This window comes from Levilactobacillus lindianensis (assembly GCF_003946095.1).
Lineage (GTDB): Bacteria > Bacillota > Bacilli > Lactobacillales > Lactobacillaceae > Levilactobacillus > Levilactobacillus lindianensis.
In genome coordinates, this window is the sequence record NZ_RHOD01000003.1 from 1 (window position 1) to 57,671 (window position 57,671).

General features: G+C 49.8%; 54 protein-coding genes (1 of these 54 running past the window's edge). 38 read left to right on the plus strand and 16 right to left on the minus strand.

Annotated features, from left to right (window positions below):
- Window positions 1-134, minus strand: a 134-nt coding sequence (locus tag EKM70_RS11625; protein WP_164506290.1) for a helix-turn-helix domain-containing protein, incomplete at its 3' end; no start/stop codon positions are given.
- A 317-nt stretch (window positions 135-451) separates the two neighbouring features.
- On the opposite strand from EKM70_RS11625, the gene EKM70_RS01365 reads away from it, so the two are divergent.
- The 4 genes from EKM70_RS01365 to EKM70_RS01380 all read left to right on the plus strand — a co-directional run bounded on the left by EKM70_RS01365 (window position 452) and on the right by EKM70_RS01380 (window position 3,888).
- Window positions 452-808, plus strand: a complete 357-nt coding sequence (locus tag EKM70_RS01365; RefSeq protein WP_125544545.1) for a VOC family protein — start codon at window positions 452-454, stop codon at window positions 806-808.
- A 112-nt stretch (window positions 809-920) separates the two neighbouring features.
- Window positions 921-1,172, plus strand: a complete 252-nt coding sequence (locus EKM70_RS01370) for a type II toxin-antitoxin system Phd/YefM family antitoxin (protein WP_164506291.1) — start codon at window positions 921-923, stop codon at window positions 1,170-1,172.
- Between the two features lie 402 nt (window positions 1,173-1,574).
- On the plus strand, window positions 1,575-2,093 hold the full coding sequence (locus tag EKM70_RS01375) for a MarR family winged helix-turn-helix transcriptional regulator (protein WP_125544549.1): 519 nt from the start codon (window positions 1,575-1,577) through the stop codon (window positions 2,091-2,093).
- Window positions 2,094-2,118: 25 nt separating this feature from the next.
- Window positions 2,119-3,888, plus strand: a complete 1,770-nt coding sequence (locus tag EKM70_RS01380) for an ABC transporter ATP-binding protein (RefSeq protein WP_125544550.1) — start codon at window positions 2,119-2,121, stop codon at window positions 3,886-3,888.
- Between the two features lie 79 nt (window positions 3,889-3,967).
- On the opposite strand, the gene EKM70_RS01385 is transcribed toward EKM70_RS01380, so the two are convergent.
- From EKM70_RS01385 to EKM70_RS01395, 3 genes are all read right to left on the minus strand, one after another.
- Window positions 3,968-5,725, minus strand: a complete 1,758-nt coding sequence (locus tag EKM70_RS01385) for a phosphatase PAP2 family protein (protein ID WP_125544552.1) — start codon at window positions 5,723-5,725, stop codon at window positions 3,968-3,970.
- Between the two features lie 229 nt (window positions 5,726-5,954).
- Window positions 5,955-6,269 carry a winged helix-turn-helix transcriptional regulator gene (locus tag EKM70_RS01390; protein WP_125544554.1) on the minus strand — a complete coding sequence of 105 codons (315 nt, stop codon included), beginning with the start codon at window positions 6,267-6,269 and terminating at the stop codon, window positions 5,955-5,957.
- A 359-nt stretch (window positions 6,270-6,628) separates the two neighbouring features.
- The gene (locus tag EKM70_RS01395; protein WP_125544556.1) at window positions 6,629-7,882 is read right to left on the minus strand and encodes an RNA-guided endonuclease InsQ/TnpB family protein; all 1,254 of its coding nucleotides are present in this window, start codon (window positions 7,880-7,882) and stop codon (window positions 6,629-6,631) included.
- A gap of 95 nt (window positions 7,883-7,977) precedes the next feature.
- Between EKM70_RS01395 and tnpA the strand changes: the two genes are divergently transcribed.
- The 3 genes from tnpA (at window position 7,978) to EKM70_RS01410 (ending at window position 9,933) form a co-directional block, all read left to right on the plus strand.
- Window positions 7,978-8,397: an IS200/IS605 family transposase gene (tnpA, locus tag EKM70_RS01400; RefSeq protein ID WP_125544557.1), complete on the plus strand. Its 420-nt coding sequence runs from the start codon at window positions 7,978-7,980 to the stop codon at window positions 8,395-8,397.
- A gap of 71 nt (window positions 8,398-8,468) precedes the next feature.
- A complete protein-coding gene (gene pcp, locus EKM70_RS01405) occupies window positions 8,469-9,107 on the plus strand; it encodes a pyroglutamyl-peptidase I (protein WP_125544559.1) in 639 nt (212 codons plus the stop codon).
- A gap of 175 nt (window positions 9,108-9,282) precedes the next feature.
- Window positions 9,283-9,933 (plus strand): MIP/aquaporin family protein, encoded by a 651-nt coding sequence (locus tag EKM70_RS01410; RefSeq protein WP_125544561.1) that lies wholly within the window; start codon window positions 9,283-9,285, stop codon window positions 9,931-9,933.
- Window positions 9,934-10,538: 605 nt separating this feature from the next.
- Here EKM70_RS01410 and EKM70_RS01415 read toward each other — a convergent pair.
- On the minus strand, window positions 10,539-10,880 hold the full coding sequence (locus tag EKM70_RS01415) for an iron chaperone (protein ID WP_125544563.1): 342 nt from the start codon (window positions 10,878-10,880) through the stop codon (window positions 10,539-10,541).
- 16 nt (window positions 10,881-10,896) lie between these two features.
- The gene (locus EKM70_RS01420) at window positions 10,897-11,844 is read right to left on the minus strand and encodes a DNA adenine methylase (protein WP_164506292.1); all 948 of its coding nucleotides are present in this window, start codon (window positions 11,842-11,844) and stop codon (window positions 10,897-10,899) included.
- 154 nt (window positions 11,845-11,998) lie between these two features.
- Here EKM70_RS01420 and EKM70_RS01425 point away from each other — a divergent pair, with 154 nt between their 5' ends.
- A complete protein-coding gene (locus EKM70_RS01425) occupies window positions 11,999-13,276 on the plus strand; it encodes a type II restriction enzyme (RefSeq protein ID WP_125544567.1) in 1,278 nt (425 codons plus the stop codon).
- Between the two features lie 187 nt (window positions 13,277-13,463).
- Here EKM70_RS01425 and EKM70_RS01430 read toward each other — a convergent pair whose 3' ends face one another.
- Window positions 13,464-14,909, minus strand: coding sequence for an APC family permease (locus tag EKM70_RS01430; protein WP_125544569.1), 1,446 nt, complete (start codon window positions 14,907-14,909; stop codon window positions 13,464-13,466).
- A gap of 241 nt (window positions 14,910-15,150) precedes the next feature.
- On the opposite strand from EKM70_RS01430, the gene EKM70_RS01435 reads away from it, so the two are divergent.
- The 3 genes from EKM70_RS01435 to EKM70_RS01445 all read left to right on the plus strand — a co-directional run bounded on the left by EKM70_RS01435 (window position 15,151) and on the right by EKM70_RS01445 (window position 17,520).
- Window positions 15,151-16,545 carry a subtype B tannase gene (locus EKM70_RS01435; RefSeq protein ID WP_125544571.1) on the plus strand — a complete coding sequence of 465 codons (1,395 nt, stop codon included), beginning with the start codon at window positions 15,151-15,153 and terminating at the stop codon, window positions 16,543-16,545.
- A gap of 158 nt (window positions 16,546-16,703) precedes the next feature.
- Window positions 16,704-17,024 carry a thioredoxin family protein gene (locus tag EKM70_RS01440; RefSeq protein WP_125544573.1) on the plus strand — a complete coding sequence of 107 codons (321 nt, stop codon included), beginning with the start codon at window positions 16,704-16,706 and terminating at the stop codon, window positions 17,022-17,024.
- A 127-nt stretch (window positions 17,025-17,151) separates the two neighbouring features.
- Window positions 17,152-17,520: a hypothetical protein gene (locus EKM70_RS01445; protein ID WP_125544575.1), complete on the plus strand. Its 369-nt coding sequence runs from the start codon at window positions 17,152-17,154 to the stop codon at window positions 17,518-17,520.
- A gap of 119 nt (window positions 17,521-17,639) precedes the next feature.
- On the opposite strand, the gene EKM70_RS01450 is transcribed toward EKM70_RS01445, so the two are convergent.
- Genes EKM70_RS01450 through EKM70_RS01465 form a run of 4 tightly spaced genes read right to left on the minus strand, consistent with a single transcriptional unit; the run spans window position 17,640 to window position 19,613 of the window.
- The gene (locus tag EKM70_RS01450) at window positions 17,640-17,978 is read right to left on the minus strand and encodes a hypothetical protein (RefSeq protein ID WP_125544577.1); all 339 of its coding nucleotides are present in this window, start codon (window positions 17,976-17,978) and stop codon (window positions 17,640-17,642) included.
- A gap of 53 nt (window positions 17,979-18,031) precedes the next feature.
- Window positions 18,032-18,649: a sugar O-acetyltransferase gene (locus EKM70_RS01455; RefSeq protein ID WP_125544579.1), complete on the minus strand. Its 618-nt coding sequence runs from the start codon at window positions 18,647-18,649 to the stop codon at window positions 18,032-18,034.
- An 11-nt stretch (window positions 18,650-18,660) separates the two neighbouring features.
- Window positions 18,661-19,071, minus strand: a complete 411-nt coding sequence (locus tag EKM70_RS01460) for a peptide deformylase (RefSeq protein WP_057877635.1) — start codon at window positions 19,069-19,071, stop codon at window positions 18,661-18,663.
- Window positions 19,068-19,613, minus strand: a complete 546-nt coding sequence (locus EKM70_RS01465) for a DUF1697 domain-containing protein (RefSeq protein ID WP_125544581.1) — start codon at window positions 19,611-19,613, stop codon at window positions 19,068-19,070. Before EKM70_RS01465 ends, EKM70_RS01460 begins: the two co-directional genes overlap by 4 nt.
- A 204-nt stretch (window positions 19,614-19,817) precedes the next feature.
- Between EKM70_RS01465 and EKM70_RS01470 the strand changes: the two genes are divergently transcribed.
- The 10 genes from EKM70_RS01470 to EKM70_RS01515 all read left to right on the plus strand — a co-directional run bounded on the left by EKM70_RS01470 (window position 19,818) and on the right by EKM70_RS01515 (window position 31,389).
- Entirely contained in the window at window positions 19,818-20,489 is a 672-nt protein-coding gene (locus tag EKM70_RS01470; RefSeq protein WP_125544583.1) for a type 1 glutamine amidotransferase, read from the plus strand.
- A gap of 327 nt (window positions 20,490-20,816) precedes the next feature.
- A complete protein-coding gene (locus EKM70_RS01475) occupies window positions 20,817-21,764 on the plus strand; it encodes an ADP-ribosyltransferase (protein WP_125544585.1) in 948 nt (315 codons plus the stop codon).
- Window positions 21,765-21,901: 137 nt separating this feature from the next.
- Window positions 21,902-22,624 (plus strand): ABC transporter ATP-binding protein, encoded by a 723-nt coding sequence (locus EKM70_RS01480; RefSeq protein WP_125544587.1) that lies wholly within the window; start codon window positions 21,902-21,904, stop codon window positions 22,622-22,624.
- Window positions 22,624-23,835, plus strand: coding sequence for an ABC transporter permease (locus EKM70_RS01485; protein WP_125544589.1), 1,212 nt, complete (start codon window positions 22,624-22,626; stop codon window positions 23,833-23,835). Before EKM70_RS01480 ends, EKM70_RS01485 begins: the two co-directional genes overlap by 1 nt.
- Window positions 23,836-23,901: 66 nt before the next feature.
- On the plus strand, window positions 23,902-24,549 hold the full coding sequence (locus EKM70_RS01490) for a TetR/AcrR family transcriptional regulator (RefSeq protein WP_125544591.1): 648 nt from the start codon (window positions 23,902-23,904) through the stop codon (window positions 24,547-24,549).
- A 111-nt stretch (window positions 24,550-24,660) separates the two neighbouring features.
- Window positions 24,661-25,848 (plus strand): MFS transporter, encoded by a 1,188-nt coding sequence (locus EKM70_RS01495; protein ID WP_125544593.1) that lies wholly within the window; start codon window positions 24,661-24,663, stop codon window positions 25,846-25,848.
- A 106-nt stretch (window positions 25,849-25,954) separates the two neighbouring features.
- The gene (locus EKM70_RS01500) at window positions 25,955-27,136 is read left to right on the plus strand and encodes an MFS transporter (RefSeq protein ID WP_125544595.1); all 1,182 of its coding nucleotides are present in this window, start codon (window positions 25,955-25,957) and stop codon (window positions 27,134-27,136) included.
- A 51-nt stretch (window positions 27,137-27,187) separates the two neighbouring features.
- Window positions 27,188-28,030 carry an aldo/keto reductase gene (locus EKM70_RS01505; protein WP_057877469.1) on the plus strand — a complete coding sequence of 281 codons (843 nt, stop codon included), beginning with the start codon at window positions 27,188-27,190 and terminating at the stop codon, window positions 28,028-28,030.
- A gap of 363 nt (window positions 28,031-28,393) precedes the next feature.
- Window positions 28,394-30,604: a SpaA isopeptide-forming pilin-related protein gene (locus EKM70_RS01510; RefSeq protein WP_164506293.1), complete on the plus strand. Its 2,211-nt coding sequence runs from the start codon at window positions 28,394-28,396 to the stop codon at window positions 30,602-30,604.
- Window positions 30,605-30,822: 218 nt separating this feature from the next.
- Window positions 30,823-31,389, plus strand: coding sequence for a TetR/AcrR family transcriptional regulator (locus tag EKM70_RS01515; protein WP_125544599.1), 567 nt, complete (start codon window positions 30,823-30,825; stop codon window positions 31,387-31,389).
- A gap of 67 nt (window positions 31,390-31,456) precedes the next feature.
- Here EKM70_RS01515 and EKM70_RS01520 read toward each other — a convergent pair whose 3' ends face one another.
- Window positions 31,457-33,658, minus strand: coding sequence for a KxYKxGKxW signal peptide domain-containing protein (locus tag EKM70_RS01520; protein WP_125544601.1), 2,202 nt, complete (start codon window positions 33,656-33,658; stop codon window positions 31,457-31,459).
- A 558-nt stretch (window positions 33,659-34,216) separates the two neighbouring features.
- On the opposite strand from EKM70_RS01520, the gene EKM70_RS01525 reads away from it, so the two are divergent.
- The 4 genes from EKM70_RS01525 to EKM70_RS01540 all read left to right on the plus strand — a co-directional run bounded on the left by EKM70_RS01525 (window position 34,217) and on the right by EKM70_RS01540 (window position 36,705).
- Window positions 34,217-34,639: a MerR family transcriptional regulator gene (locus EKM70_RS01525; RefSeq protein ID WP_125544603.1), complete on the plus strand. Its 423-nt coding sequence runs from the start codon at window positions 34,217-34,219 to the stop codon at window positions 34,637-34,639.
- 13 nt (window positions 34,640-34,652) lie between these two features.
- Window positions 34,653-35,063, plus strand: coding sequence for a cupin domain-containing protein (locus EKM70_RS01530; protein ID WP_125544604.1), 411 nt, complete (start codon window positions 34,653-34,655; stop codon window positions 35,061-35,063).
- A gap of 14 nt (window positions 35,064-35,077) precedes the next feature.
- Window positions 35,078-35,398: a carboxymuconolactone decarboxylase family protein gene (locus tag EKM70_RS01535; RefSeq protein WP_125544606.1), complete on the plus strand. Its 321-nt coding sequence runs from the start codon at window positions 35,078-35,080 to the stop codon at window positions 35,396-35,398.
- Window positions 35,399-35,574: 176 nt separating this feature from the next.
- Entirely contained in the window at window positions 35,575-36,705 is a 1,131-nt protein-coding gene (locus tag EKM70_RS01540; RefSeq protein ID WP_125544608.1) for a glycosyl hydrolase family 8, read from the plus strand.
- A 230-nt stretch (window positions 36,706-36,935) separates the two neighbouring features.
- Here EKM70_RS01540 and EKM70_RS01545 read toward each other — a convergent pair whose 3' ends face one another.
- On the minus strand, window positions 36,936-37,892 hold the full coding sequence (locus EKM70_RS01545; RefSeq protein WP_125544610.1) for a GH25 family lysozyme: 957 nt from the start codon (window positions 37,890-37,892) through the stop codon (window positions 36,936-36,938).
- A 265-nt stretch (window positions 37,893-38,157) separates the two neighbouring features.
- On the minus strand, window positions 38,158-39,084 hold the full coding sequence (locus EKM70_RS01550; protein WP_125544612.1) for a matrixin family metalloprotease: 927 nt from the start codon (window positions 39,082-39,084) through the stop codon (window positions 38,158-38,160).
- Between the two features lie 218 nt (window positions 39,085-39,302).
- Between EKM70_RS01550 and EKM70_RS01555 the strand changes: the two genes are divergently transcribed.
- From EKM70_RS01555 to EKM70_RS01575, 5 genes are all read left to right on the plus strand, one after another.
- Window positions 39,303-39,863 (plus strand): DNA-3-methyladenine glycosylase I, encoded by a 561-nt coding sequence (locus EKM70_RS01555; RefSeq protein ID WP_125544614.1) that lies wholly within the window; start codon window positions 39,303-39,305, stop codon window positions 39,861-39,863.
- Between the two features lie 16 nt (window positions 39,864-39,879).
- Window positions 39,880-41,010 carry an exonuclease SbcCD subunit D gene (locus tag EKM70_RS01560; protein WP_125544616.1) on the plus strand — a complete coding sequence of 377 codons (1,131 nt, stop codon included), beginning with the start codon at window positions 39,880-39,882 and terminating at the stop codon, window positions 41,008-41,010.
- A gap of 3 nt (window positions 41,011-41,013) precedes the next feature.
- Complete coding sequence (locus tag EKM70_RS01565; protein ID WP_125544618.1) at window positions 41,014-44,163, plus strand: AAA family ATPase; 3,150 nt, start codon at window positions 41,014-41,016, stop codon at window positions 44,161-44,163.
- Window positions 44,164-44,721: 558 nt separating this feature from the next.
- Window positions 44,722-45,705, plus strand: coding sequence for a choloylglycine hydrolase family protein (locus tag EKM70_RS01570; RefSeq protein WP_125544620.1), 984 nt, complete (start codon window positions 44,722-44,724; stop codon window positions 45,703-45,705).
- Window positions 45,706-45,722: 17 nt separating this feature from the next.
- A complete protein-coding gene (locus tag EKM70_RS01575) occupies window positions 45,723-46,169 on the plus strand; it encodes a GNAT family N-acetyltransferase (RefSeq protein WP_125544622.1) in 447 nt (148 codons plus the stop codon).
- A 53-nt stretch (window positions 46,170-46,222) separates the two neighbouring features.
- On the opposite strand, the gene EKM70_RS01580 is transcribed toward EKM70_RS01575, so the two are convergent.
- Window positions 46,223-48,472 carry a glycoside hydrolase family 3 C-terminal domain-containing protein gene (locus tag EKM70_RS01580; RefSeq protein ID WP_125544624.1) on the minus strand — a complete coding sequence of 750 codons (2,250 nt, stop codon included), beginning with the start codon at window positions 48,470-48,472 and terminating at the stop codon, window positions 46,223-46,225.
- 400 nt (window positions 48,473-48,872) lie between these two features.
- Between EKM70_RS01580 and EKM70_RS01585 the strand changes: the two genes are divergently transcribed.
- The 7 genes from EKM70_RS01585 to EKM70_RS01615 all read left to right on the plus strand — a co-directional run bounded on the left by EKM70_RS01585 (window position 48,873) and on the right by EKM70_RS01615 (window position 56,252).
- Entirely contained in the window at window positions 48,873-50,513 is a 1,641-nt protein-coding gene (locus EKM70_RS01585; RefSeq protein WP_125544626.1) for a peptide ABC transporter substrate-binding protein, read from the plus strand.
- 297 nt (window positions 50,514-50,810) lie between these two features.
- Window positions 50,811-51,359 (plus strand): DNA-3-methyladenine glycosylase I, encoded by a 549-nt coding sequence (locus EKM70_RS01590; protein WP_125544628.1) that lies wholly within the window; start codon window positions 50,811-50,813, stop codon window positions 51,357-51,359.
- A gap of 508 nt (window positions 51,360-51,867) precedes the next feature.
- Entirely contained in the window at window positions 51,868-52,674 is an 807-nt protein-coding gene (locus EKM70_RS01595) for a MetQ/NlpA family ABC transporter substrate-binding protein (protein WP_125544630.1), read from the plus strand.
- A gap of 59 nt (window positions 52,675-52,733) precedes the next feature.
- The gene (locus EKM70_RS01600; protein ID WP_125544632.1) at window positions 52,734-53,795 is read left to right on the plus strand and encodes a methionine ABC transporter ATP-binding protein; all 1,062 of its coding nucleotides are present in this window, start codon (window positions 52,734-52,736) and stop codon (window positions 53,793-53,795) included.
- Between the two features lie 39 nt (window positions 53,796-53,834).
- Window positions 53,835-54,479 (plus strand): methionine ABC transporter permease, encoded by a 645-nt coding sequence (locus tag EKM70_RS01605; protein ID WP_191985874.1) that lies wholly within the window; start codon window positions 53,835-53,837, stop codon window positions 54,477-54,479.
- A gap of 189 nt (window positions 54,480-54,668) precedes the next feature.
- Window positions 54,669-55,610 carry a DMT family transporter gene (locus EKM70_RS01610; RefSeq protein WP_125544636.1) on the plus strand — a complete coding sequence of 314 codons (942 nt, stop codon included), beginning with the start codon at window positions 54,669-54,671 and terminating at the stop codon, window positions 55,608-55,610.
- 15 nt (window positions 55,611-55,625) lie between these two features.
- Entirely contained in the window at window positions 55,626-56,252 is a 627-nt protein-coding gene (locus EKM70_RS01615; protein WP_125544638.1) for a histidine phosphatase family protein, read from the plus strand.
- Window positions 56,253-56,309: 57 nt separating this feature from the next.
- On the opposite strand, the gene EKM70_RS01620 is transcribed toward EKM70_RS01615, so the two are convergent.
- A complete protein-coding gene (locus EKM70_RS01620) occupies window positions 56,310-56,525 on the minus strand; it encodes a P8 family protein (RefSeq protein ID WP_125544640.1) in 216 nt (71 codons plus the stop codon).
- Between the two features lie 209 nt (window positions 56,526-56,734).
- On the opposite strand from EKM70_RS01620, the gene EKM70_RS01625 reads away from it, so the two are divergent.
- On the plus strand, window positions 56,735-57,671 hold the 5' portion of the coding sequence (locus tag EKM70_RS01625; RefSeq protein ID WP_125544642.1) for an aldo/keto reductase. The gene runs 47 nt beyond the window's last position; the window shows 937 of its 984 coding nt (coding positions 1-937); its start codon is at window positions 56,735-56,737; the stop codon falls past the right edge of the window.

Here is a 57,671-nt window from a genome sequence, read left to right on the forward strand (position 1 = left end):
CGTCTAATTTCTCGTGATACAGTTGCCTTAGAGCATCCTACTTTCTTAGCAATAAGCCGAAGGGAGTATTTTAAAGTTAAACCTGTCAGTATGATTTCTCGTTCTTTTAAGGTAAGATGATGATACAGGCTCATAGTCTGAGTCCTCCTTGTAATGGTGTTGTGGTGATTCCATTTTACAAGGGCTCAGGCTATGAGTCTTCTTTTATGTTCTATTAACGTTGCACTTCAATTGTAAATTCGTCACACAAAAAATGCCCTCATCAATCCGAGATGAGAGCAACCAGTTGATCCATAGGATGCATCTGGAATGTACAGAGCAACTGGGCAGGTGCAAACCTGCATTGCCTATCATACGCGACATTTAACAGAATAGCCAGCTAAATTTTGAATTGCTTTAATTAAGTAGCGTGGTAGGATGTGGATAACAACTAAATTATGGGGTGACGACGATGGAAAAGATGCGGACAATGTTGTATGTCGATGATGTGGAAGAGACGGCCCAGTGGTGGCAAGATAACCTCGGGGCAACGGTAGTTGAAGTGAATGTCCTGTCTGACGAGTCCAATAACATCGTTATCACTATTGCACCGGGGGCGGAGTTGTCATTTTTCAGCAAGGCCTTTATTCGGCAGTACTCACCGGAAGTCTTAGGGAATACGCCTTCGTTGATGTTTTTCACCCAGGATTTTGAGGCTCTGCATGATCGTCTGACCACGGCTGGTGACATTGTTGATGACAATGGGACACGCGCCTTTAATTTCCGTGATCCCGAAGGAAATTACTTCGCGGTTGGTCAAGCAAAATAGCGAGGTTACGCGGCTCAACGACCCAATTTGAAATGGGTGGTAAAAAAATCCTGAATTCGCTTTCCATCAGGGGTGGTCTGTGGTATAGTGACCCAAAAGGTGGCGATGCAACATGATGAGAATTTCGAGACCCACAATGAGTCTACACGATCGGTTTCAACAGTTGATCAATACATTAATGGATGGTCAACCGCTCGTATTTACTAAGAATGGTTCCGCAAAGTGTGTGATGGTACAATTGGATGGCTGGGACGGTGCCTCTAAACGTTCCCAATCGGTCTCGAATAGTGCTTCGCCAGTGACGACCCAAGTCGCCGCTACGGAACAGCATGATAATCTCAAGTGGCGCAGAACGCATGGCTGACTGACTAAGAGTTTGGCGACTGGCGTTGTATCCCAAGCAGCTTAGATTAAACTTTTGGAAATAGATATCGGCTAGATCCTTTTAGGGGGTCTAGTCGATTTTTTTGTTTAATTGTCGATTTTATGCGAAAAAAGCCCGGTGAATTTCGTTAGTAAGAGTATCGGGGAAATTTAGGTTGGTGAGACTTTACGAGCTTTTTGGTCTGCTGAATGGTTAAATAGGCGTCTAGGTCGTTCCTTTTTAAAATAATTTTAACGCTGAAAAGCCGTGTCAATCAAGGGGCTTACGCACGTCTTCGTCAGTTGAAATAGAACAAATAATTAGTTTTTAGTTAGCTTTAGTTTACAAAAGCTAACTAAGGTGCTAATCTTATCCCAACAAGTAAACAAGGAGGAATTTTATATGACAGACGAAAGTCGTGATTTGCTTCAGAGCTTTGGAAAACTGATGACTAACCGTATGTTCCTAATGGCGGTCGGCCCACATCCCGGAATGGGTGGCCCCGGTGGTCGGGGGGGACATCGTGGTCAGGGACGTTTGCTAAAGATTTTAGCCCAATCACCGGATGGCCTAACTAATGCGGAAATTGCCGAGATCTTGGACATTCGCCCTAGTTCAGTCAGTGCAACGATCAGTCGGTTGGTGGACGCCGGATTCGTTGAGCGAGTGCCGAGTGATACGGATAAGCGGGCGGTCATCGTGCGCTTGAGTGACCGTGGGCGTGATTTATTTGTGCAATACGACGAACGTAGCAATCAGGTGGCTGATCAATTATTTGGTGGCTTAACGGCGGCTGAACAGACCCAACTTGAAGACCTACTAACGAAGTTAAATCACCAGATCGCTGACCTGGATTGGGATGACTTCATGCAACGCGGACACGGCTGGCCCCACCATGGGATGGGCCGTCCGCGCTTCTAACTTTGAAACACCGGAGGCATAAGAGATGGAACACAGATTAGCAACACCCCGGACCGCCGAGAAACGGCCCGCCGAAAAATTTGATTTTAAGGGTTTCCTAGCTTTGATCCGCCAAACGAAACCCAAGTATTGGCAGTTGTGGGGCGGTCTATTCCTGGGGATGCTGGCGACGGGGGCCCAACTGGCCGTCCCGAAGTTAGCACAGTCCCTAATTAACGGGTTAGGACAGGCGCTAAACCAGCCGCTGTTGATGACGGTTATCGCCTTATTTATTGTCAGTGCATTGGTCAGTGCCGGCTCGGGAGCCCTACTGGGATTCTTCGGTGAAAATGTGGTAGCCCGTTTACGGGAAACCTTGTGGCAGAAGTTAATTCGACTGCGGGTGAGTTACTTTGATAACGTGAAGACGGGTGAGATGACTTCTCGGCTGGTCAACGACACCATGCAGATCAAAAATCTCCTGGCCAACTCATTTCCCCAGATGGTTACCTCGCTACTGCAATTGGCAGGGGCGCTGGTCATCATGCTCCTGATGGACTGGCGAATGACGATGATCATGTTTGTCGCGGTACCACTGGTGATGTTAGTCATGTTTCCAATCATGATTAAGTCCCGGAAGATTGGTCGGCAACGGCAAGATGCCATGGCCACCTTCAGCGGGCAGACCGACGAAACGTTGAGTGAGATTCGCTTAGTGAAATCGTCTAACGCCGAACATTACGAGACGCAAACGGGTTCAGCTCAGATTCAGGACCTGTATCAGATTGGCCTCAAGGAAGCCATCTACGATTCAATTGCCGGCCCAGCCATGACTGCGAGCATGCTGGCCGTCTTCGTGGGGGTCTTGGCTTACGCGGCCGTGCGGGTCTCTGCCGGTACCATGAGTCTCGGCATGATGTTCTCATTTCTGATGTACCTGTTCCAAATCATTGGACCCGCGGGGACGTTGGCACGGTTCTTTACCGATACCGCGAAGGCTAGTGGCTCAACGGCCCGCGTTCGTGAATTATTGGCCGAACCCGAAGAGTTGTTGGCACAAGGGCCAACCCAATCCGTTACCGATCAAGCCTTAGCCATGGAACACGTGGATTTTGCCTATGACGATGACGGACAGCCGGTCCTCCATGACGTGAACTTCACCGCAGAACCGAATACGGTGGTGGCTTTTGCTGGACCTTCTGGCGGGGGTAAGTCCACGATCTTCGGACTTATCGAACGTTACTATCGCCCACAGAATGGCCGAGTGACCATTGGCGGCGAGAACGTTAACGACTTTAACCTCAGCGATTGGCGTTCCCAGATTGGTTACGTGAGCCAAGATTCCGCGATTATGGCGGGAACGATTCGTCACAACCTGACCTATGGGGCCGACCGGAGCTACTCAGACGATGAGCTGTGGCAGGTTTTGAAATTGGCCTCTGCCGATGACTTTGTTCGTAAGATGTCTGCCGGTCTGGATACGCAGGTCGGTGAACGTGGGGTCAAGGTCAGTGGGGGTCAACGCCAACGCTTGGCGATTGCGCGGGCCTTTCTACGCGATCCTAAGATTCTCCTCTTGGATGAAGCCACGGCCAGCCTGGATTCCGAGTCCGAAGCCATGGTTCAGCAGGCACTCGGTGAATTGATGAAGGGGCGGACGACCTTGATTATTGCGCACCGCCTGAGCACTATCGTAGATGCCGACAACATTTACTTCATCGAAAATGGTCATGTCAGTGGCAACGGGACTCATCGAGAATTGATGGACAAACTGCCCTTGTACCGGGACTACGTCAAGATTCAATTCAAGGAATAAGTGTTGTTCTCACATTCTCATAAGAACGCCAAAAGGGCTGGAATCAGTAATTGATTCCAGCCCTTTCTAGTAGTTGAGATTACTTAGCTAATTTAAGTGCGTGTTTCGTGTAAACGACGTGCCAACCCTTAGGCAGGCCGGAAACGTGACGGAACTTGCCACTGTGTTGCTTGTAGGTGATTAATTTGGCACCCTTCTTCAGGTCACCCTTAGTTAACTTCAGGGTACCGTTGAATTTGGCGTTCTTCTTAACCGTCAGATGACCGGCACGACTCATCGTCAGCTTACCAGCCTTGGCAGTTTCGAATCGACCTTTGACGGCAACCGTCTTGGCGGAAAGGGTGATTGTCCCCTTCTTGAGTTGAACGTTACCAGTCCCCAAAGCAGACTTGTTAGCGAGTTGAAGTGTCCCGCCTTGAACGACAGTCCCACCAGTATAGCGGTTGGCGCCACTCAGTGTCAGGGCACCAGTCCCGGCCTTGGTGAATTTACCGGTACCGGTGATCTTGTTACGCCAGTTGTCCTTGGCATTGAAGCCACCTTTTTTGGCGTCCATGGTGACCTTGGTGTTGGTGAGGAAGGCACCGTAACCGTTGGCTGCGGAGAAGAGGTCGATCCGCCCCCAACCTTCGGCGTCGTCCATCACAGGGTAGCCAGAAGGCATCCCTGTCGTGAAGATGACGGCCCGACGTTGGTTGGCGCTCAAGTAAGGGAGACGACTGCCCAGCAGGGCTTCAGCACCCTTAGGAACGCGCATTTCTTGATGGGTGTCACCCGTTTGGTTGAAGCCGTAAGTCATTCGGTAGCGGTAAGCGGCCCGGTTAGTTTCGTAGTCGCCGTAATCGTCGTGGACGGAAGTGTCCTTACTGCCCAATAAAGCACTTGAGTGGGCCACTGCCAAGGCATCCTTCATGAGGGATTGGTTGTTGTGGTCGTAAAGTGTCGCGGCGGTCATGGCTGAACCGACCATTCGGCCACCCATGACGGCGAGTGGTGAGTGTCGGCCGGCAATAACGCGGTCGTAACCCACTTCAGAAGAACGGGTTGCGAGTTCTTGGAATCGTTCTGGGAAGGCGTAGGCCAGGGATAGGCCACTTTCGAAGCCACCGGTGGTGTGACCACTTGGGAAGTCATAGGAGTCCTTAGCAGCGGTTGCCATGCTATTCTTTAATGCTGGAAGTGGCAAGACTGAAGGGCTGATCCGGTATGGTCGGACAAACTCATAGTAGTGCTTGACGGTGTTGGTTCCGGAGTAAGGCATCTGCTTGGTGAGGTTCACCAGTTGAACGACGGGACCCAATGTCGACGTTGCAGAAGCCCATTCAACGTGCTTCTTCTTGAAGCCAACGGGAAGGGACTCACTCGGCATCGAATCCGTTTCGGTTTGCGCGTTGGCATTGCGGATGAATGCTGGTGCGTAGGGGCCAAGGGCTTGGATGACAGCATAACGGTTATCCCGTTGGTCGGTCAGAAATGACCGTTCGGCATCAACCGCGGTCCGATTACGGGTAATCGCTGCGGACTTTTCAATGTTGAGGTCGAGTAAGGGCTTATTGAGAGGTTCCTGATTGTGAGTCCAATATGTAGAGAATTCGTCGACCAGGCCGATCACGGGGTTCGTTGTGGGCGTCGTGAAGTCACCGGTGTTTTGTTGATATTTGTCGACGAAGTAACCGTAGCCAGCCTTATGCGGTGCAATGAGCTTGGCGAGGTCGGGTTGCTTAGTCTTGTGACTGGCGTGTGCCGTAGTTACGGTGGTCACCAGGGGTAAGGTGACGGCAACTAAGGAGAGTGCCGTGGCCGCTTTACGGGCCCAGTGACGATGTCTGTTTTTCATGAAAATAACCTACCTTTCAAAGTTGAGGTGCGTTTTCATAGCTGTTACATGACTATCATAAGGGAGTTTAATCTCCTTGTCAGCAGGCTTAGGCAAAGCAATACCGAATCCATACGAAACTATTACGTTCCGTTTTATTTCTCAATATTCATCATTAAAAAGCTAATAAGGGCGCCGTTTTCATAATGATTGTAATAAAAAAGAGCTTTCTCAAGAAGGCTCCAAATAGTTAGATAGCTAAATTGTTAGTCAGTTCATGATTTCCCCAAGATTCGAAGTCGTGGAGAATGCGGTGAAACATGATCCCGTTGTCGCTGAGCTGGTAGCTGTAATCGTCGTCCTCGAAGGCGTCGACGAGGCCCCAGTCTTCCAGTTTGTGGAGGGTCGTAAAGAGATTAAACGTGGAAATTCCGCGGATTGATTGGCGCAGGTCCGTGAATTCAGTGGGGTCTTCGGTAAGTTGGTAGAGGACCAGGGCGTACCAACGGTGATGTAAAATTTCGACGCCGAGTTCGGAGCCAAGATTGAGTTGCGTTAAGGGCATAAGTTAAGTGCCGCCTTTCTATCGGTTAGAGTGATTAAGTGTTAGGAAATGAGACGTGTGCAGTCGAGTTTCAAAGAGATTCATCATATCACGTGGTAGGCACGCTGTCCAGATACGTTCCATTTTCGTAACGCCAGTGAATGGCGGCTGAGCAGATGATAACGTCAGCTAGGTTTGAAATTGGCGTATAATAAACCTAATTGTCAACCACGCCCGTTTAAAAACGGACGCTTGTGAGAACCACACCCCACGGCATGGCGACCACAATTTGCTTAGATACAGCGCTAGCCTACGAATAGGACTTACCCGCTAATTACCAAAGCCTTTTAGGTCCGCAGGTTGCCAGACGGACTCAATTTTTACAGTGTTGCTAAACCCTTAGCTAATATATTTTTAGCTGCGTTATGATCACGCATATGAAATGTGCCGCAGTTAGGACACGTCCACTTACGGTCAGCCAACGTCAACTTATTCTTCCCAGCCATGATGTGTCCACAATGACTACAAGTTTGCGTCGTATTTCGAGGATTGATCGTCAAAAATTTTCGGCCGTATAACCTAGCTTTGTAGGACAGCATGGCCAATAGTGTTCGCCAACCAACATCCGAGATGCTCATTGCCAGGGCATGGTTCCGTAGCATATTCTTACTCCGCAGTTCTTCAGCTACGACTAAATCGTGGTTTTTGATTAAGGCCGTAGAGACCTGGTGCAGGAAGTTTTGGCGTTGATTGGCGACCTTAAGTTGTAATCTAGCCACCAGTATCCGTTGTTTTTGATAATTCTTTGATTCCAATAAGCGTCGTTGGCTCTTCTTAGCTCGTCTAGCCCGCCGTGACAGCTTTCGTTGAGCCTTAGCTAGTTTTCCTCTAATCGTCCGGTAGTAACGCGGGTTATCAATAACCTGTCCATTGGAGTCTGTCAGAAAATTATCAAGATTCAAATCAATACCGACCTTAGATTCAATCGTTGGTTGTTTGCCAACGAAGGGGCATTCTGACCCAATCTGCAGGGATACAAAGTAATGGCCGACGGCATCCATTGAAACTGTCGTGGTCCCAATTCTAATGTCGTTGGCGCGTTTTAGAATTTCCGCTGGTAGCCCCTTGAAACGAAGACGCCCCAGCTTGGGCAGTTGTAGGTGGTGGGTATCAGTTAGTCTTACGCTTCCATTACTCATGGTCGGTCCTGTCACTTTGGCACTGTAAAGACACGACGTTTGATAAGTCTGCGTATAACCACGTTTATGAAATTTAGGAGTTCCCGCTTGATGGACCTGGTGAAATAGTTTCCAGGCAGTCCTATAATTTTTAATAGCATTGGCTTTCATCAAGCTATCAAAGTCCGGATGATTGAGCCAACCATGAATATTGGAGATAGCAGTTGATGGCCTCTTTAGACGTTCAGTTAGATCAGCGATTCGATCCAAGACAATTGTAATTGGGATCTTCACTTGCTTTAACCAGAACAAGTCATTGTTCATACCGTTCATCTGATTATAAATAAACCGACTAGCGTCACTGTTACGCTTAATCAGCCGTTTTTGTTCGGTTGAAGGGAAAACTCTGACCTTAACCCCATAATGATAAGGTAATTGCGCCATTGTTTTCGCCATAAGCTGCCACCTCCTCTTGCTTGATAGTAGCATATCATATGAGTATACTTTATCTATCACAAAGCGGCTTATAATAATACTTATGGAGGGTTCGTATGAGCAAGGACATTGGCGGAGCAATTCACGAACGGGGTTATGTTTATAACTTTCATTTTCACTTGGTCTGGGTCACTAAATACCGGCATGAAGCCTTTACAACACCCAAGTTAGTCGCTGAAATGAGCAACATTTTAACAAAAATAGCCCAACTAAACGAAGTGACCATTGAGAAAATGGAAGTCATGCCTGACCATATCCATTTACTACTAAGCTTTAAGCCCAAGTATGCCCCAACCAACATTGTCAAAGCCTTTAAGGGCGGCTCAGCTCGCTTGTTCTTTGAATTACATCCAGAAATAAAGGCTCAGAAATTCTGGGGCGGACATCTTTGGGCTCCTAGTTACTTTATGAGTACCCTTGGTGATATGAGTAAGAAAATCGTAGAAAACTATATTACTAATCAGCGAAAGGCCTAGTGGCAGAATTCCCTTGTTTGAAATCAAGGGAATTCTGCCTAGTTTATATTAAAGTCGAGGAGGTTGGGATTATGAAAATTTTAGTGACAGGTTTTGATCCCTTTGGTGGGGAGACCACTAATCCAGCGATGGAAGCAGTCAAACGTTTGCCGGCCACGATCGCTGGTGCTCGGGTCGTGCCATTGGTAGTACCAACCGAGTTTAAGCGTTGTGCAACAGTTGTGCGATCGGCTATCGAAACCGAACATCCCGATGTGGTGCTCAGTGTTGGTCAGGCTGGCGGCCGCTTCGGCCTCACACCGGAACGTGTGGCGATCAACCTCGTTGATGGCCGCATCGCCGACAATGCGGGTTACCAGCCGACAGATGAACCGATTGAACCGACTGGAGCTCCGGCCTATTTCACGCAATTACCGGTGAAGGCCATGGTTCAAGCCATTCGAGCGGCAGGGATTCCGTCTCAGCTCTCGACGACTGCGGGAACCTACGTCTGCAACGACCTGATGTATCGGGTTCAGTATTTGCGGGCGACGGAATTTCCGGAGTTACGGGCCGGTTTTCTTCATATTCCATTCTTGCCTAGTCAGGTGGTCGCCAAGCCTGGTCAGCCGTCGTTGTCCTTGGCCGACGATGTCAAGGGAATCACGGCGGCGATTACCGCGATCGTCACTGTCCCCCCCGTTGAGAGCCAGTCAGACGCTCCTGCTTAGACAGTGAGTGAACTTTATCAAAATTAGTCAGGGTTAACAAGTCCTGATTTGACGGGCATTTTACCTGAAAAGGCGCCACAGTCTGTTTATAAATTTCATCATAATTAGTCCCATACGTGTCGGATTATTCTATAATAGGATTCGTATAATAGTGAAATTGATGGGAGGACTTATGATGCAAAAATATGCAGCAGAATTTATGGGCACCTTCATGTTGGTGTTCTTGGGAACCGGGGCCGTGACAGTGGCCGCCGGGAACACCCTGACAATTGGGTTGGCCTTCGGGTTAGCGATTACGATCTCGGCTTATGCTTTCGGTGGTATCTCGGGTGGTCACTTCAACCCAGCCGTTACGACAGCTATGTTGATTAATCGCCGGATTGACGGCCGTGATGCCGCGGGTTACATCGTTGCTCAGTTCTTAGGGGCGACGGTGGCTTCAGCTTGCATCCGACTCTTCGTCGGCGGCTTGGGTTTAGCAACGACACAATTGGGACAGACGGACTTTCCAAAGATCTCGACGGGGTTAGCCTTCGTTGTCGAGACTTTGGTCACGTTCCTCTTCTTGATGGTGATCTTAAATGTTACCAGCGACCGTCATGGTAATGGCGACTTTGCCGGCTTGACGATTGGGATTACCTTGGCTTTTCTGATCATTGTGGCCTTGAACCTGACTGGTGGTTCCTTGAACCCAGCACGGTCATTTGGTCCAGCCATCTTTGCCGGTGGGAGCGCCTTGTCACACCTGTGGCTCTACATTGTCGCACCCGAAGTTGGCGCTATTCTGGCAGCCTTTGCAGCTCGGTTAATGGGTAGCGAAGACTAAACTACTTCTGAACTGTTGATTAGGTCGTTGGCAGCGCCTCCGGGCTGGTGAAAATGAGGCCGGAACGCTGTGGGCGCACGCGCGGAGCCAAAGAGCGGTCTCCACGCTTAGGTTCGAGCCTCTGACGAGTCTCAAACCTAGCAGTTCCCTAAGCGACACAGGCCGTCACTAAGGGAACTCCCACGGCTGGGCTCATTTTCACCAGCCCTGCGGCTGACATTAGCGTTTAGTTTTGATAGGTGTCATTCAGTTATTGGGTTTCGCAATTATGATCAATTTGAAGTTTAGCTAACAAATGAAAAGTGTCGAACAATTACCTTAGAGATAGTTGTTCGACACTTTTTAATGTTTTGAGAATGGTTGCGTTATGTTGTATTAAACCGACAGTCTTAGCCGGAGGAGGCCAGGGGTGGAGCCGGCCGTGGTGAGAATGTTAGACCGAGTGGTTTGTCTCGGCCTTACATTCTGGGCGACTTTGAAGACTCGTGTTTCTGACGAGGCTTCAAATCGAGCGAGAAGCCCAAAGGGCTGAAGCGTCCCCACAGCAGGCGGAATTCCTGACAGCCGTAGGCGATCAATTTCAATACAAAGTTTGTCTTGAATGTTTATCCCTTAATTTCTCCCAATCGGAATTTCACCATTTTCGTAATAAGGTCGACCGGAAGTGGCTGGTCGTAGGCGAATTGTACCGCGCCTTTGGAATACTTGTAGTGGCCCAGCAGATCGTCTTCAAACGCCTCAATAGGTCCCGGCGTGGGATAGAATCCCAGATGGTGTTTCATTGCCGAAAAGTAAACCACAGGCTTCTTCAGGGCAAATGCTGGCATGCCGTAACTGAACTTTTCGGTGGCATCGGGCAAGAGTCCTTTCAACAACTGATACATCGCCGTGAGTTGTGGCTGTGTCTCGGTCGGTGCCTGGTCAATATAATCGGTAATGAGGGTCATACGTAGTCCTCCAGTATTAGTGAACAATCAGCAGTTCGGAAACGTTGCCGCGGCCCTTACTGCGCGCTGAAATCATGCGGGCCGCCGTGAGACGATTGATCGTGAAATCTTGATAAAGGGTATCGAAGAAATCATCGGTCGGATCGCTCTGGTGGGGATCCGAGTTACTGAGGGCAAAGTGAGTGCCAGCCGCGGCTAACACGTGGGTGAAGTCGGCCAGGGCCACCTGGGCATCATCGTTGAAGCTGGATTTGGTGTAACTGGTGAAGCTAGCCGAATCCGTGAGGGGCCGATAAGGCGGATCAAAGTAGAAGAAGGTGCGGTCGCCGGCAAATTGCTGGGACTGATGGTAATCGCCTTGTAGAATTGTCGTATTCTGTAAGAGATTGCTGAAATTTTGTAGGTTGGTCTTGTTGACCAATGAGACGGTCTCCCGTCGGCCAAAGGGCACGTTGAAGGTACCTTTGGCGTTGACCCGGTAGAGACCGTTAAAGTCGGTCTTGTTGAGAAAGACGAACAGCGCGGCTTGACGAACCGGCGTGGGAATCTCGGTGACAGTCTCGTCCGTTACCGACTTGGTAATGCCATTGTTGAAGGTCGTCCGCATGTCATAGAAGTAGGCCTTTTTGGCGATAAAGTCGTCGTCTTCAGGGAGTGCGTTATAGGCCGTCTCCAGCGTCTCAAGTTCGGTGATGAGGTCTGCCAGGTGGTCTCTGACTTGAGTGTAGAGGTTGATAAGCTCCGCGTTGACGTCCATGATAACCTGATGCTTGAAGCGATAGCGCGTGGCCAAGTAGAGAAAGAAGGCGGCGCCCCCAGCAAAGGGTTCGACGTAGGTGTCGATATTTTCGAAGGCGACCTGTTGGGTGGTGAGGGCCTCGATGGTGGGTGCTAGGCGTTTCTTACCGCCCGCCCACTTGATAATTGGCGTGATTTGAATTGGATTTTCGATTTTTTCGGCCATGTGGTCAGGTCCTTCCATAACTGTCTTGAAGCATATTGTCTCAAGTATAAAGAAAACGACTCTAAAAGACCAATACTATTTCTGTAAAAGGCGCGCGGCCAGCAGGTGATTTGGTAAAATAGACCTAACTTAACTTCGGAGGGGAAGGACCACAATGGCCAAGGAAAACATTCGCGACCGTGTCTGGGAACAATTATTTGCCAAGTACGATATCTTGGCGGCCATCGAACGTGACGGCATCTTTGAAATTACGGCCAATCAGATCAAGGAATTCTATGAACCACGGTTGGTCACCAAGTATGACTGGTCGAGCAGTTTACCCCAGATTTTTCAGGCCCATAAGCTGGCCATTCTGCCAGACAGTCGGGGAACTTACAAGATTGGTCCGTTCAAGGCCTACCAACCTTTGGTCCATCGGGAGTTGCGGCCAATTTTGAAACAGTTGCCTAATTTCGTTCATTCATTTGACCACTTTCCGATCACCTCAGAGAGTATGGCGTTGAATGTGGCCCAGGCGTCGGGGATGATCGATGACGTTCTGGACCGTCAGCCGGGTGATCCGGCGGCGGTGGACACCCTGACGGGACGAGTTAAAAGTGGTCATTTGACCTATCAGATCGCGACAACTAAGGGTCAGCAGTTCGATTTTGCGGTCGCCAACAGTCAGGTGGAAATTGATGCCGGTTACGAGAATCAGGATAAACTAGCGGTCATTGAAGCCAAACGCAAGTTGCCACAAGACTTCATGATTCGCCAGTTGTATTATCCTTATCGACTCTATCAGAGCTTACAAACAGGTAAGACGGTCGTTCCGATCTACTTTACTTATGTGGATCAGATCTATGCCTTTCATATTTATGAATTCACGGATCCCATGAACTACTCGAGTATCCATGAGGTACGCCAGGTGAACTTTGTCCTGAATACAACCTGGGGGACGCCGGTGGCGGTGGCGCTAGAGATTGCGGCCCAGAGTCCTAATTTACCGGAGCAAGGCATTTATCCGCAAGCTAACAGTTTTAGTCGGGTCTTGGGCAGTCTAGCAAGCCTTGAGGCACCCCTGACTGGCCCAGAGTTAGCCGCTGAATTAGGATTAAATGCGCGGCAGGGGGATTATTATGGAAATGCCCTCGTGTACTTGGGACTGGCCACGAAAGTTGCCCATCAGTTCACGTTAACTGAGCTTGGTCAGCACGTCCGGACGTTGCCCAACGGTGATCAGCGAAACCAGTTGCTCTTGAAACAATTGTTGGCGCATCGCACGTTTAAACTGATCTTTGAAGCCACGATGGCCAATGACCAACGGTTGGATCTGGACGAGATTCGCCGAGTGATGCAAGCCAATATCCCCGATCTCAATGCCACCACGATCAATCGGCGCGTCAGTACCGTGCGGGCTTGGATGGAATGGGTTCTGAGCATTTTACAGTAGATTAGCTTGTTCGACTGCGGCTGCCAAGGATTACGCCAGCTCGAAGTAGTCTTTTCTATATAGATCCAGCAGAAAAATCGGTAGACGTTGGCTAGTAATTGTCAGCGTCTACCGATTTTTGTATGGTCTACTAAAATTTTAGATTACAATGTTTAGGATTATGCAGTTATATATATTTGGCAAAGAGTTAGTCGTGTTCCTTTTTATCTGGTCGCTTAACTTCTGCCAATCGCTGATATTCCTTGTCACCTAGCAGGTGATGCAAGGCGGTGTCGTTGTCCTGATGCTCCGATCGACCTAGCCAATAGAAGAGCAAGCCCAGGCCAATCCAGACGGCCAACATGATGTATTCCGTTGGCCAGGCTAACGCGACCGGAGACTTGGGATACAGGGTCCCAATGGCAATAACCACCGCGAGGAAGCCACCGAGCATGCTGGGCCACAGGCGATGTAGACGAAAGCCACCGTTGAGGTCGGGGTAGTCACGGCGGATACGCCACAGTGACATCGCCGTGATAGCCCAAGCCATGGCTACGAAGAAGCCCCCGAGGTCGAGGAAGTAGGTCATGGCCCCCTTCCCCAACCACCCGAAACCGATGGCAAAGAGGAGCACCAGAATCGTAGCGTTGAGGGGTGTTCCGTGCTTCTCACTTAGCCGGGCGAATCGTGGTGGTAAGAGACCGGCTCGGGCCAATGACAGAATCAGCCGGGGAGCCGCGGTAAAGAGGCCGATGAAGCTGGTAAAGAGTCCCAGAAAGGCAATGAGGAAGGCGGCTTGACCCAGCAGTGGGAAGCCAGCCTTCGTAAAGGCCGTAATCGACCCCATATCGAAGGTTGCCGTCTTCTGCCACGGGTAAACCCAGGCACTGGCAAGGAGGACGATGATATAGTAGCTGGCGGCGAGGATGATGGCGCCAACCACAGCTTTCCCAATCTTAGCTGGTGGCATGTCAGCCTCTTCTGCCAAGATGGTGACGACTTCCCAACCGGTTAAGAAGGTCATGGCGGGGAGCACGAAGCGCACGATATTTAACAGGGGGTCACTGCCGGTGGCGAAGGCTGGCCAGAAGTTCTTCGGACTCCCTTGGGAGAAGCCGGTCACGATGAGGGCGCCACCCAAGATGACAAGACCGCCGAACAACACGGCTTGAACGCCAGCGGTGAGGCGGGTTCCCCGGATATTGAGGGCGAAGATAAAAAGGGTGAAGGCGACGCCAATTGCGAGTTCCATCAGCGAGACGTGGGCCCCGGCAATTGTGTAGCCCGGGCCTTGGCTGATCTGCGGCCAGATGGTGGCCAGGAGCATGCTACTGGCGGTGACGTAGAACGATAGGGCACTCAGGTAAGCTCCGAGAATGGCCCAACCGGTTGCGAAGCCCCAGCGTTTACCAAAGGCCAGGTAGCTGTAGACGACGGGCCCGCCACTCCGAGGAAAGATTGAGGAGAGCTCGGCGAAGGCCAGCGAGGCCAGGACGGTGATTGCCATGGCCAGAACGAAGCCAAAGATTTCGCCCCCAGCCCCGTATTTAGAGAAGAAGATGCCATTGGTATAAATCCAGCTACTTCCGATGACACTTGAGGCTCCCAGAATCAGGAGCCGCGGGAATGAAATATGGCGGGTTAAATTCTGCATGATGATGGCTCACTTTCATTGAATAGATTTTCGAAGACTTGTGAAATTATGGTTCCCATTCTACTGAATGATAGCGCTTGCAACAACGAAAGTGACTCTGAAAATTCACAAGCGATTAGGGGACGAACCATTCAGGGGCAACATCAAAAACAGTCGGTAAAGATGGCCCATCAAAATGATTGCCCTGGCTCAGTATTTCCACTATGGTTAGGGAAAAGAGTTGTGAAATGGAGGAGTGGCAATGACGCCCTTGCGGTTTAACGAAAAGAAATTTGAACGCCAAACGGTGGTGGTGAGTGGTCGACGGGTCACATACCGGGCTTTTTTAGATCTGGACTATCTGATGATGCCTGTCGCGGAGGAGCAGCGACTCAATGTCTTTGTGCCGGAGCAATACTTTAATCAGGGTCGGGTTAACGGCTACAGTCGAGTCACGGCCCCCATCTTCATGCCCAATACCGTGGGGGGCTACTTACCGGGACCCCGGGATTTTCCAGGCAATTCGGCGCCATTTAGCCGCGGTGCAACGATTATCCAGGCGTTAGCACGTGGATATGTCGTGGTTTCCGCCGGTGTTCGTGGGCGAACGACGCAGAATGGGGGCGAATTCGTTGGCAAGGCTCCGGCCTTTATTGTGGATCTGAAGGCCGCCATTCGTTACGTGAAATTCAATGCCGGCTGGATTCCCGGTGATACCGAAAAGATTATTACTAACGGAACCAGTGCGGGTGGGGCCACCTCGGCGTTAGCGGGGGCCAGCGGCAATGCCGACTTTTTTGCGACCCCTTTGGCGGAAGTAGGCGCGGCCCCGGCTACCGATGATATTTTTGCCGTGTCAGCCTACTGCCCAATTGCTGATTTGGAGCATGCCGATGCGGCCTATGAATGGCAGTTCAACGGCCTGAACACCTGGCACAGCCAGCAGTTCACGCGAGTAGGAGATCGCATGCAGGTGACGCCGGTAGCCGGCAAGCTTACCGCCAAGGAACAGGCATTATCGGCCCAGTTGAAGGCCACTTTTCCAGCTTATGTCAATTCGCTTCACTTACAGAACGACCAGAAAGCCCCGCTGACGTTAAATGAGCAGGGACAGGGGTCCTTCCAACAAGCCATTATCAATGAACTCAAGTGGTCGGCTCAGCAGGTCTTAGATGCCGGGAATGACGTGACTACCCAACGCGGGCTGACGATTGAAGCAGGGCATGTGACACAGTTAGATTGGTCACAATACCTCGGGGGGCTTACGCGAGAGAAATCAGTTCCGGCGTTTGACGCTTTGGACCTCAGTAGTCCGGAGACCAGTCTGTTTGGGAGCCGTTTGTTTGCGGCCAGACACTTTACGTTGCTTGCTCAGAAGCACAGCACCGTAGTGGCGCGACAGGCCGATCCGGATCTCGTTGCCGCGGTCAATCCGGTGAGTTATTTACAGACCAACCAAAGTCAGGTTGCCCAACATTGGCGGATTCGGCATGGGGCCTCCGACCGAGAGACCTCATTTGCGATTCCCTTTATTCTGGCGACTTTACTTAAAAATCAAGGTCGAGATGTTGACCTAGCATTCCCGTGGGGACGCCCACACGACGGGGATTACGACCTGTCAGAGCTCTTCGATTGGATCGATAGCATCTGTCAATAAGAACAAAAAGGTTGCTTTGTTATACCTATGGGGGTATATTGAGAACATCAAAGGTCGCCACTGAAATTTTTTATGAATTCAACACAGGGTTGGATTCGCTCTTAGCCGAGGGTGGCGACCCTAAATAATCCCTATGGGGAGTCTAGAGGAGAATGAGCATGATTAAGGAAATCCACGACCAGGACTTTGAAAAAGAAACGAATACTGGGGTCACCGTGGTCGACTTTCGCGCCGACTGGTGTCCGCCTTGTAAGATGATGGATCCTATCTTACAGAAGCTTTCCGAGAGTGAAGACTTCAAGGATCAGGTGACGTTCACTTCGATCAACATCGACCATGACAAGCAGATTGCCAGTCAGTTTCAGGTTCAGGGAATTCCAACCTTCTTAATCAAGAAGGACGGCCAAGTCATCAATCGCTTAGTCGGGGCCCGACCAAAGCCACTATTTGAGGCCGCCTTGAAGGAAGCCTTGGCTTAAAAGCAATGAATATGAAGACAGTAAAGCGGCTCGAATTACCATTGGGGGTAAATCGAGCCGCTTTTGTTTACCTTTCAGTTCTAACCGTCCTACAGTACGGGTGAAGTCAAAACGGGAGGTGAGGGCCATGCAGAAGCTCTACCGTTATGTGCCGATGTTGAGTGCGCTCACGAGTCTGTATTTTCTGTGGTTGATGTCGATGATGCCAACCACCACGGATCTTGATTTGGAATTGACGTGGCGGCCACGAGACCTGTGGCTCGTCGCTACCATTCTGGTGGTGATTGGGTTCACGGCTTTGGCTAAACACCGTCGGACCAGGGAGTGGGGGCTGGCCATCAATGGCTGTCTCGTGATTGGGATGGCCATCGACCTTTGGCAGACACAGCGTTCCCCACTGATGGCAGATTTCCTTTGGCTCTGGGCGATTTTGATGATGCTGGATTTAGGACTGATTGTTTGGGGTGGGTATCGGCTTTGGTGGCGGCATCGTTAGCCTAGCTGACTTTATAGGCAAAAAAATTGAACCCTCAAGGTTGGACGGAAAATCCAACTTTGGGGGTTCAATTTATGGCACAAAATATTCGGTTTTATCTCTAATTTTAGGGCCTCAGTTTATGGTCCAAGCGCATAGGAAGGCGTCGCAAGGTACTTATTATAGAAATGATTCTTAGCAACCTTACGGACGACTAGCACATCGACGTCCGCGCTAGCTGTAGAGAAAGGCACATTGATTTGATAGTGCTGTTGCCGTTTACTCCCACTGTAATTCTTAATTTCCGATTTAGAGAGCTTACTGGGACCGGACAACAGCGCCGCAAAGGGATGGCCATTCTCAAGAATGCACAGCCTAACGGCATTACTGGGAGCAAATGGCGTAAACGTGAGAAGCAATAGAAGCAAGACAAGTGGTGGCAAGAACCATTTCAGCCATTTTTTAGAACGATGAGTCATGCTGCGCATCTCCCTTTCCGATGCTCTTATGATAACACAACACATACTCGTCCCTAGAGAAGTTCCTGATGAAAATTGATTGCGTCTTCCTCAGTAATGGTCCGCAAGACGTGGCACGGATTCCCGACGGCAAGCGAGTTGTCCGGAATATCCTTGGTGACAACGCTACCGGCACCGATGACACAGCCACTCCCGATGGTTACGCCGCCGATCACGGTCACGTTACTACCAAACCAGCAGTTGTCGCCAATGGTGATTGGCCGGTCGTACTCAAGGTTGTATTTGCTACCATCTTTCCGGTAGCGAGCGTTGCGATCTTGGTAGCGAAGGGGATGCATCGGGGTGACCAGGGTGACATTAGGACCGAACCAGCAGCTATTACCGATAGTGACGGGACCGCAGTCCAGCACCGTAAAATTAGCGTTGGCATAGAAGTTCTCGCCAAAGGTGGTGTAACACCCGTAGTCGAAGAAGATTGGTCCTTGCAAGTACATGCCAGGTTTCCGATTAGGGAGTAGTTTTTCCAGAATGGCTTCCCGTTTATCGGATTCGTCATCAAAGGTTTGGCTGTACTCCTGGGATAAGTGATGCGCGTAGTGAAGCCGTGCGGTTAGTTGGGCGTCAGTCGGGTCGTAGAGCTTGCCGGCCAACATCTTTTCTTCTTCAGTCATGGCAAGATCTCCTAGATCAAAATTCCATTACAGTGGTCAACCTCATGTTGAATGGCTTGGGCGACCAGACCGGCAAAGACCTGTTCGTGAGGCTTGAAGTTCTGGTCCATGAAGCGAACGGTAATGGCTTTGTACCGCGTCGTTGGCCGAGTTCCCTTGAGTGACAGGCAACCTTCCTCAGTCTTGAATTCACCGGAAATCTTAACGATCTGTGGGTTGAGCATGGCAATTGGAATCATCCCCAGGTTAATCACGATGATGCGCTTGTTGACCCCAATCATGTTGGCAGCCATACCAATACCATTGACACTGTGGGCCTTCAGGGTATCGAGAAGGTCAGTCACCACTTGGCCATCGAGTTCGGTAGCGGGGGTCGACTGCGTTTGTAAGCGAGCTGGATCGTGAACTAAATTTCTAATCATGAGAATTCCTCCAAAATTTTTTTGAGTTTCGTTGTGGTATTGAAGTTACGGGCACTGGTCTGGCGATACAGGGGAGTCCCGAGAATCTTGCTATAAAATGACCGGCTGAAATGAACCTTGAGGGTGGACGTCCAAAAAATCAGATTGGGCGTTATAAGTATTCGGTCGTAGTCACTGGTGACATGCTCGGTTAGCCAGTTGTCGTTGCTGGGTTCGTAAGTATTGAGCTTGAACAAGGCGTTGTGACGCAATGCGGGGTCGGCTCCCCACCAGTCCGGAGCCAAGGCCAGATCGGCCAGAAATTCCGGGCGGCTGATCAAGCGAAAGTCGATCGGAAAATCGAATTCGGTGGCCAGTAATGCCTGGATTTTGGCCGCACAAGTCACAAATGGTTCCATACTGGTGACAAAGAGATTGCCACTGTTGATATAGGAACGGACATTCGTGAAGCCCGTTGCGGTGAGTTGGTCTCTGAGCTGAGCCATCGGCACGCGGTGATGACCGCCGACGTTGATCCCTCGTAAAAGAAGGAGATAGTCCATAAATCAATACCATCCTTTAATATAGAAATAACAACACCTCTAACGTTAAGCAAAAGGCTTACTTTTTGCAAGCGCTTTATGTTGGAAATTTGATTTTCCTGTTCAGAGTAGAGTGGGTGACCAATCAAACGAAGCCTGGTGAGAAGCAGTGGCCAGTTTCAAGTGGTACAATCCGGTCGATTCATTTGGAGGGATGTGAGTGCCATGCGCGTCAATATTTTGCAACACACACCGGAGGAAGGTCCCGGTGCGATTCGAATCTGGGCTCACGACCGGGGACACAAGGTCTTCGTCTACCATCCAGCGCAACACGGGAAGTTACCAACGGTGGATGAAACTGATTTGCTGGTCGTCTTAGGTGGGCCGATCAGTCCCAATGATTCGGCACCTTGGATTGCCGCGGAACGCGAGCTGATGCGACAGATGATGGCCGCCCACAAGCCGATCTTTGGCGCCTGTTTTGGGGCCCAACAGATTGCCAAGCTTATGGGAGCCAAGGTCAGTCCGGCCCCAGCAAAGGAAGTCGGTTGGGCGCCAGTCAGACGCTTGACGACGGTGATTCCGGGTATTCCCAAGAGTCTGACCGTGCTTCACTGGCACCAAGACCGCTTTGACCTCCCAGCCGGTGCAATTCGATTATTTGAAAGTGACCAGATCGATAATCAGGGATTACTGGTTAACGACAACGTCATCGGCCTCCAGTTTCACCTCGAGGTCATGGAGGACAACGTCTACACCATGGTCGTCAACGATGGTGACTATGTCCGGGGATCGGTCCTCAACCAAACGGCCCAAGACGTGGCAGACTTCCCGATTCCAGCCGAGAACTTTTTGGTTATGGCAAGGTTGTTGGACTTTATTAGTAGAAGAGTGTGAAAAAGGGCGGTTAGTCAGTGAGCATTAACGGTGATAGTCGGATAATCTCGGGCTTGGATTATTTGGTTATCAGTGTTAAGCGGAGCTGACTGCCCTTTTTCACACGTTTCGACAGTGTAAGTGCAAAGGAACCGTACCAAATCGGTACAGTTCCTTATTTTTGTAACCCCAGTCAAATCAGTTGGAGCACTATCTGCAAAGCCCCAAGCCAGGCCTAAATAATGATGGATTAAACCGTTTAACCCAAGTCCAATGGTGGTATACTTAATTTAACTTCAAGTCGCTGAAACGCTGCAAGAAGTGGGGGGTTCAGAGGAGGAGTTAGAAGTGAATACATACAAACGCTTTGTGGCCTTAACTATGGTGGGCCTCACCTTAGGCGGTGGTGTCCTAGGAGTAGAGACAGCCAGCGCTAAATCTAAGGTTTACACGATTACTGACCGGACGAGTCAAACGACTACGCCGGGAACCGCGCAGGTTGTGACAGACCGAGATGTTAACGCCCGATCGGCCACCACCGATGAGGCGGTCACAATTCCCAAGAATACGGCGTTGACGATCATGAGTCATCGTGAGGGCCACACTAAGGTTGCGGTGGGCGATAGTAACGAGCCCTTGTGGGTGAACAACTTAGCCGCAGTTACCTACAGCACCCAGAAAATCACGGTTTCCAAGCAGGTGAGAAAGAACCTGAATCGGCAGTCTCGCAAGTGGTATAAGACACTCAGTAAGCGGCAACACAAGGTACTCGGTCGCTATACCGGGGAGGGTTCAGACGCCATTAACAACGTTCTACGGAAGCCTAAGAAGCGGTCAACCGCTAAGTCGCGGCAACGCGTTAAGGACCTGAGAGCGGCTCTCAAGACGTTTAAACTCAAGCAACCGATGACTGTCTACCGCGGCACCTCGGACTGGATTGTGAATCTGTCGCTAGGAGGAAAGAAGTTAAAGCCGGGAGCCGTTTACCGGGATCCAGGTTTTGCCTCGACCACGCTGAGTAAGTCTGTGGGAACTGACTTTATGTCGAAAGATTTATTGAAGATTAATATGCCGGCCGGCTACCACGGGGCGTATCTGGATCCAATCTCCGAATATGATGGGGAATACGAGTATCTCCTGAATCCGAATACCAAGTTAGTCGTGACCAAGATTCAGAAAGTCACGATTAAGGGGCGGCTAAAGGTTACGCTTAAATATGGTAAGCACAAACATATTTCAACGATCAATGAGGATCAGCGGTATCGCTTAATTACCATGAGTTTGATGAACAAATAACAAGAATTGGTTCCTCGCTGAGGGACCAATTTTTTTGTGGGATTGTTGACTTTTTTTAAAAGTGATTGTATACTCACCTTATCGAGTAAGTAATTACTCACTCACCTAAATTTAAAAAGGTCTTGGGAGGTCTTATTATGGGACAAGCAATTATTGATTTACAACATTTAGCCAAGAATTTTGGCGATGAAACGGTATTGCAGGATATCAACCTTACCGTCAACAAAGGCGAGATTGTTGGTTTAATTGGACCTTCCGGGGCCGGTAAATCAACGGTAATCAAGGTCACATTGGGGATGGAAGTTGCCAGCGGGGGTTCTGCCAAAGTTTTTGATACCACGATGCCGAACCGAAAGTTGCTGGGGCGGATCGGGTACATGGCGCAAACCGATGCCCTGTACGATGCCCTGACTGGCAAAGAAAATCTAGTGTTCTATGGCCAAATGAAGGGCATTAAGAAAGACCAGATGGCAGCCGAGGTTGAACATGCAGCTAAAGTGGTCGACCTGACCAAGGATCTGAACAAACGGGTATCTGGCTATTCTGGGGGGATGATGCGGCGGTTGTCACTGGCCATTGCACTGCTTGGTAGCCCTGAGTTGCTGGTTTTGGACGAACCGACTGTCGGGATTGACCCAGCCCTGCGGCGACAAATTTGGGCAGAACTTGACCGGATTAAGAGCGAGGGTCGAAGCATTCTGATCACAACTCACGTGATGGATGAAGCCGAACTGACCGATCGGGTGGCCTTGTTGCTAGATGGCAAGGTCATGGCATTCGATGAACCCGGGGTGTTGAAGAAGCAGTACGATGTGCCAACGATTGAAGATGTCTTCTTAAAGGCGGAGGGTGTTGAATAATGAGAACAATTGCGATTATGAATCGGGTTCTAAAGGAACTCTTTAGAGATAAGCGGACGTTGGCCTTGATGTTCCTAGCTCCCGTCCTGGTGATGTTACTGATGAGTGTAATCTTCAACACGAACTCATCAACAGATGTGAATGTCGGCACGGTTGCCGTGACACAGAAGCTCAACAAGGAAATGGGGAGCATCAAGCACGTTGACGTTAAATCCTACGAAAGCAAGGCAGATGCCGACAAGGCTTTAAAGGCGGCCAAGATCGATGCGATTATCAAGAAAAATGGCAAGAATTTTAGCCTGACTTACGCCAATACGGATTCTTCCAAGACGTCAGCCGTCAAGTTGGCCTTTAAGAATGCCCTGACCGCCACGAGTATTGACCAGTTAAAGTCGGCATTGAAGAAGAGCACCAAGGCTACGGTTAAGCTCCAGGCCCAGTTGATTGCCATGCAGAAGCAGCAGGCAACCGCGAGTCAGACAGCTGGCGCAGCCACGGCCGCTCAGCAGGCCGCTGCCACCAAGGCCACCTCGACGAATCACGCGACCAAGAGTACCAGTCAGACGACGCCGAAGATTACCAATCACTACGTATACGGGGATAAGGACACCGGCTTCTTTGCCAAGATGGTGCCCATCCTCATGGGCTTCTTCGTTTTCTTCTTCGTCTTCCTGATTTCTGGGATGGCACTACTGAAGGAACGGACGACGGGAACTTTAGATCGCTTGTTAGCAACACCGGTGAAGCGGTCCTCCATCGTTTACGGGTACATGTTGAGTTACGGCATCCTGGCCATTTTACAAACCATTGTGATTGTCGTGGTTACGGTATGGTTACTGGGGGTCGAAGTTGTCGGGAACCTGGCAAGTGTGATTGCGGTTAACCTTCTCTTAGCATTGGTGGCGTTGGCCTTCGGGATTCTCTTATCAACCTTTGCCAACTCCGAATTCCAAATGATGCAGTTCATTCCGCTGGTCGTGATTCCACAAATCTTCTTCTCGGGATTAATTCCATTGGATTCAATGGCAAAATGGGTCAGTGATATTTCTACCGTTATCCCATTGAAATACTCGGGGGATGCGGTTACCGCAATTATCATGCGGGGAACCTCCATCTTTGCCTTGGGTGGGGACATCTTAGTTCTGCTAGGATTCTTGGTAGTTTTGACTATTCTCAACATTGTGGGTTTACGGCGTTACCGGAAAGTCTAGTAAAATCACGACCATTCTTTAGGATAATCGCGTATAATAATAGTTTGACAGGTTTTTGCGAAAGGAGTGACCAGCTTGGAACCACCAATCTTTGATAATTATCGTGATTGGCTCGACCATCAGAAGATGCCTAAGGGGAAGAAGGCCGCATTGATTGCGGCAATGCGGCTCTTCTCCGAATCTGGATTTGACGGCACGTCGACGGTTCAGGTCGCCAAAGAGGCGGGGATCAGCCAGGCCACCATCTTTAAGTATTTTCACACCAAGCAAGATTTGTTGATGGCGATCGTCCAGCCAGTCCTGGAGCACTTCTTCCCGACTTACCGTGACGAATTCTTCGGCGGCATCGCGAAACGAAAGACACTAACCGAAATCGTTCATTTTATCGTCACTGACCGGTATCATTTCATTAAATCTAATGAGCAGGCGGTTAAAATTATTGCGGTAGAAATGATGACCAATGCCGAGATGCGCCAAACCTTTGCTAAAGTGGTTGCGAGTGAGGACTTTAACTTTCTTCACGAACTCGTTCAATTTTTCTACGATACGGGTGAACTTAGAGACGACATCGATGCGGCTGGTTTGATTCGCGTGATTGCGGGGCAGATGGTGGTTTACATCATCCAAGGTAATTACGTGCCAGCTCTGTTGCATGGTGAACAGGAAGACTTAGAAATGATCACCAATCAGATTGTTCGAACGCTTAAAAAGTAAGCTGAACGGCTAGTTTCCCTATTTGGGGGCTAGCCGTTTTTTAGTTTGTCGTGTAAGGTAGACTGTAAAACCAAAAACGAGACGTTTGGCGTCACTAAGGAAGGATTTACCATGACCAAGTACCGGTTACAAACGATTATCTTTGTTCTCACCTCGTTCATGTTAGGCTGCAACGAGTTTATTGTCGTCGGGGTGATCTCTGACATTGCCAAGACTCTGAGTGTTTCGGTAGCCACAGTGGGCTATCTGGTGACGATCTACGCGACGGTATTTGCCGTTAGCACGCCGATTATTACGGTTCTAACAAATCGGTTCAGTCGCTATAAAGTTTTCATGGTGATCATGGCCATTTTTCTTCTGGGAAACACCCTGAGTGGTTTTGCCACGACCTATGGATTACTGATTGCGGCGCGGATGACGACGGCCGTGGTGGCTGGGGCCATTGAGTCCTTTATTATTGCCTTTGCCAATGACATTGCGCCACGGGATAAGCGGCCAATTCTGATCGCCTGGATCTCTGCCGGGTTCAGTATTGCTTCCGTCATTGGGGTGCCGATCGGGACGGCGATCAGTACCGCTGACAGCTGGCACACGGCCTTCCACATTATCTCGGTAATTACCCTGATAACTTACGCGCTGTTAGCCTGGTTGCTACCACGGCACGTCGATCAGAGTACCGGGAGTGTTAAAGAACAGCTGGTCTTTCTGACCGACAAGCGAGTTTATTTGGCGGTTGGGCTCAATTTGACCATGGCGGCCACGATGTATGCTTATTACACCTATATTCGCCCCCTGATTACGGAGGGGCTAGGCTTCAGTGTTTCCAGTCTGAATTGGCTCCTCTTTATTCTGGGGATTATGAGTATCATCAGTAATCGCTTGTCAGGAACGTTGGCCGAGCGCGATGGCTTGCGGGTGATTCCCTGGTTTTACGTGGCTGACATCGGGTTGTTATTACTCTTGCCGATGGCATTGGACCACGCTTTCTTGGGCTTCGCCATCCTGTTAGTCCTTGCGTTGATTGTGACCATTGCCGGGGCACCACTGCAGATTCACTTCCTGGATGTGGCGGCGGAAAGCTATCCGCAAGCCATGATGTTGGCCGCGGCGGTCAATCCCATCTTCTTTAACGTGGGGATCTCGGTTGGATCGGCCACAGCCTCCATTCTTTTGAACCATGCTGGATTGAAGAGCCTGAGCTTTGGGGCAATTGCCTATGCCGTGATCTCATTGATTCTGGTCGTCGTCTTGAACCGTGAAATGGCGAAACGGCGGCAGTTACGGTCGGCTAATCATTAAAAAATAACTGGTGACGTTTTCATGAGTCGTCACCGAAGAATTTCCCCGGAGGATCGTGTAAGCTGGTCTATATGATTAACTAAACCGACTCAGAGGAGAAACTATTGTGAATAAGTATCGTTGGCAGGCCATCGTGTTCGTCTTGGTGGCCTTTATGCTGGGGTGTAATGAATTTATTGTGGTCGGTGTGCTCTCCGATATTGCCAAGGAGTATCAGGTGCCAGTTGCCACGGTAGGATATTTGGTGACGATCTTTGCGACGGTCTATGCCGTCAGCACGCCATTTGTGACGATTTTGACCAGTCGTTATAGCCGCTATAAGACGCTGATGGTCTTGATGGGGGTCTTCTTACTGGGGAACACGCTAAGTGGTTTTGCCATGAACTATCCGGTATTGTTGGTGTCGCGTATGGTGACGGCGATGGTGGCCGGGGCCATTATCTCTTTGATCATGACCTTTGCCAGCACGATTGCCCCACGAGACAAGCGGGCCGGACTCGTGTCTTGGATCTTCGCCGGATTTAGCATCGCTTCGGTCTTTGGGGTGCCGATTGGGACGGCTATTAGTACGACCTATAGCTGGCACGACGCCTTTTACCTGATCTCGGGGATCAGTGCGATTACCTGGGTCCTATTGGGTTGGCTCCTGCCACGCCAGGTGGAACAGGTTCAGGGCAGTATTCGGAACCAACTGGTGTTATTAAAGGACCGTCGAATCTATGTGGGGATTGCGCTGGTGCTCTTTACTGCAGCGACGATGTACGCGTACTATACCTACATCCGACCACTGTTGACGACGGCCTTGGGCTTCAGCAACGAGAGTCTGAATTGGTTGTTGTTCGTTATTGGAATTATGAGTATTATCAGTAATCGGATCTCGGGGATGCTGGCCGAGCGAAATGGGTTGCGGATTATGCCGCGATTCTATGTCGCTGACATTGTGTTGCTCGCAGTGTTGCCGTTTGTCTTGAATTCAAAGGCGCTGGGACTGGGTATCTTGTTGGTCATGAGTCTGATTGTCACGGTCATTAACTCCCCAATTCAGATTCATTTTCTCAACATTGCGGAAGAGGAATATCCGCAGTCGACCGTGTTAGCCTCATCGTTGAACTCGATCTTCTTTAATTTTGGAATTTCACTGGGGTCGGCCACGGCTTCGGGGATGCTGGGCACGGTAGGCCTCCGGTATATTAGTTGGGGAGCAGCCATCTACGCTATCATCTCACTGGGGTTGGCGTTGACGCTAAACCGTGTCATTCGCCGGCACAGACAAACCAGTTCCCTTTAGAATGGGCTCGCGTTAAGCTAGAATGTGAGATTGTGTATAGGAGGTTCACTCATGACAGAAGTGCAGACAGTTACGTTAAACGATGGTTTTGAGATGCCCGCCATTGGGTTGGGTACGTATCAGGTCCGTGGTGGTCAAGGGGTCAATCAGATCTTGGCAGCCATTAAGGATGGCTATCGGAGTCTGGATACGGCCACGAATTATGACAACGAGGGAGCCGTCGGTGAAGCTATTCGCCGGTCGGGCTTACCACGTTCAGCCTTCTTCGTGACGTCAAAATTACCTGGCAAGTATCACCAATATGCCGATGCGACCATGGCGATTCAGGAATCACTGTATCGTATGGGACTCGACTACTTTGACCTGTTCCTCATTCACTGGCCATTGCCCAAGCGAGACCATTACGTGGAAGCTTGGCAGGCCATGATTGACGCGCGGACACGTGGCCTGATTCGGTCAATTGGGGTCTCGAATTTTGAACCTGAGCATTTGGACCGGTTGATTCAAGAGACTGGTGTCACGCCAGCCGTGAACCAATTGGAGGTTCACCCATACTGGACCCAGGAACGGATGGTTGCTGAAGACCAGAAGCGAGGCATTGTCACCGAAGCCTGGAGTCCACTGGGACGTGGAAGTGCTGCGCTAAAGGAACCCTTGATTCAGCAATTGGCGACTAAGTATGGTAAAAACGTGGGTCAAATTGTGCTCCGCTGGCACACACAACGGGGAATCGTTCCGATCCCTAAGGCCAGTAACTTGGTTCACCAACGCGGGAATCTCGATATCTTTGATTTCAGTTTGGCTCCGGAAGAAGTGGCGGCGATTACTGCGCTCAACCAAGATGACGGGCGGATCGACAATCAAGATCCCAATGAATATGAAGAATTCGATTAATTTTAATCGGCTAATTTAATAGGTAAGCGACGAATGAATGGTGTGAACAGAATAAGTTCAGGCCATTTTTATTTATGATCGAAATCGATCATCAGACAAGCACCTAAAACCTATAATCATCAGTAGAGATCAGCAGTGGCGACGACGGCCGATAGAAGTCAACTACGATAGCCGCTAAGAGTGGGGTTGAGTCCCGATAAAATTTAACGGAAGATGGTTGAGCACTCAGGAACCTGCCGGATACAGGAGCCGTTATAGTGGGGGCTGAAGCGGAATAGAAGAGTAGTTTTTAATTCGGTAAGCTTTGATCCCCACAAAGGAGCAACCCGTTGTGGGGGTGTTGGTGATTGGAGGAGGATGACGATGAAAAGGAAGATTTGGACCATCATTTTTGGTTTTGTGATGGCACTGACCGTCTTCCTTACAGGCGGGTTCATCACCAACGGCGTGACGGCCCACGCCGCTGAATTAATGGTATCAGGTCTCACCGGAAGCGATCCGACCCTTACCGATCTGCAAGGAAGTAAGGTTCCTTTAGGGAGTGAGTTGAGTAAGTGGAACAGTTATGAAGTGAATTATACTTGGGGGATTCCCGATGGGGAGTCCATTCAAGCTGGCGACACGGTATCGGTGACGTTACCCCCTAACGCGGTAGCTAGCCAAGATATCTCAGTTAGCTTGAAGGATGATTCCGGCCGAGTGGTCGGCACCTTTACGATTAAGGCTGGAGAAACCGCAGGAACGATTACGTTTAACGATGTCTTAGGTGAATCTGCCACCGATCGTGGCGGTCACTTACAGTTCTATGTGACCGGGACCAGCGAGAATGAAAATATCGGTCATGATTGGGGTGTCAACAAGGTTGGTTGGATTGCCGATCGGAATGCGGACGGGTCACCTTCGAAGTTGACCTGGAACATCGCATTTAATCCTAATGGCATGCCAATGGGGACAGCAGTCATTACCGATACGTTAGGTCCTAACCAGACTTACGTTCCGGGCAGTGTCTATGCTGAAACCGGTAAATATGGTGAAGACGGCGGGTTCGTCGCTGATGGAACGGTTACCCCTGAAGTTGATGCCGCTGGGAACACGCTTATCTTTACCTTCCCAGACGTTTCGAAGGCCATCAACATGACTTACCAAACGACGCCAAATAATGTGAGTGAAAGTGAGATTTGGACCAACACTGCTTCAATGAATGGTCAAAATGTCACGGCTCAGATTACTTGGGGTGGCAGTGGTAGTGGAAATGGGTCCGATCACCAGTTTGGTGAGGTTCTGTTAACCAAGACTGACAAGACTACCGGTGCGAAGTTAGCCGGCGCGACCTATACGCTGGAAGACAGCAACGGTAAAATCTATGGGTCCGGCTTAGTCACGGACGCTAACGGGAACATTTCGTTTGCTAGCTTACCGGCTGGCGATTACAAGTTCATTGAAACGGCGGCGCCAGAAGGCTACACGTTGGATTCAACGCCAATCCCATTTACCATTGTGAGTGGTGTGACGGCTGCGGTCGATGTGTCTGCTGAAGATACGCCAGAGCCAGTGGTGGTTCCGGAAACCGGCGAAGTTGTTTTAACCAAGACGGATAAGGACACCGGTGCTAAATTGGCTGGAGCCACTTACACGTTGCGGAAGAGTGATGGTACTGAGGTTGCTTCTGGGCTAACCACGAACGCAGAAGGTGTTCTGACGTACAAAGGCTTAGCCGCTGGCGACTATGAATTAGTTGAAACGGCAGCGCCAGAAGGGTACACGTTAAATGAAACGCCAATCCCATTTACCATTGCGAGTGGTGCGACAGCTGCGGTGGACGTTTCCGCACAGGATACCGCAGACCACAGTGAGGAAGAAATTCCCGGCGATGTCATCTTAACTAAGATTGACAAGGCCACTGGTAAGAAGTTGGCGGGAGCCGTTTACGAATTGCAAGATGGCAATGGTCAGGTGGTTAAGACTGATTTAACGACGGATGAGAATGGTAACATTCACGTCGAAGGCCTCACAACTGGCAAGTACCAATTCGTTGAAACTAAGGCGCCGGCTGGGTATCTGCTCGACGCAACGCCAATTTCATTCTTTATTAGTGGCGATGGGTCCGCTGCGGTCGCTGTTACCGCTGAGGATTCGGCAACGACGCCTGGTGATGGCGGTGAAGTGCCTGGTGGGACTGTCCCACCAATTACGACGCCACCAACTGGACCAACGACACCGGAACCGGCTCCAGAACCGGAACCAACGCCAACACCAGAACCAACGCCGACGCCAACGCATCCGACGGCACCAAAGCCACCGGTAGCGCCAACGACGCCAACTAATCCAGGAACGCCAACACCAGAACCAGGAACCACAACGGGTTCAGGCAGTCAGCATCCAACGACTAGTGGTGCAGGCAACACCGCACCAACAACGGGTCACACGGGTTCTAGTCAAGCTTCCAGCAACTACACGGGTCAGACGTTACCACAGACTGGAGAACGCTCACCAAAGCCATTAATTGTGGCTGGTTTGGCTTTCCTGTTAGTCTTAACGACTGGCGGCTGGGTTGTTTGGGAACGGCGTTACTGAGTTGAAGTGAAATGTCATAAAATGACGGATGACCAGATTGGTTGTCCGTCATTTTATATAACTTTTTATAATTGGGTTAACTATGATCGCGTGGAATAATATGCTACACTAAATTGGAATCAATTGGACTACTGGCTATTTGGATAAGTAGTTTATTCTAACAGCTGTTCAATGTATAATTAATTGAGAATGAAAGACTTTTTAAAAGAGGCGAGAACATGGTAAAACGACGAGCTTTGACCCAAGACATTGTTCTAGAACAGGCCAACCAACTGATTGCGGAGAATGGCATTGAAAATCTCACCGTTCGGGCGTTGGCAGATGCTCTGCAGATTCGGCCGCAGTCCGTTTATAATTATGCGGATAGTTTGAACGACCTGCTGGATCAAGTCGGGGTTCGTTTCGTTCAGCAACTGGCAGATCGACTGATGCGGCGGTTGGTGGGTGTCGGCGGTAAAGAAGCTCTGATGGTGTTTGCCCAGGAGTTCCGTCAGGGATGTCGCAGTCAGCAGTATTTGGCGCCGATCCTGATGGATCCTAATGACATGCGCCAATTAAAACGAACACACGAGGCCCTGTCAACGTTATATATTCAGATGTTTAAGAGCCTACATTTGGTTGGGGGCAGTGACCAGGGGTTGGTGGCCTCTACCCTCTATCGATCAACGTTGTTTGGCTTTTTGGTTCAAGAGTTTGGTGGCTTTTTAAACCTTTCGCAACGCAAACTCGATGCCCGGTTCGAACAAACCATGCAGTTGGCTATCGATCAAATAAATCCAGAGTAACTAAAAAATCCATTCGAACACCGATAACGTTCAGTGCTCGGATGGGTTTTTGAATACCTAGAGTTATTTATTCATGACGCTTGCGACTCAGGCCAAGGCCTAAGGTAGATAAGGCCACGGCAACACCGGCCACAATGGCCGAGACGGTGTTTTGCTGTTCGCCGGTCTGTGGTAAAGTCGTTTCACTTTGGTGGTTAGTCTTGGTGGCGGCTAATTTGGTGGCGGCTAACTTGGTGGTAGCCACGTGAGCAGCCTGACCATGAGTCTTAACAATTGTGCTGGTCATGGTCTTGTGGCCAGTGGTCTTGACACCCTTGGCCTTGTCACCAACAGTAATGCTTACAACGTGGTTGCCTTTGTCAGTGGTTGGCACAGTAGGCTCAACGATCTGGTCACCATCCCCACCAGTGACCACTTGGTCACCGGGGACACCGTCGCCGTCAGTAATTGGCGTCGTTGGGGTGACTGGATTCGTTGGGGTCGTGGACCCAGGGTCAGTCGTTGGCTCCGTCGTATTAGGATCCGTAGTTGGATCAGTTGGGTCCGTGGTGTCAGGATTGGTAGTCGGGTCGGTTGGGTCCGTCGTATTGGGATCCGTGGTTGGGTCGGTAGGATCAGTCTTGCCAGGGTCGGTCGTTGGATCTGGATCCGGATCGACTGGGGTGACATCATCAACGATTGTGAAAGTGACATCTGTTTCAGCCTCGAAGTTGTTAGTTGTGACAACGGTAATCGTGTAGGTTCTAGCTGGGATTGGCGTTCCGTTAGCTTTGTAAACGAAGCCTAATGGATTGTCTGGGTCGGGATTACGCCAGAAGTACAGTGGTAAACTATCTTCGTTTATGGTGGTGTATTTAGCGGTGGTGTCAATGTTGCCCGCGATGTCCTGTGAACCGAAGACAACGTTAGTGAGTGGATCAAAGGTTGCCAGTTTTGGGAGCTCAGAGAGCTTGTAAGTGCCACCTTGAACGGTCTGGTGGGAGGTCCAAGCACCTAAAAGATTGTCATCATTAAAGTTGGTGGTGAAGTGGTTACCATCGATCATCACAGTGTCTAGGTTAGTGTAACTGGATAGGTCAGGTAACTTACCACTGAAATCATTGTCGGTGATGTAGAGTGATTCTAACTTCGGGAATGGACTAAGGTCCGGGAAGGCGCCAGAGAGCTTGTTACTCCCAAACTGCAGGTACAAGACACTTGGCATATTACCGAGATCAGTCAGGCTACCAGTCAAGGCATTGCTGTCTAAGTTAACGTTAATCAACTGGGTGTAGGCCGAGAGATCTGGCAGATTTCCCGTTAGATTGTATTTTCTGATGTAAAGATACTTCAGATTGGTATTCTGACCCAGATACTTCTGCATAAAAGTGCTGGCGTCCTGCGCGGGCATTGGCGTACCCTCTGGCACGGTCAGTGTCAGAGTGGTCAGCTTGGGTGCAAAGGAGAAGTCAATCATGTGGTCTGGTGCGATAGCCTTCTTAGAGAGGCTGAAACCAGTTAAGTTAGTGAGATATTGAATACCGGTAAAGTCAGTCGGTAAATCCCCATTGTAATCATTGTCAGACAGTGAAGAAATGCTGGAGACATAGAGGAATAAGTTACTTGATGAGATGTAAGTTCCCTTGTTGAAGAACTCAGCTGATTTAATGGCCCATGCCCGCATGGCAGGATCTGGCATCCATTCGGTAGCGTCGACACCCATGATGTCCGGCAAGGTCGTCGTCTTCAATAAGGCACTCCTAGATAACTGCGAAGTTGGTAAAACTGAAGAGAAGGATTGAATCGGCTGAACGGCATCCTCAGTTGTTTTTTCAATAGGCGTAGTTTTTCCGTTGACGTCGTCTGGTTGAGTGACTGGCACTTTAGGCGTATTTTGAACGTTCTTCTTTACTTCTGGTGTCTCGGTGATAGAAGTCGGTGTCTCTGACTTAGTGGTATCTGAGTCTTCTTTAGGTTGATTGGTTACATCTTTTTTCGTGGGCTCAGTTTTGGATTCGATTTTAGTCTTAGTGTCATTTTCAGGCGTTGTTTCTTTAGTCTCAGTCGTCGTCTTCAAACTGGTTTGGTTGGATTGTTCAGAGGTGGAATCGCTTTCATCTGTAGCCTCAACTTTTGGCGTAGCTGGCGTCGTATCAGCATTAGCAGTGACGCTCATACCAGTCATGCCTAAGCCTAAGGTTGCAACAGTGATACAAGCGAAGACCCAGTTCTTACCTGCCTTGTAACTCTTAAAGTGTTCCTTAGTTTCAACGTTAATTTGCTTCCTCATGATAATTTCCTCCTCAATTGCTGTGAAATTATTTCGCCCTAGTCATTGGTTACTATTTTTACCACACATTGGTTAATGTGGACAACCTTTTCTACAGCTTCATTGTACACCCTTTCACAACAAATTCAAGTTTAATTATAAAGGGATAAAACTAATTTATGGGTTATTCTTAATTCTGAGTGATTAAACGGATTTACCTGGGAGAAATAGCTTAGTTGCGGTTTTTCTCTCGGCACACTTAAATGAAAATTGTGGAGCGAACTCGCCAGCTGACCACATTTCTAACTAATTGCGTCATTCGCTTAAAGTGATGATTATTGCCGTCTATAGGTTACGGTGTGTTTGTTAATTTTCTTTATCTATGACAATTGTATTTGTAAAGTCCCCATTTTATGAGTACTTAAGTGAATTTTTTCGAAGTTACTAGAAAAACTAGATCAGGTGTTGGAAGCTTACCCAGTTACCAGCAAGACGAAAAATATTTTAGCTTTTGTCTTGACTTAAAGTGCACTCGAAGGTGTTTACTAGGGTTTGTAAGGCATTCAAGGAGGGGTCATTGTGGCAGAAAAACGGTATCGTATCGGGGAGTTTTCAAAATTAGTCGGCCTATCAACCTACACGCTCCGTTACTACGAGGATCAAGGGCTTATCATCGCTCAACGTGATGGGAACGGGGTTCGTTACTATACGGAAGATGATATTCGGTGGGTTGGTTTTATCCTGCATTTGAAAGGGACCGGGCTGCGTCTCAACGATCTCAAACGTTACGTTCGACTGCGTGCCGAGGGTGATAGCACAATTGCTGAGCGGCGTGACATGCTACAGAAGACCAAGGACGATGCGGAAGCCGATATTGCCGAGCTTCAGATGCACCTCAAGGTTCTCAGCCGGAAGATCGATTGGTATGACGGCAAGGTGGCCCACACGATTGCCGACTCCGAGAGTTTCCATGATTATTTACAACAGTTCAACGACAAATAAAGGAGAAAAAATAATGGCTAAAAATGAAGAAATTAAAAATGGTGTGATTTTTCCAGCAGGTGACAAGAACGAGGCTTATCAAAAGTTCTTTACCGGCCAAAGCTACTTACAAGGTTTAGTGAGTGACCCCGACGTCAGTGTGGGTGTCGGTAATGTGACCTTTGAACCTGGTTGTCGAAACAACTGGCACATTCATCACAATGGTTTCCAGATTCTACTGGTTACCGGTGGGGAAGGTTGGTACCAAGAAGACGGTCAACCTGCTCGGCGCTTACATCCCGGGGATGTTGTGGTTACCAAAGACGGCGTTAAGCACTGGCATGGTGCGACGAAGGATAGCTGGTTCAGTCACATCGCCATCACAGCCGGGACCCCAGAATGGTTGGAACCCGTCGATGATGTGCATTACAACGCTTTAGATTAGGAGGTCTGAATCTCATGGCAAAAAAACAAACAGCCGGTCGCGATAACTTGGGTGACTTTGCCCCTAAGTTCGCAGAACTCAATGATGATGTGTTATTTGGCGAGGTTTGGTCGCGTGAAGACCAGCTCTCTGCCCACCAACGAAGTCTAATTACCATCTCAGCCTTAATTTCCGCCGGGAACTTCGAACAGCTTCCCGCTCATTTAAAGATTGGCAAGCAAAACGGGATTACGAAGGATGAGATTGCCGAAGTGATTACTCACTTGTCCTTTTACGTGGGTTGGCCAAAGGCTTGGTCGGCCTTTGGGATTGCGAAAAAAGTCTTTACAGATTAAGAAAGCAAACAACGCCCGGGAACGGAAAGGTTCTCGGGCGTTTTAGGTTGCCAATTCCCCAGTTGTCAGGTCAAAATGACCGACTTGGGTTAATTTGGACGACAAATAGTTCAGATTGCGGGATAATTAAACCTAAATAGATGATCATAATAGTTTGAAAAAAGGGAGCTGGAAGTATGCGTAAACGGCGGTTAATGGGGGCTATTATCGGACTGGGCTTGGCGGTGGGTCTCGTAGCGGGCCTAGCTAATATTCGGCCGACAGGCGGCGAGGCTAAGACCAGTGCGGCGGTAACGCAGTATCAGCAATGGCGTAAGGCTTACGTGGCCGGTTCATCTCAGAAGTATGTGAAGAGTAACAATGGTCAGGGGAAGACGACGGCGCTCTCCGAAGGACAAGGTTACGCGATGTTGTCGGCCGTCTTGGCCGCTAAGAAGGGGGCTAAAACCCAGACTACGTTTAACCAGTTCTACAAATACTACCGAGCTCATCGGGTATCCAGTAAGGTGCCACTGATGCAATGGCAACAGACCAAGCGATCCGGCAAGATGACCAGTAAGGGATCCCAGAAAAACAGTGCGACCGATGGTGACTTGGACATTGCCTATGCCCTCATCCTGGCCGACAAGCAGTGGGGGAGCCGCAAGACCAATTATAAGAAGGCGGCCAAGTCGTTGATCAAGGCCATCAAGCAAAAGGAAATTAACCAGACAACCTATCTGCCAACCATGGGGAACTGGGCGACATCTAGTTATGATGTCAGCAAGCTCCGCACGGCAGACCTCATGACGGGCTACTTCAAGACATTTGCCAAGTATACTAAGGATAAGGCCTGGAACAAGGTGGCCAAGCGAAGCCAAGTGGCTGTAAAGAAACTCAGTGCACGCCACAAGACCGGACTGTTCCCCGACTTTATCTTTGCGACTAAGAAGAGTATCAAGCTCAAGGCCGTTAAGCCCTATACGATTGAATCAGGGACGGATAATCAGGTCGGTTATAATGCCTGCCGAGTACCTTGGCGTTTAGCGCAGAGTTACAAGATTAGTAAGGACAGTGTCACCAAGAAAGCCTTGAAGAAGCAGCTGGCCTTCTACAATAAGAAAAAGAAGATCACTGCGGTGTACACCGTGAGTGGCCGGGCCGTCAACAGCTACGTGAATACTGCGTTCACCGCGCCGGTACACGTGGCCGCTAAGACCATGGGTTACAAGAGTTTAACCAAACGTACGGCTAAACAGTTACCCAAGAAGATTGAAAAGCGCAACTACTTCTCGGCAACCTTGCAGGTGGTCACGGTGTTGCAATAGAGTGTGAAAGAGTGCGAAAAAGGCGGTTAGTCAATGAGCATTACCGTCGATAGTCGGATAATCCCGGTCTTGGGATTATTTGACTATCGGGGTTAAGCGGAGTTGACTGCCTTTTTTCGCACGTTTCGGCAATAGAAGTTTAACGACTCAGACCGGGCAGTTGTCACGGTCTATTTTTATGAAAAAAAACGATGGTCAACTCGAAAGTCGATCATCGTCGGAGTAACACTTTATTTGTAAGGGGTCACGTAGTTCTTTTGTGAGGTAACGTAGTGACCATTCGTTAATTGGTAACGGTAAGATCCCTTGTAGTTCTTGACAACGGCCTTAACAGCTAGCTTCTTACCAGCCTTGATCCGCGACTTTGAGACCCGCTTGTTCTTAGTGAAAAGCGTGGACTTGTATTCGTAGATTGGCTTCTTAACGGTGACGCCCTTGGCGCTATCTAATGACTTGTAATAGCTAGGCTTGGCCTTGTGGCTCATGGAACCAGTGAACCACTTGTTGACCGTGGACTTGTCCAAGACCTTGTTCAAATCAACGTTGCCACTGATCCCGGAAACACGACCGGAACTGGTGTATTGCCAGAGGTCAACGGATGTGCGAGCAACCTTAGGCTTGTGTGAGCTATACTTGGCAATCCAAACCCCATCGAACTTACTGAAGTTCAACTTGTGGTAGTTGGCGTAATATTCACCGGCGTACATGATTAAAGGCTTATCGGTTAACTTACGCATCGTCTTTAACCAGGCGTTGACGTAGGTTTGTTCCTTATTCTTAGCAGAAGGCATCCGCTTTTCTTCATCCAAGGCAAAGAACTTGGTGTTCTTGTCACTGCGCTTGTAGAAGTCTTTAGCTTCCTTCTCGGCATCCTTCACACTGGTGAATTCAGCAAACATATATTGACCAAATGGCACGCCATACTTGTGGGCCCCTCTAGCGTTGACGCTTCGCTTGTTGTCCACCATGTAACCGGCGTCACCCTTACTCCCGTGTTGGACGCGGATAATCACGTACTTCAAGTCCTTAGAAGCTTTCTTCCAGTTGATGTTCCCTTGATATTGCGAGATGTCAGCAACTTTTTTGGCTGCGGCATCGGCCTTGGTTGTGCTGAGCCCAACGCCCACGGCAAGAACAGCGGCGAAGGCGGCAATACCAACACTCAATTTATGTAACTTATTAGACATAAAATACTTCCTCCTCAATCTTTGCCTTCATTGTACACGGTATGGCCGGCTGGAAGGTTACCGCAGGTTTACAGTTGATTACATTTAGATTTCAACCTTGTAAGGTCGGGGTGGCGGGAGCGGGTAAACGCGGGTTGGCGACCCAGACTAAATGGCGTAAGCAGTCAGTAACCGGGCACCCCTTAATTGTGAACAACCGGTAAAAGTTGGACATTTGGTCATGAAAAAAGCGCGGTCCGCGGCCGCGCTTTAGTGAAATTTAGATTTAGTGGGCAGCGGCGTAAACTTTCAGCGCCAACTTGGCCCGGTTCTTATCGGTTTTGGTGATTGGATTGTATTTAGACAAGCCGGCCTTAACCTTCTTGTAGCTGTAAACGTTGCTATTACCACTCTCAAAGTACATGAGATCAGCTTTTTTCGGGGAATGATTCAATCCCAAGACGTGACCCAACTCATGAGCCACTGTGCTGGCGTATTCGTACTTGCGGCCGGTTTTAGCGACGCTGTTGACCCCCTTGACTTCTTTCTTCAAGGTGTCGTAAGCGGGCAGAGAAGTTTCGACTGCTGCGGCTTCACTGTTGAAGAGACTCTGGTAGTTGTCGTCATTCGTTGTGATTCCCTTGGCAGCTAAATTAGCTTTTGCCTTGGCCTCAATCGTCTTCGCATATTTCTTGTAGAAGGCATCGTTGAGTTGGTTAGTCATAGAAACGGCAATGTTTTTCGTCTCGTCACGGTAGTAGGACCACCGAACCTGAAGTTTCTTCTTGCCAGGTGTCCACCAAGCGTCACTTTGATCGGACTTAGTCGGCTTAGCTTTCGAGATGGAGAGTGTCAGGGTGTGATGTTTTTTGGAGCCCTGAACGAACTCTTTTTTCCCTAATTTTTTATTCCAATAGTTCATTGCAATCTTCGTGCTACTCTTGAGACTTGAGTCACTGGTCTTGATCCAAACCGTGGCGCGTCCATTCTTTTTCAGCGCTGATTGGGCATCGTAGGTTAGCTTATAACGCTTAGCCAACTTGCGTGCATTCTTGCGGTAGTAACTCTTGGACTTCTTCAGAGTTGCCGACGACGGATTCACACTGGCGGCGTGTGCCGTCACAGTGCTGGTCGTGATCACTGGTGTGATCAGTAGCGCTGCGGCCGCAGTCACGAGTAGTGAACGGATTCCTAAATGGTGTGTTCGATGCATGAGTTTGACCTCCTCAATTCCCCAAAACGTCATGTTTACAATAGCATAGCCTTTTCCCCGTAACGGGTCAAGCAAAGAAGGCCTCAAATGATTTCGGGGTTAACCCTATGATACCGGGGTTAGTCGCATGAACTATTGTCCCTATCCGAACAAATGTTCGGGAACTTTGTTTGCAAATCTGGTATAGTAAACTTAACGAGAAAAAAGGGGGCTTTTCGGTGGTTAAGCGGTGTGCATGGGTGTCTGATTTACCCGCAATGCAGGACTATCATGATGAAGAGTGGGGACGACCGGAGCATGATCCCCAAAAGTTGTTTGAGCTACTTAGCTTAGAGACCTATCAGGCTGGATTGAGCTGGCAGACGGTGCTTAAGAAACGAGCGGCCTTCAAGATAGCGTTCTATGATTATGATTTGGCTAAGGTGGCGGCGATGACGCCGGCCGATATCGAGCGTCTTTTGACCGATTCAGCTATTATTCGTAACCGGCGTAAGTTAACGGCAACCGTGGCCAATGCGCGGGCTATCATGACCTGGAACGATCCAGCGGATTTTGCCAATTGGTTGTGGGCATTTGTTGATAATCGGCCGATTCGACATACCATTCGCACCACGGCGGATCTGCCAGCCACCACGGCTTTATCAAAATTGGTGGCGCGTGAGCTGAAGAAAAAGGGATTTAAATTCGTTGGTCCGACGACCGTCTATTCTTTTTTAGAGGCAGCGGGACTCGTCAATGACCACGAGTTGACTTGTGACTGGGCACCAGAGAAACAATAAGGAAGGACTAAGATAAATGCGCTTTTTACATACAGCAGATTGGCATATTGGCAAGAAGCTTCATGGCTATGACCTTTTAACGGAACAGCGAGATGCTTACCGTCAAATTAAGGCCATTGCCAAGGCTGAAAAAGTTGATGCAGTTGTGATTGCGGGCGATCTCTACGACCGGGCACTACCCAGCGAAGAGGCGGTGACCGCGTTGGATGATATGCTGGTGGATCTAAACCGGCAGGAACATTTTCCCTTACTCGCGATCAGCGGTAATCATGACTCTGGCGTTCGATTGGGTCAAGGGAGTGACTGGTTCAAGAGTACCGCATTTTACCTGAATACACGCCTAGAAGATGCCTTTACACCGGTGGTTATGGACGGTACGCAATTCTTCTTATTGCCGTATTTTGAACCGTTCGCGGCTCGCCAATATTTCGAAGATGACAGTCTGCGGACGGTGGCACAAGCCATGCAGAAGGTGGTGGCCCAGATGGTAGCGGCCTTTGATCCGCAACTAAAGCACGTCCTGGTTGCGCACTTCTTCGCGGCCGGAAGTACCCATACCGATTCGGAGACACAGGTCCAAGTTGGGGGCCTGAACGCGGTTCCAGTGGATCTCTTGCGTGATTTCGATTACGTGGCTTTGGGGCACTTACACCGTAAGGAAGCCTTACAGAGTGAGCCCACAATGAAATACAGTGGTTCGCCACTGAAGTTCTCAACGAGTGAGTCGTTGGATACTAAGGGCGTCTGGATCGTTGATACGGCCACAGATCCCGTGACGGTAACCTTTAAACCATTGAAACCGTTACATGATCTCGTGGTATTAAGAGATTCCTTTGAAGACTTGATGGACCCGAACAAAGTGTACCCAGTAACGCCGGAGGACTTTGTTGCGATTGAGCTGACCGATACGACCCCGATTGCCAATGTGATGCAACGGCTCAAAACGCGTTTTCCTAAAGTGGTTGAGTTACACCGAATTAATCAAATTGACGTCGCCCCCAAAGCCCTCAACATCGATCAAGTGCGGCAAGATCCTTTAACTTTATTGGGAGATTTCTTCGAGACCGTTACCAAGCATCCATTGACGGATCAACAAGAGGCGTGGGCTAAGCAAGCCTATCAACGCGCTCAGAAAGAGGAGGGGTAAGCCATGCGTCCATTAACTTTACATCTACAATACTTCGGCCCCTATCGTGACGAAGAAATTGATTTTCAAAAATTCGACAATCCACTCTTCTTAATTAGTGGGAAGACGGGGAGTGGGAAGACCACCATTTTTGATGGCATGTGTTACGCACTCTTTGATCAATCATCTGGAGTCGATCGTGAGCCAGCGGCGATGCGGTCGGACTTTGCCACGACCGAAGACCATACCCGCGTGACCTTCACTTTTAGCCATCGTGATCGCCACTATCAGATCATTCGCGAGCCGGCGCAAACGCTGAAGAAAAAACGGGGTACGGGCGTTACTAATGCGCCAGCCAGTGTGGAACTGACGGTTTTTGAGGACGGCGTAGAGACGCAGCAACTGACTAAGGCCAACCAGGTTCGTTCATTCTTACAAGATCTTCTTCAGATGGATGGCAAACAGTTCGCACAGATTGTCTTACTCCCGCAAGGCAAGTTCCGTCAGTTCCTGATTGCCCCCAGTGACGAAAAGGCAGCCGTGTTGGAACAACTCTTTAACACGGAAATCTTTGGTTTGTGGACGGATCAACTCAAGGCCCAATTGCGATCCGAACAGGATAAGGATAAAGAAACCGACCGGGACCGTGAACAGGTGCAGTCCAGTCTGATTTGGACACCGGAGAATCAAGAAGCGGCGGAGACTGCCATCGCTCAGAAACAAACAGAGACGGTGCTGACATTAATGGCCGACCAGCAGGCGGCCACCCAGAAAGCGGAAGTAACCGCTAAAGACCAGGTAGCAGTTGCCAACAAGCAAGTCACGGCATTGACCCAACAGGATACGCGTGAGGAACAGTTGTTGGCAGACCAAAAGCAACTAAAAAAGCAGTTGCGGCGACAGCAGGAATTGAAAGCACAAGAGCCAGACAGGCAGATTCAGCGAGCGGCCAGCCAACAATTGGAGCGCGTTCAGGCTATTCAGCCCCAGTGGACCACGCGGACTAGTGCTCAGCGCGATCTTGCCCAACGAACGGCAGCGGTGGCGCAGACTAGTCATGCACTCAAAGCAAAGAAGACGGGCCTCGAACAGGCGCAAGCAGACCACAAGGCCGCAGCCAAAATTGAAACGCGTCTGACGGCCACCCAGGCTGAGCTGACAGCCCGAGCCAAGATGATGCCAATTTACGAAAAGGTTGCCGACCTCATGCAACGCTTACAGGCCGCTCAGGTGGCTAGTGCACAGGCCAAGACGACTGAGACCAAACTGACTAAAAACAGGCAAGAGAATCAAGCACAACTTAAACAACAGGTGGCGATCACGGAGACTCAGGCCGATCACTACCAGGAACAGCAGCGACTTAACCAACGTGAAACTGAATTAAATGAGTGGCAACGGCAAGTTCAAAGTGTTCAAGACGCCGACCGACAGATCGCAACGACCGAGAAAAAACTGGCCACAGCCAAATCGCGTTTAGATCAGGCACAGCATGATTATGAGAAAAGCCAAGCCCAATTCGAAGAGCTGAATCAAGAACTCCTGGAACATCAGATTGCACAATTAGCCGCCCAACTCAAGCCAGGACGGCCCTGTCCCGTCTGTGGGTCCGTGGAGCACCCCCATCCAGTGGTAGTGGCCGATTCTGCGGTGACTGAGGCAGAAGTGAAGGATGCCCGGCAACGTGCCGAAGAGCGTCATACACAGGCCACCCGACTGGACACCGAACTCAAGGCGCTAGTCGCCACGTTGGCTGATCAGCAACAGAATCGTGAAGCAGATGTGGCCAAGTTGGTTACGGCAGTGTCGACAACCGATCATGAGGTTGCCAGCTTTGATGACTGTCAAAAGCGGGTGGCTGATCTGGTCGCCGCCTACCAAACGGCTGTTACCAAGAACAAACAGGCCCTGGCGGCCGTCAAGCAGGCGCAAACACAGGTTGCACGGTTAAAGCAGGATGCAGAAAAGTTAGACCAACTGGTTAAGGATGCGCAACAAGATCGCCAGGACAAGGCCACGGCAGCTGATCACTTGGATGTCCAACTGACCACGCAGCGTGAGGCTTTGCCTGAAGATGCGGCAACCTTGACCGAGTTTAAAGCGCAGAATCAACACTTACAGCAACAGTTAGATGCTGATAAAAAGCAGTGGGAGGCTAGTGTTCAAGCAGTCGAGACAGCGACAAAAGCGGTCACCGTAGCCAGTGCTGAACAAGACGCAGCTAACAAGGAACAGGGCGCTAGTAAACAGCGGCTCACGACGGCCCAAGCCGATTTGCAAACGGCGATTGCCAAGCAAGGTCCCGAGTTAACGGCGTTAACCGAAACCGAGATTGCCGATCTCTTGCCACAGGTGGCTACCTTGCCGAGATTACGTCAGCAATTGACCGATTTCCAACAGCAACAAGCTCAGGTTGCGACGACCGTGACGGATCTGAAGAAGCGAGTGGCGGACCGGCCCCAACCAAATCGGGAACAGACGCAGCAGGCGCTATCCGCTGCGCAGCAAACGGTCAATGAACGTCTAGACCAGCAACATCAATTGACAGATCGCTGGCAGACTAACGATCGCTATGTCAAACAGTTAAAGAAGCTGGTGACACAACAGGCCGCCGCGGTTCAAAAGACCCAGGCGCTCAATGAATTGGTCGGGGTAACCAATGGGGATGGGCCCAATAGCAAGCTGGGCCTGGAGCGTTACGTCTTGCAAACCTATCTGCGACAGATTCTACTGGTCGGTAATCAACGGCTCCAACAACTGACCAATGGGCGTTACCAATTCTTGGTTGATGAGAGTCCAGCAACCTTCAAGAAGAAATCTGGCTTGGAGATTAACGTCTACGATGACCACGTTGGGGAACAGCGAAGCGTCCACACCTTATCTGGTGGGGAAAGTTTTATCGCCGCGCTGGCCTTAGCACTGGCTCTGGGTGAGGTCATTCAACGTACCACCGGGAGTGTCGATGTCGAAGCCTTATTCATTGATGAAGGGTTTGGCTCGTTGGATGAGGACGCCCTCATGACGGCTCTGAGTTCGTTAGAGAGCGTTGAAGGTCAGAACCGGATGATTGGGATTATCAGTCACGTTAGTGAGCTACGAGAACAGGTACCTAACCAGTTACAAGTTGTCAGCAATGGTAACGGGGAAAGCCAGATCACCTATCAAATCGAAGATTAGGGTTTTGGCTGCAGAGACCAAAAAAGAGTCGCGGATGCTGTCCGTGGCTCTTTTTAATGAAAAGTGTTTCGCAAACTACCGGGGCTGTTACCAGAAAAGGAGGGGGAACTCGGGTCGTTAGACGGGAACAAAGTCCTCGCTTGTCGTGGCTAGGCCGATCTCGCCAGGTAAGTTGGTTGAGCAGCATGGAAAGCCATACCCGGGTTGTTTTCACTGGTAGCGAAGCAGCCGGCCGGACAATCCCCTTGGGGGTAGTTGGGGTCAAACCGGAACACTTTTCACGGCTAAGCATACCTGATGACCTGTCAAATGGATATCGGGGGACAACGATATTCGTTAATTTTGACGGGTTTTTCCGGTGAACTTCTAACGGTGACTTAATTTTTAGCAAACATGATCACCCCGGATAACCGTTTGTGGCTTAAACCGTTAAACGGCGTGATAGTGCGCTTTGTCCCTGTTTTTAAAGAATAGTTATATAATCAACGATTATCCGTGCATAACATCTAGATTAGAGTTAGAATAATGGATAATTATATTAGAAACGGGATGATTTTGATGTGTACTAGTTTGACCTATGAAAATAGTCAAGGTGATCATTTCTTGACGCGGACCATGGACTTCGCGTTTGAATTAGGCGGCCAACCGGTCTTTATGCCCCGTAATCAGAAGTTCCAAGGTGACGCCGGCGAGTTTACCACAAAGTATGGTTTTCTGGGTGCCGGTCGTGACTTGAAACATTACATTTTCGTTGATGGTGTCAACGAATTTGGCCTGGGTGCCGCAGCACTCTACTTCTCAGAGTATGCCAAGTACGTTAAGAAAGCTGCTGCCGACAAACTAGGCATCGCGCCCCATGACTTAGTCGCCTGGGTTCTAGGAAACGCCAAGAGCGTGGCGGATCTGCGGGAATTGATTCAAGAAGTTCAACTCGTGGACGTGCCAGTCTCCTTGCTGGGCCTGACGACTCCCTTACACTTCATCTTCAGTGACCCCACCGGGGAAACCGCCGTATTGGAAGCCACAAGTGACGATTTACACCTTATCGATGACCCAGTCGGCGTGATGGCTAACTCGCCACAATTGAGTTGGCACTTACAGAACCTAAGTACCTACGGAACCTTGGTGGCAAGCCAACGACCATTGCATGATTATGCCGGCTTTGAACTGGCTACTCAAGGTCCTGGTACGGGGGCCTTAGGGATGCCCGGAGATTACACGTCACCATCCCGCTTCGTCCGGACGGTCTTTAATAAGCACTACAGTGAGCCAACCGCCGACACGCCAACCACGTTGAATCTGTTACAACATCTGATGGATAGCGTGACGATTCCTAAGGGGGTTAAGCTCAAGGATGACGGTGCCAGTGACTATACGCAGTACCGGGGCTATATGGCCTTGGATGACCGTGCTTACTACATGGAACCCTATGATAATTTGGAACTCCAAGGGGTCAAGATGACTGACGAGATGTTAAATGAGTGGGATACCCCGGTTGAGTATCCACTGGATCACCAAGTTCACATTAACCAATTAAACTAAACAAAGCTGGTGACTAGATGAGTAATTTTCAACAAAAATCTTTTCAAGAATTAACGACGGCCGAACTTTTTGAGATTTATCGGTTGCGGACGGCTGTCTTCGTGGTGGAACAAACCTGTGCCTACCAAGAGGTGGATGATCTGGACCTAACCGCTCAGCACCTGTTCACCCAGGCACCCGATGGGAAGATTCGATCATATGCGCGTCTGATGGATGAGCAGGACCAGGTTCGAATCGGTCGGGTAGTGGTTGCGCCCGACGATCGGGGTAATGGTAGTGGGCGAGAACTAGTGGCCCAAGCCATCGCGGCTTGCAAGGCAACGTATCCTGATGCTGGCCGGATTATCATTCAGGCTCAGGCCTACTTGCAGAAGTTTTACGAGTCCTTCGGGTTTCAACCGATCAGTGATGTCTACCTGGACATTGGGATTCCTCATCTAGATATGATTTTGCCAATCAAATGACAGCTAAAAATGGCGCCGACCACTTGGTCAGCGCCATTTTTTTATGATAAAAGTTAATTGCGTTGGTTGGCGAGACTGATAAAGTCAGCCACCAAGGCTTCCGGCACACCGGTGGCCACCAGGGCACGTAACGGCATGTTGAGGAACATCAAATTTTGCGTTAGTTGGGGATGGTCGTCTTGCTGATCACTGAATCCGAGGGGATTGTTAGCCCCAAGTGGATTGAGAACCGTTGACTTAAATTGGTCCAACAGCTTGTGGTCACGAACGATCGTGGCCAGGTAAGTCTCCATAGTAACGGGGGCCGGTGAGTTCTTAAAGTCCATGGTCAGTTTGGTCTGGAGCCGAATATCCCGGGAGGATTGACCCACCATGATTTCGTAGTCTCCGGAGTCCGCTTGCCAACGGTGCTTGCCGTCGCACCACCAGCTGAAGTCTTTGCGACTGAGCTTGAGGGTGACTGCCTTGGTCTCGCCAGGTTCTACGGCAACCTTGGTGAAGGCCCGCAGTTCCTTGGTAGGCATTGGCACGTGTGAGGAGTGGTTAGCCACGTAGAGTTGTGGCACAGCTTTCCCCGCAACCTTCCCCGTGTTGGTGACGTTGAACGTCACGGTAGCCCCGTGTTCATCCTGGTCGACCGCGAGATCGGTGAGTTCAAAGGCCGTGTAGCTGAGCCCATAGCCGAACGGATAGAGGACGTGCATTTCGTGGGTATCATAATAGCGGTAACCAATGAAGATGCCTTCCGTGTAGTATTCGTGTTGCGGATCCTGGCCAAAGGTTGGTGCCATTGGCGTATCCGTTAAACGAATTGGGAAGGTTTCGGTCAAGTGACCAGATGGATTAACCTGACCGGTTAAGACATCCCAGGTTGCTTCACCCACGGCTTCACCAGCCAAGTAAGTTTCGACGACGGCGGTGACAGAGTGAATCCATGGCATTTCAACGGCAGAGCCATTTTGGAGAACGACGGTGGTGTGGTCACTGACCCGTCCCAGGCTCCCAATCAGATCGGTCTGGTTTTCCGGTAACATCAGCGAGTTCTTATCAAAGCCTTCGGATTCATCGCTAGCGGGATAGCCGGCGAAGATAATCACGTGATCGGCTTGCTTAGCAGCGGCCAAGGCTTCTTGAACCAAGTGGTCGTCGGTCTCGCTCTGATCCAAACGATAACCTGGGTAGTAGGTGGCATCCAGTCCCGTGTTTTTAAGGGCTTCGAGAGGCGTGACCAAATGAGATGGATTGACGTGTGAACTACCAGCGCCTTGGTAACGGGGATTTTCAGCGAGTTCACCAATGACCACAACTTTACCCGCCGTCTCAGGGTGCAACGGTAATTCTTCATCGTGGTTCCGTAACAGCACGATGCTGTCATCGGCAATTTCACGCGCGAAGGCGTGGTGAGCCTGGTGATCGTAATCGCCAGCGGTAGTCTGTGGTGACCAGTCATCGATCAGGTGGAGAATGTGACGAACCGCCTTGTTCAAGGTTCCTTCGTCAAGTTCACCGGTTTCGATGGCCCGGATGATTTCATCAATTGACGCTTGGCCTTTGCCAGGCATCTCGAGATCGAGGCTGGCCCGTAAGGCCCGTGCGTGGTTGGCAACGGCTCCCCAGTCAGACAGTACGGCGCCGTGGAAGCCCCATTCGTCTCTTAGAATGTCGCGTAACAGGTGGTGATTTTCGGAGTTCAGCACACCATTAACCTTGTTATAAGAGGTCATGATACTGGCCGGACGGGCTTCCTTCACGATAATTTCAAAGGTTCGTAGATAGAGTTCACGGAGTGTTCGTTGTGACATGTCACTAGAAGCCGTGAACCGTTGATTTTCGCGGTTATTGGCAGCAAAGTGCTTAACGGCAACCCCAACGTGTTGGGATTGAACGCCACGGACGTAGGCGCTAGCAAGTTTGCCAGCCACCAAAGGATCCTCGGAGAGGTATTCGAAATTACGACCGCCTAGTGGCGACCGTTTCAGGTTAACGCCGGGGCCTAATAACAGGCTGACCTGTTCGGCGCGGGCCTCTTGACCGAGGTGCTCACCGAGGCGTTGCATGAGAGATTGATCCCAAGAGCTTGCCGTGAGGGCGGCTGAGGGATAGGTGATGGCTGTCACGGAATCCGTGATGTCACCAGCGTCGGCCCCCGGTTTTTGCTTACGGAGTCCAGAAGGACCATCCGTCATCATGAGGGCGGGAAGTCCCAGCCGGTCAATGGCGGCGGTGTACCAGAAGTTCTTACCAGAGACCAGTGCGGCCTTCTCGGGTAACGTGAGTTCAGCAAGCGTGCGTTCGATGTCCATACGTTCAAATCCTTTCTACTTTGTCGATTAGTACCAGTATACCGTTTTCCCGGAAGTGATGTTAGTAAGGAAACCGTTTCTTTTGACAAAGCCTGGCAAATAGCGTACCTTTAAATTTGTGCAATCCATTTAATAACTAAAAGTAAGGAGGAAACCACGATGTCAGCCAATACACGCCACATTCAAATGACGGTCAACGCATGTTGCGAATGTAACATGACTATTTGTGTTGGGTTAAATCGTGATTTCCAGGCAAACCAGTAGACCTACATACCGACAACGATTGTTGTCACTGTAGCGGGTTTCCTCTCACGATTGACTGTGAGAGGGAACCCGCTTTTTGTTGCTAGTTTAGGGATTGCACACCACTAAATATTGAGGAAAAGGGAGCGTTAAGGTTATGAGAAAATGGACCGGAATCGGATTAGTTGCCGCAGTAGTCGCGATGGGATTGGGTCTGGCTGCCTGTGGACAATCGGCATCATCAACAACGCCCCAACAGGACTTAAAGCTACCAGCCACGGCACAACTAGACACGATCGATTTAGCTAAAGCCACCGGCTATGGGCAGACTGGGAACGTCTTTGAAAGCTTCTACCGATTGGGTAAGAACGGCAAGGTTGCGCCCGGTTTAGCGGACTCTGCCAAGATGTCTAAGGATAAGAAGACCTGGACGTTCCACATCAGAGACAACGCCGAGTGGAGTAATGGCGACCCGATCACGGCCCAGGACTTCGTCTATTCCTGGCGCCGGACGTTGACGCCAGCCACCAAGGCTTCCTATACGACGATGTTCTCCGGAATTAAGAACGGCGATAAGATTATTGCTGGTAAGGCCGATCCCAGTGAGATTGGGATTCGTGCCAAGGACAAGCACACCGTGGTGATTGAATTAGATAAGCCAATTGCCTACTTTAAGATTCTAATGGCTTACCCCTTATTTGCCCCACAAAATGAAAAGGTCGTCAATAAATACGGCAAGAAGTATGCCACTAAGTCCGAGTACATGGTGTACAGTGGGCCGTTCAAGATTACCAACTGGAGCGGAACGGGCAATACCTGGTCATTCGTTAAGAATAACCATTACTGGGACAAGAAGGTTGTGAAGCTGAATAAGATTAGCTATCAGGTAGTTACCAATCCACAAACGGGGTTGAGCCTGTACCAGAACAAGAAGCTCGACTTCGCCCAGCTTTCGACGGAACAGGTGAAGAATTATAAAAACGACAAGGAATTCAAACAATATCCTTATTCCATCGTGATTCATTTGAAGTACAACTTCCAAGATGCCGATAAGGAGAAACGGCGGATTATGAATAATCAGAATATTCGCCAGGCAATTGCGTTATCCATCAATCGGAGTCAATTGACGAAGAAGGTTCTGGGGGATGGTTCCGTGACACCGACCGGGTTTGTGGCCAGTGGACTCGCTAAGGACCCGAAGACGGGGGAAGACTTCGCCAAGCAACAGGTCGTCAAGAACACCACAACCTACAATCCAACGCTTGCTAAGCAAAAGTGGGCGGCTGGTCTGAAGCAACTGGGTCTGAAGAAGGTTAAGTTGAGTATTATGGCGGGTAACGATGACGTTGCTGCCAGCACCGTGACTCAGTATCTGAAGGGAACGCTGGAGAAGAATCTGTCAGGTTTCAACCTGACGATTCAAAACGTCCCGGCTTCCGTGGCCCAATCACGGTCCACGAGTGGTGACTTTGACCTCTTCCTTTCTCACTGGGGAGCTGACTTCAACGATCCGATTTCCTTCATGCAGATTCCAACGAGTTCGAATGCCTTGAACTACGGCAAATGGTCCAATAAGACCTATGATGCGTTGATCGACAAGGCGCAGAACCAGGACGCTGGTAACGACGAGGCGCGTTGGCAGGACATGGTCCAGGCGGCCAAGCTCATCAACAAGGAGCAGAGCTTCACGCCACTCTATCAAGCTAATTACGCCTATCTCCAACGGTCTTCGATCAAAGGTGTTATTCACAACACTGCCGGGACTCAGTGGAGTTACAAGTACGCCTATGTTAAATAGCATTTAGGTGCGTTTAAATTAATCACCTGCGGCTGCCAGGAATTCCTCCGGCTGGGATAGTAGGTGCCCCGACTAGGACTGTCGTTTCTACTTGATCATGGGGAACCTGTGACTAGCCGGGTCTATGACAGTTGGTGAAGTTGATTTCACCATGTTTTGACTGTTCTTTAAGGACATAACGCAAGTGAATTTTTAGATTCGTGAAAGGACGCCGATTCTATCGGTGCCCTTTTTCGCTTTACACTAACTGGTGAGTCCCGTTACAATCAAGTGAGATTAAGGGGAGAGGGCAAACTGATGGCAATTGGACCGAATGATGGACGGCAATTTGAGACGGATGGCGCCGCAGAATATAATGCCTATTTTGGGACACCCACGCATGACGATCACGTGTTATTTGAACTGTTGACGGTGGGTGTCTTTCAAGTTGGCTTAAGTTGGCAGGCAGCGGCGAGCAAGTTGCCAATTTACCGGCAGGTCTTTGCGGGGATGGCAATTCAGCCGGTGGCAGCCATGATTGATGAGTTAGCGATTCCGGAAATTGCGGCGTTTCCGGGGATGATTGGGAATCAGCGAAAGATTCGGGCAGTGCTCCAGAACGCACGAGCGATCCTTAAAGTTCAGCAGGAGTTCGGCAGTTTTTCCGCCTATCTGTGGGCTTTTGTGGATGGGACACCCTTTCTGTTACCGGCACCTGAGCGTGACGCGGTGGCCCATCAGTCGACGCTGGGAAGTGCCGTTGCCAAGGAGTTGAAACGCCGGGGCTTTAGTTTTGTGGGACCGGTGGTAACGCATATGTTTCTTCTGGCCGCGGGAATTCTGAGAGCACCCGATATGTCGGAGTAAGTGAAAATTAGGTGAGAATTCAGGTGAACCTGAAACCGATTTATTCGAGGCACTGGCTGGTCAGAGCCGCTATAGCGGGATCCGTTATGAATAAATTTATTATCGATTGTGCTTGACACCGAATTAGAATTGCATTAGACTTGCTATTAAATTAAGCGATTGAAAACAATGTGATCAGGAGAGTAACCACCGTCAATGGTTTCAAGAGAGCTCGCGATTTGCTGGAAGCGGGTAACCCACGGCGGGGTGAAGATGGCCTGAAATGAATTGGTACCGCCGAGTCTTTTCGATGAAGTGGTAATGCTTGGCACTCATTATCGTGCACGCACTTTAAGGCGCAAGCTGGCGAGTGTTAATGAGGGGTCGGCATGCGTCTGACTTGAATTAGAATGGTACCACGACAGAGTTCGTTTCTATTAAATTAGAAGCGGACTCTTTTCTTTTGGTCATTGTTTTCAATCGCTAGCTTCAAAATAAATCTTAAAAAGGGATAAAGGGGATTTTAAATATGAAGAAATCATTTAAACATTTTAGTTGGCTATTATTACTGTTAGTACCACTGTTGATTGTGTCTGGCTGTGGCAAATCCAGCAGCGACAAGACGATCAAGGTGGGGATCATGGGTTCCGATGAAAAGATCTGGAAGCCCGTTCAAAAGAAGCTGAAGAAGGAAGGGGTCAACATCAAGTTGGTGACCTTTACCGATTACAATCAGCCCAACGCTGCCTTAACGAACCATGAAATTGCCCTCAACTCATTCCAACACACGTACTTCATGGATCAATGGAATAAGGCCCACAAGACCAACATTGTTTCCATTGGAAAGACCGTCCGCGCACCACTACGTCTCTACTCCAAGAAGATTAAGAGCGTTGCTGATATCAAGAAGGGCGACCAAATTACGATTCCCAACGACTCAACTAATGAAGGTCGGGCCTTACACTTGCTTCAATCAGCTGGCCTGATTAAAGTAGACGATAGCAAGGCACTACCAACGCCTAAGAATATCACTCAGAACAAGCTGAACTTGAAGATTACGCCAGTTGATGCCGCTCAGACGCCACGTTCCTTAACGGATGCCGCCGGTGCCGTCATCAACAATGAATTTGCGGCCGAAGCGAAGTTGCCAAACAGTGAAACCATCTACAAGGAAAAGATTAACAAGGCGTCAATTCCTTACATTAACATCATTGCCACGAACAAGGCGGATAAGAATAACAAGACTTACCAGAAGATTGTGAAGGCTTACCAGACCGAAGCAACGAAGAAGTTATTGAAGAAGTACTACCACGGATTAACCATCCCAGCTTGGTAACAGACTGAGATTTCTAAGTTAAAATTAGCCGGCATAAGGCGAGTAAGGAGCACGAAGATTTGACTAACGAAGCGATTATTGAGTTAAAAAATATCGACGTCACTTTCCATAATAAGGGACAGACCGTCAACGCCGTGAAAGACGTGTCATTGACCGTCAATCGCGGAGACATTTATGGGGTAGTGGGTTACTCCGGTGCGGGGAAGAGTACCCTCGTACGGGTCATTAACCGGCTTCAGCCACCGACTGCCGGCACCGTTGTGGTGAACGGCCAAGATATCTTACACCTGACCCCCCGAAAGCTGCGAGCGGCCAGAACGAAGATCGGCATGATTTTCCAACACTTTAACCTGATGGATTCACGGACGATTGCCGACAACGTCGGCTATCCTCTACGATTCCGTCTCTCTAAGAAGAATCGACAGGAGAAGGTGGCGCACCTCTTGGAACTGGTGGGTCTGAGCGAAAAGGCTAACGACTATCCGGCCCAACTCTCCGGTGGTCAGAAACAACGGGTGGCGATTGCTAGAGCTTTGGCCAACGACCCCGAGATTCTGATCAGTGATGAAGCGACGAGTGCCTTGGATCCTAAGACCACGTCTTCCATCCTGGAACTGTTGAAGCGGTTGAATAGGGAGTTAGGCCTCACGGTGGTGCTAATCACTCATGAAATGGAAGCCGTCAAGGAAATCTGTAACAAGGTGGCCGTGATGGAATCCGGTGAAATCATCGAACGGGGTGATTTAGTCTCGATCTTCAGTCGACCACAGAAGCCGCTGACGCGAGACTTCATCAACACCGCAACGCAGATCAACCAAGCCCTGGAAAAGATTTACAAGCAGGCCAGTGCCTTAAACTTGAACGATCATCAACAGTTGGTCCAGCTCCAGTACGTGGGGGCCAGTACCGATGCACCGCTGATTACGGAACTTTACAAGCGGTATGATGTGGTCTCAAATATTTTATATGGGAACGTGGAAATCTTGCAGGACACGCCACTGGGGAACCTGATTGTGGTCATGTCCGGTGAACCGGATAAGTTACAGGACGCTTGGCAGTACTGCCAAGATGCCGGGATTAAGATTACCCACTTGAAGCCCACGGATTCGGAGGTGGCTTAGTTGAGTTGGTTTGCTAAATATTTTCCTAATGCTGTTACCATGAAGAGTGACTTCATTCAAGCCACCGGTGAGACGCTGTATATGACACTGATTACCGCCGTGGTGGCGGGAATTCTCGGGATGATTATCGGGGTCGGCTTAATTGTCACACAACCTGGTGGTATTCTAGAGAACCGGGTCATTTACAACATCTTTGATAAGATCGTCAACCTCTGTCGGTCGATTCCCTTTGTGATCTTGCTGGCCGTGATTGCGCCCTTAACACGAGTGATCGTGGGGACTGCCATTGGAACGACCGCAGCAATTGTGCCTCTGGTTATTGGATCTGCCCCATTCTATGCGCGACAGATTCAAAATGCTTTGGCCGAGGTAGACCACGGGGTGATCGAGGCTGCCGAATCGGTTGGCTCTGGTCCCATGGGGATTATCTTCCGGGTCTATCTCAAGGAAGGTTTGGCCGATATCATTCGTTCTTCCGTCCTAACGTTGATCAGTTTGATTGACCTGACCGCCATGGCGGGTGCCATTGGTGGGGGTGGCTTGGGGAACTTAGCCATCAACGTCGGATACAGCCGCTTTGAAACGGATGTGACCGTCTTGGCCATGTTAATCATCTTAGTCATTGTCTTTGCTATTCAATTAGTGGGGGACCTGTTGGCCCGTCGTGTGGACCACACGGCCTAACCACTACAAAATGTCGAAAAGGAGAGTTGGGAACGGTTCCCACTCTCCTTTTCCTATGAAGACTATTAATCGCTAAACGGGGTAACCTAAAAATTTTTAGAATCCGGGATTTTGTTGCCAAATTCTAATGATTTTTAGGTAAAATAGAAAAATTAAAAACACACGCGTGACGTGAGAGAGAAAGGGTTCATGGGCTTGAAAAAAACAGGATCAGCAACCGAAAACGTCGTCAAGGGAATTTTCTGGGCGACCGTTGCGTCGGCAATGTTTGGGGTATCGGGAACGGTGCTCCAGTTCATCTCACAGGGACAATCAATTCCATCGAGTTGGTTCCTATCTGCTCGTACCATGGGGGCAGGGGTCATCCTACTTCTGATCAGTATGGTTATGTATGGTAAAGAGACGTTTACGATTTTTAAGAGTTGGCGTGAAATTGCTTGGATCGTGGCCTATGCGGTCTTCGGCTTAGGCGCAAACCTCCTGACATTTTACATCTCCGTTCAGACGGGGAATGCGGCTGCGGCCACGATTCTTCAGTATCTGAGCCCGCTGTTTATCGTCTTAGGAAGTCTGTTGTTTAAGCATGTGCGGCCGTTACGAAGTGACCTGATTGCCTTTGCCGTTGCCATGGTGGGGGTATTCTTAGCGATTACCCGTGGGAACATTTCACAGTTGGCCATCCCATTTGATTCGCTGTTATGGGGGATTGGGTCCGGAATTACCGCGGCTTGTTACGTCGTTCTGCCACGACCATTGGTTCGTGATTACGGGCACCAGCCGATTACGGTATTGGGCTGGGGAACCTTCATCGCTGGGGTGATTTTCAATATTCACCAACCAGTCTGGGTTCACACGCCACCTTTGACGAGTACGCTACTGATGTCGATGGCGACGGTCATTATCATCGGGACAATTCTCCCGTTTGCATTGTTGTTGTACAGTACCCACTTCGCGCCATCTGACGTGATTAGTATCGTTGATGCCGTGCAACCCGTGATGACCTTCGTGCTTTCGATTATCTTTTTAGGGTTGAAAATTTCCATCGCCGAAGTCGTGGGATCAGCGCTGGTTATTTTGGCAATTTATTTGCTCCAACGGGGACGACGAAAGATCGTTGAACAGGATTTTTGACGGGAGTGAGCAAAATTGACAACTTTTGATTGGGTTCGTCATGGGCAGACGCAGGCTAATGTGGATCAGGTCTTTCAGGGCCAGTTAGACACGGCAGCCACCCACCTGACCGTGCGGGGATTGCAGCAGGCCGAACAATTGGCGCAGACTCTGCGGTCGGTTAATTACGATCGCGTCGTCAGCAGTCCCTTACATCGGGCACGGCAGACGACGGCCGCGTTGACACAAGTGGTGCCAGTGGTTCCCGAGTTCGACGAGCGGCTACAAGAAGCCGATTATGGCCAATGGACCGGACAAACGTATGCGGCCGTTAGTGCCGAGTACGCGGCCTCCTTTGATCCTGTGACACGTGAGGTCTTGCCCGATGAGCTGGCGACGGTCGGTGGGGAATCATATCTGATGGTTCAGCGACGGGTGGGCCAGTGGTTGGCCGAACAGGTCGTGGATCATCCTGACGATCACGTTCTGGTGGTGAGCCATGGCTTGACGATTAAGGCGTTGGCCCTGCTCACTTTGGGGGCACCCGCAACGGCGGCATTACCCGAGCCTAGCAACACGAGTGTGACGCGGATGACCATTGATCCAGTCACCGGTCGACGTTACCTGCGGTTCTACAACGTGGGGACGGGGAATTTCAATTAAATGATTGTAAAAAAATAACCTCGCCAAGTGGCGGGGTTATTTTTAATTGAAAGTCGGTTACTTCTTGAGGTTGTCTTCAACGTAAGACCGAACTTCATCGTCGGACTTCGCATCAATTTCCTTCATCGAAGCTTCAGTTTTATCAGTGTCGTGCCCATTGGCTTCCATGAAGTGGTCCCACAGTGCGTCACGAACAGGCATAGTCTGGTCGGACCAGTCGAATACTTCTGTCATCTTTTCATCCAATAAAGCAGTCTTTTCAAAATCAGCCATAACCAATTACCTCCAAAAAGAATTTGGGGTCAGTGGAATTTGTGATTGGCATGAATCTCACCGGCTTCATTTTTAATGTTAGTCCTTTTGGGGAAAAATGGTAAATATTTTGTTTAGATGATCCGCTAGGTCTATTGACGATTTTTATGAAAAACGGGAGAATGAGAGATATCAGAGGGGCAGAAAACTGCCAGAAAGTGGTGTGTGGTATGGAATACCGACAACTCGGGAAGACTGGGTTCAAGATTAGTGAAGTGTCATTAGGAACTTGGCAACTAGGATCGAAATGGGGCGATCCATTCGACGAAAATGACGCGCAGAATACTTTAGCCGCAGCCTATGATGCAGGGGTAAACTTCTTTGACACCGCCGACATCTATCAGGATGGGTTGAGCGAACGCGCCTTAGCTACGTTTATTAAAGACAAACGCGATAAGGTCTTCGTTTCCACTAAGGTGGGCCGGAAACTCGACCCACACGTGGCGAGTGGGTACACGCCTGCTAATATAACCAAGTTCGTGGAGGCGAGTCTCCAGAATCTAGGCGTAGATGCCTTAGACAACGTGCTCTTACACTGTCCACCAACTGCGGTGTACTATACGCCAGAAGTCTTCTTTACGCTCGACCAGTTGAAAAAGGCCGGGAAGATTAAGAACTATGGTGTGAGTGTGGAACGCGTCGAGGAAGCCATGAAGGCCTTGGATTATGATATCTCCGCCGTGGAAATTATCTACAACATGTTCCGCTTACGTCCAGCCGATCGTTTCTTCCAGATGGCACAGGAACAGAACGTGGGTATCATTGCCCGAGTTCCTTTGGCCAGTGGCCTGTTAAGTGGGAAGTACACCTTAGATACGGCGTTTGGTAAGGCCGATCACCGGAGCTTCAATCGTCACGGGGAAGCCTTTGATCAAGGCGAAACGTTCTCTGGGGTGGATTACGCGACCGGTGTACGCGCCGCTGGTGAACTCAAGGAACGCCTGCACGCGGGAGATCAACTGGCACAGATGGCCCTGCGTTACATCCTAATGGCCGATGCCGTTAGCACGGTGATTCCTGGGGCATCCAAGCCGGAACAGATCAGTCGTAACGTGGCGGCTGCCGACGTTCCCGCCTTTACGCCGGAACAGATGGCGATCGTGCGCG

Bases quoted from the DNA above. Each gene is read 5' to 3' on its own strand.
- EKM70_RS01380 (WP_125544550.1), top strand. From the start codon at position 2,119: ATGGAACACAGATTAGCAACACCCCGGACCGCCGAGAAACGGCCCGCC.
- EKM70_RS01580 (WP_125544624.1), bottom strand. From the start codon at position 48,472: ATGGACATCGAACGCACGCTTGCTGAACTCACGTTACCCGAGAAGGCC.
- EKM70_RS01540 (WP_125544608.1), top strand. From the start codon at position 35,575: ATGCGTAAACGGCGGTTAATGGGGGCTATTATCGGACTGGGCTTGGCG.
- EKM70_RS01520 (WP_125544601.1), bottom strand. From the start codon at position 33,658: ATGAGGAAGCAAATTAACGTTGAAACTAAGGAACACTTTAAGAGTTAC.
- EKM70_RS01585 (WP_125544626.1), top strand. From the start codon at position 48,873: ATGAGAAAATGGACCGGAATCGGATTAGTTGCCGCAGTAGTCGCGATG.
- EKM70_RS01365 (WP_125544545.1), top strand. From the start codon at position 452: ATGGAAAAGATGCGGACAATGTTGTATGTCGATGATGTGGAAGAGACG.
- EKM70_RS01535 (WP_125544606.1), top strand. From the start codon at position 35,078: ATGGCAAAAAAACAAACAGCCGGTCGCGATAACTTGGGTGACTTTGCC.
- EKM70_RS01440 (WP_125544573.1), top strand. From the start codon at position 16,704: ATGATTAAGGAAATCCACGACCAGGACTTTGAAAAAGAAACGAATACT.
- EKM70_RS01430 (WP_125544569.1), bottom strand. From the start codon at position 14,909: ATGCAGAATTTAACCCGCCATATTTCATTCCCGCGGCTCCTGATTCTG.
- EKM70_RS01410 (WP_125544561.1), top strand. From the start codon at position 9,283: ATGCAAAAATATGCAGCAGAATTTATGGGCACCTTCATGTTGGTGTTC.
- EKM70_RS01575 (WP_125544622.1), top strand. From the start codon at position 45,723: ATGAGTAATTTTCAACAAAAATCTTTTCAAGAATTAACGACGGCCGAA.
- EKM70_RS01385 (WP_125544552.1), bottom strand. From the start codon at position 5,725: ATGAAAAACAGACATCGTCACTGGGCCCGTAAAGCGGCCACGGCACTC.
- EKM70_RS01420 (WP_164506292.1), bottom strand. From the start codon at position 11,844: ATGGCCGAAAAAATCGAAAATCCAATTCAAATCACGCCAATTATCAAG.
- EKM70_RS01530 (WP_125544604.1), top strand. From the start codon at position 34,653: ATGGCTAAAAATGAAGAAATTAAAAATGGTGTGATTTTTCCAGCAGGT.
- EKM70_RS01545 (WP_125544610.1), bottom strand. From the start codon at position 37,892: ATGTCTAATAAGTTACATAAATTGAGTGTTGGTATTGCCGCCTTCGCC.
- EKM70_RS01505 (WP_057877469.1), top strand. From the start codon at position 27,188: ATGACAGAAGTGCAGACAGTTACGTTAAACGATGGTTTTGAGATGCCC.
- EKM70_RS01610 (WP_125544636.1), top strand. From the start codon at position 54,669: ATGGGCTTGAAAAAAACAGGATCAGCAACCGAAAACGTCGTCAAGGGA.
- EKM70_RS01465 (WP_125544581.1), bottom strand. From the start codon at position 19,613: ATGGACTATCTCCTTCTTTTACGAGGGATCAACGTCGGCGGTCATCAC.
- EKM70_RS01570 (WP_125544620.1), top strand. From the start codon at position 44,722: ATGTGTACTAGTTTGACCTATGAAAATAGTCAAGGTGATCATTTCTTG.
- EKM70_RS01450 (WP_125544577.1), bottom strand. From the start codon at position 17,978: ATGACTCATCGTTCTAAAAAATGGCTGAAATGGTTCTTGCCACCACTT.
- EKM70_RS01445 (WP_125544575.1), top strand. From the start codon at position 17,152: ATGCAGAAGCTCTACCGTTATGTGCCGATGTTGAGTGCGCTCACGAGT.
- EKM70_RS01495 (WP_125544593.1), top strand. From the start codon at position 24,661: ATGACCAAGTACCGGTTACAAACGATTATCTTTGTTCTCACCTCGTTC.
- EKM70_RS01460 (WP_057877635.1), bottom strand. From the start codon at position 19,071: ATGATTAGAAATTTAGTTCACGATCCAGCTCGCTTACAAACGCAGTCG.
- EKM70_RS01375 (WP_125544549.1), top strand. From the start codon at position 1,575: ATGACAGACGAAAGTCGTGATTTGCTTCAGAGCTTTGGAAAACTGATG.
- EKM70_RS01390 (WP_125544554.1), bottom strand. From the start codon at position 6,269: ATGCCCTTAACGCAACTCAATCTTGGCTCCGAACTCGGCGTCGAAATT.
- EKM70_RS01415 (WP_125544563.1), bottom strand. From the start codon at position 10,880: ATGACCCTCATTACCGATTATATTGACCAGGCACCGACCGAGACACAG.
- EKM70_RS01370 (WP_164506291.1), top strand. From the start codon at position 921: ATGATGAGAATTTCGAGACCCACAATGAGTCTACACGATCGGTTTCAA.
- EKM70_RS01620 (WP_125544640.1), bottom strand. From the start codon at position 56,525: ATGGCTGATTTTGAAAAGACTGCTTTATTGGATGAAAAGATGACAGAA.
- EKM70_RS01595 (WP_125544630.1), top strand. From the start codon at position 51,868: ATGAAGAAATCATTTAAACATTTTAGTTGGCTATTATTACTGTTAGTA.
- EKM70_RS01605 (WP_191985874.1), top strand. From the start codon at position 53,835: ATGAAGAGTGACTTCATTCAAGCCACCGGTGAGACGCTGTATATGACA.
- EKM70_RS01550 (WP_125544612.1), bottom strand. From the start codon at position 39,084: ATGCATCGAACACACCATTTAGGAATCCGTTCACTACTCGTGACTGCG.
- EKM70_RS01510 (WP_164506293.1), top strand. From the start codon at position 28,394: ATGAAAAGGAAGATTTGGACCATCATTTTTGGTTTTGTGATGGCACTG.
- EKM70_RS01590 (WP_125544628.1), top strand. From the start codon at position 50,811: ATGGCAATTGGACCGAATGATGGACGGCAATTTGAGACGGATGGCGCC.
- EKM70_RS01395 (WP_125544556.1), bottom strand. From the start codon at position 7,882: ATGGCGAAAACAATGGCGCAATTACCTTATCATTATGGGGTTAAGGTC.
- EKM70_RS01485 (WP_125544589.1), top strand. From the start codon at position 22,624: ATGAGAACAATTGCGATTATGAATCGGGTTCTAAAGGAACTCTTTAGA.
- EKM70_RS01515 (WP_125544599.1), top strand. From the start codon at position 30,823: ATGGTAAAACGACGAGCTTTGACCCAAGACATTGTTCTAGAACAGGCC.
- EKM70_RS01565 (WP_125544618.1), top strand. From the start codon at position 41,014: ATGCGTCCATTAACTTTACATCTACAATACTTCGGCCCCTATCGTGAC.
- EKM70_RS01560 (WP_125544616.1), top strand. From the start codon at position 39,880: ATGCGCTTTTTACATACAGCAGATTGGCATATTGGCAAGAAGCTTCAT.
- EKM70_RS01480 (WP_125544587.1), top strand. From the start codon at position 21,902: ATGGGACAAGCAATTATTGATTTACAACATTTAGCCAAGAATTTTGGC.
- pcp (WP_125544559.1), top strand. From the start codon at position 8,469: ATGAAAATTTTAGTGACAGGTTTTGATCCCTTTGGTGGGGAGACCACT.
- EKM70_RS01470 (WP_125544583.1), top strand. From the start codon at position 19,818: ATGCGCGTCAATATTTTGCAACACACACCGGAGGAAGGTCCCGGTGCG.
- tnpA (WP_125544557.1), top strand. From the start codon at position 7,978: ATGAGCAAGGACATTGGCGGAGCAATTCACGAACGGGGTTATGTTTAT.
- EKM70_RS01425 (WP_125544567.1), top strand. From the start codon at position 11,999: ATGGCCAAGGAAAACATTCGCGACCGTGTCTGGGAACAATTATTTGCC.
- EKM70_RS01455 (WP_125544579.1), bottom strand. From the start codon at position 18,649: ATGACTGAAGAAGAAAAGATGTTGGCCGGCAAGCTCTACGACCCGACT.
- EKM70_RS01435 (WP_125544571.1), top strand. From the start codon at position 15,151: ATGACGCCCTTGCGGTTTAACGAAAAGAAATTTGAACGCCAAACGGTG.